Origin of the sequence: Bacillus sp. AF62, from assembly GCF_050312695.1 — a bacterium.
Taxonomy (GTDB): Bacteria; Bacillota; Bacilli; order Bacillales; family Bacillaceae_G; genus Bacillus_A; species Bacillus_A cereus.
Genome location: NZ_JBNPJZ010000084.1, coordinates 57,133 through 114,803, shown reverse-complemented (window position 1 = coordinate 114,803; position 57,671 = coordinate 57,133). Strand labels below are relative to the sequence as shown.

Below are 57,671 nucleotides of genomic sequence, written 5' to 3'. Positions count from 1 at the left end.
ACCAATGGAAGTGAAGTTACTTGTAAAGGGAAATACTCCTCCAGTCGCAATGAGTTTGTTTTCATGAATATAACCTACAAGTGTGCCGATAGAAAGATACATTTCGAATTGCTTTTTCATAAAAATTTCATCGTGTAACCATCCAACAGATTTGCAAAGATTAAGTAATTCAAAAATAAAAGACTCATTTAGCTTTACTATTTTCATAAAGGCTCACCGCATTTCTATTTAATTTCATAAAAATAGAGTCAAAATGTAAAAAAAAGAGATTTACGTTAAATGAAATCCAACCTGTTTATATTTAAATTGTAAAGGGCAGGATGGCTGATACGAAGAGACAAAGTTATACAAATTATAACTGATATTTACATAAGTTAACAAAAAATTTACATACAGCTAATTTTCTCTTAATAGTCTTCCATTAAATTTGATAGTGGGAAATGAATAACCTAATTAGGGGGACAAGACAGTGAAAAAGTTTGTGAAAAAAGCATGGCCATTTGCAGTTGTGGCATCATTAGCAGTTACTTCGGTAGCAACATGGAATTTTACTCGTTCTAGTGAGGTTAATGCAGATGAGAACGGAAGCAATGCAAAGATTAAAAATGTTATCGTATTAATTGGGGATGGTATGGGCCCTTCATATATGACGGCTCACCGTTATATGAAAGATAATCCAAAAACCTTTGAAATGGAATCTACAGAATTTGATAAGCATCTTGTAGGAACACAAAAAACATACCCAGAAGATGAGCATGAAAATATTACAGACTCTGCATCAGCAGCAACAGCTATGTCAGCAGGGATTAAAACATATAATGCTGCAATTGCAGTTGATAATGATAAAGCGGAAGTGAAAACGGTTCTTGAGCAAGCGAAAGAAAAAGGGAAATCAACGGGACTTGTTGCAACTTCTGAAATTACACATGCAACACCAGCTGCTTTCGGTGCGCATGACATTAGCCGTAAAAATATGGACGCAATTGCAAATGATTATTTTGATGAGAAAATTAAAGGGAAGCATAAAGTAGATGTTATGCTTGGCGGCGGTGTAAAGAACTTTGTTAGAAAAGATCGTAATCTTACAGAAGAGTTTAAGAAATCTGGTTATAGCTATGTAACGGATCGAGATCAATTGTTAAATGATAAAAATGATCAAATTCTTGGTTTATTTGCACCAGGTGGATTAGATAAAATGATTGATCGTAATGATAAAACACCTTCATTAGAAGAAATGACTAATGCAGCAATTGAGCGTTTGAACAAAAATAAAAATGGTTTCTCCTTAATGGTGGAAGGAAGTCAAATCGACTGGGCTGGACATGATAATGATATCGTTGGTGCAATGAGTGAAATGGAAGACTTCGAAAAAGCTTTCAAAGCAGCGATTGAGTTTGCGAAAAAAGATAAAAATACGTTAGTTGTTGCAACGGCAGACCACGCTACAGGTGGATTATCTTTAGGTGCCAATGGCGAGTATAACTTTAAAGTAGATCCAATTAAAGCTGCAAAACGCACACCAGACTTTATGGCAAATGAGATTGCAAAAGGTGCAAATGTAGAAGAAACATTGAAAAAGTATATTGATTTACAATTAACTCCAGAAGAAATTCAAGCTGTAAATGATATAGCTCCGTCAAAAGATGTAACAAAGATTGATAATGCAATTGAAGATATTTTCAATAAGCGCTCGGTTACAGGCTGGACAACTGGTGGACATACAGGGGAAGATGTGAACGTGTATGCATTTGGTCCAGGTAAATACTTATTCTCAGGCGTTCAAGAGAATACAAATATAGCGAAACGTGTCTTTGATATCGTTGGCGGTGGCGATCCGAATAAAGGAAGACGTTAATTAAGAGCGAAAGTGAGGCGAAATGCCTCACTTTTCTTTTTAGGAGTTGGGAATATGGAAAAAATATTTAGGAAATTAAGATTCCTTCTAGTATTTGTAGTATTACTAGTTGGATGTCAACAAGAAGAGAATAACGTAGAACAAAAATCTACTACTAAAAAAACTGAGGAAAAGGTACAAATAACAAAAGAAGAAGAGAAATCTATTCAAGATGTTATTACTACATTTGTGCGAACGACGAATGAAAAAAATTTTGCAGAACATATGGAGTTATTTTCAAAGAAGATGCCTAGTGCTGAAGACTTAAAAACACAAAAAGAAGCCGCATTTCAAAAGGGAAATAAGAAGATTGAATTGGAACATATAGATATGAAAGCTAGTAAAGTAGGGTATGTTATTGTTGAAACGAAAGAAAAGGAAGTAGACGATAGTGTCACTCTTCAAAAGAAAGTACAGTACGCTCTTGGAAAAGAAGATGAGAAATGGAAGATTGAAGAGGTTCGCACGATAGAGAAAAAATAACGTGAAACTTTAATAAGTGTGGGAGTCGCACTTCTAAAAAATGGTACAAAAAAGGTTCTCATTGGCGAGAACCTTTTTTTATAGTGGTAGCATAATTTGATTTGAGCATGCCTCAATATCATCAATATCTTGACGAATTGTGGCCATTTTATTATCAAGATCTTCAGCTTTCATTGCTGCATCATGTAGTTCATCTTTTAAATACTCCGGTATTTTCCCTTCATATTTATAATAAAGTTTGTGTTCTAAACTTGCCCAAAAGTCCATTGCCAGTGTACGTAACTGAATTTCTGCAAATACATCTTTTGTACCAGAATTCAGTGATAAAGGATATTTAATAATCATGTGTAAACTTTTATAACCGTTTCCCTTTGGATTAGCGATATAATCTTTTACCTCTATGATTTCCATATCTTCACGCTTTTGAATGACTTCTTTTAAATGATAAATATCTTCTACGAAGCAACATGTAATACGAATACCAATAATATCTTGTAAATGCCTTTGGGCATTTTCAACTGTCGGTAATAAATTTTTACGTTCAAGCTTTTTAATAATACTTTCAGGTTGTTTTAGTCTTGTTTTTATATGTTCAAACGGGTTGTAATCCTCTAAAAATTGAGCTTCCCGGTTCATAATTTCAAATTTAGTTTTTAACTCTTCTAAAGCAAATGTATATGGTAATACAAAAGCTTTCCAGTAGTTAACTGTTGATTGATTATATTCCATTTTATATACACACCTTTTCCTATTTACAAGTGAGGTTGTTATTATACTAAATACCAAATCATATAAGCACAAGCGGCAAATGATGAGATCATAAAGCGATATTTAGTTTTCATACTTTCAACTCCTTTCGAGTAAGATTCTATATAAATAAACGTGATTGTTAATAAGTTCACTATGTACAATTTCTATAGTAATAGATTCGTGTGAATTTCGTATGAACTAATTGTTTCAGCTTTTTGTCTTTTTTGCTGTTAATCATAATTATTATTCGGATTTAAAGTGTTTTTATTTGATTTATCCATTTGTATAAATTAATGTATATTTAAATTTATAGTTATTAAGGAGGATATACGGTGAACTTTGAAGAATTAGCAATTGCTAGACGTTCTGCAATGAAATTTATACAAGGTATAGAAATCCCTGATGAGGATTTTAAAAAAATATTTGAGTTAACTAAGCTTTCTCCATCTTGCTATAATTTGCAGCACACACATTATGTTGTAATTCGTGATCAAGAGCGAAAAGAAAGATTAAAAGAATTAGCGTTCGGTCAATATAAAGTATCGAGTGCATCAGCGGTAGTGCTCGTTTGTGGTGATAAAAGAGCATACCAAAATGTTGAAAATATTTACTTCGGTATGAAAGTTTTAAAAATGATTGATGAATGCGAATATGAAGATACCATTAGGCAAACGAAAGGTTTATATGAAGGAAAAGGAGAGCGTTTCATGGAGGATGAAGCGATTAGAAATGCTTCGTTAAGTGCGATGACTTTTATGTACGCAGCTAAATATTATGGCTATGATACATGTCCAATGATTGGTTTCGATGAAAAAGCAGTACAAAGTGAATTAAATATGCCAGAGCATGTAATACCTGTTTTAATGATTACGATAGGGAAAAGTGATACGACTAAAGTTCGTCCAAGAGGATATCGAAAGCCAATTAGTGAGTTTGTTACATACGAATCGTTTTAATAAAATTTATTTAACTATAAAAACAAGGGGATTCTAAATAGAATCTTCTTGTTTTTGCAATTGACAAATAGAATGAAGTTTTATAATATATAAATCGTAATCATTACGTTTTAGTTTGCGATCTTTGAAAGAAAGGAGAATTACCTATGCGTGTAAATATTACATTAGCTTGTACGGAGTGCGGTGATCGTAATTATATTTCTAAAAAAAATAAACGAAACAATCCAGAACGCATCGAACTAAAAAAATATTGTCCACGATTAAAGCGAGTAACGTTACATCGTGAGACGAAGTAGAAGACTAGAGATATCTCTAGTCTTTTTTTGTTAATAAGTTTTGGTTTTCTTTGTTATAATTACCTTAAATTGTAACGAAGGAGAGGGTATGGTGAATCAAAAAGATAAAGAAAGAAAAGAGCACGTAGCTCATATTATTGAAATTCCAGATGAATATAGGCTTGTTGTAGATGATCAAGAAGGGGTTGATGACCCGTATCATCTATTATGGTGGGGACATAAAGATGATGAGGAGAAACAGATACAAATTACATTAAATAGACATACTGGTAATTTAATTGAATTTAGGATAGATGATGGAAATTCTTTTTCGAGTGATAAGGGAGCGATAGAGGAGAATAAAGCAAGAGAGGTTGCAAATACATTCTTAAAAAAATATACAAAAGAAGGATATGAATTCTATACATATGTAACGGTTAAGGACGACAGGCGCGGTTGGAAAGAAGTAAATTATATGCAAGAAGTGAATAGCTATCCATTGCCGAATACTGGGTGTGTTGTGCAAGTGCACCCTTCAGGTAATGTTGTGCATTTTCATTACAATGGACAAAAAGCCATAGAGAAAAAACCGTTATGGCCAAGTGAAATTGTTGGGGAGAATATCGTTTTAGAAAATTTGAAAGCTAGACAAGATATGAGACTTGTATTTGTAGATTTAACATACTCTTCATGTGGGTATGAAAACGGGGAAGAAGTAAAAGGGTACCATCTTGTATATGAACCAGAGCCTAGTCATGCGTTTATTGATGCAAGTACAGGTAAAGATTTATATGGGCCAGAACACTATAAATTACCTTCTACAGTACTTGTTGATAAACCGCTAAAGAGTAGTCAAAAAAAAGATGTGTTTGATTTATTTGATTGGGACAAGGGGAAGTTTGTCAAAATAGATGAAAAAGTAGATGAGGATGAAGTCCGGATAAAATTTGTATTAAAAGAAGAATTACAAAAAGAAATAGAAGAGAAGGATTCATATTCAATGGATGAGTTTTATAAAAAACATTTTCCAATGTTGAAACATGATGAATTCGTTGTAATTACTCTAGATAAAGAAACAAATCAATTGCTTTCTTTTTTTATGTGGAAGGATGAGAAAAAAAGGAAAACAATCTTATCAAGAGAGCAATGTTTAAGCAAGGCACTTCAATTTTTAGAGCATATTATCCCAGATGCGACAAAGTATGTTCAACTTTGGGATAATTATGAGGAGGAAGAGGGGATAGAGAGGTTTTCCTTTTCAATCTATGTAAATGACATTCATGTAGAGCGGAAATATATTATGATCAACATCAATGCAGAAAATGGTGCTGTGATGCACTACTCTGGAGAGTCTGGCAACTTTATAAAAGAATTACTTACATATGAAACAACACCAAAAGTAACAAAAGAAAAAGCGTTAGAAATATACAGAGAGGCTATCCGAGTTAAATTAGAATGGTTTGTAGATCATGATGCAGAGGAAACGAAATACAAACTACTGTACAAACAAACGACAGATGAAAAACATAAAGAACCTTTTGATTGTAGTCGGGAAATTCGTTATATTGATGCCCAAACTGGGAGAAAGATTTGGAGTAAGTAAAGTAAAAAGAGTTATTTTTCAAAGAAAATAACTCTTTTTATTTTTATAATTTGTCTGTTCGTTTTTCAAAATTAAATGTGATAGGAAGATTGGAAGAAGAATTATCACTTTTAAATGTTACTTTCCATTCTTTAGTATGGGCTTTAATTTCAAAATTAAGAAGATTCATCGCTCTACGTTTATCTATTTCTAAAAACATATTATGAATTTCTGGTTCTTGCTGTAAATTAAGAGCCTTTAGTGTGACTGTTAATGTGAAAAAATTTTGCCCTTCATATACTATTTTTGATATTTTTGTTTTTTGTGTATTTAACAGTATATAAAAACGGTCTGATGGAGTTAATTGTACAGAGTCATCAGTAATTTCATTCTCGCTATTATAAAGTTCAACTAAGAAAGATGTACTATGGGAAGAATGTTTTTTGCTTGTAATCTGTAATTCAGTAGGAATCATCGGTATTTCATAAAAATCATTCCTTATTATGTTATTGTAATCCTCTGAAAATTTACGGACTTCTTTTGGAAAAGAGTCTTCTTGTGTACTTAAAAAAGTTTTATGTTGCTTTGGAGTTTTTTTACTAAAATTTAATGTTTCTTTAAAGTAATAATTGGATCCAGTTAAAAATAAAAAACTACAAATTAATAAAAAAATTCGATACGGATTTTGAAAGTTAAAGAACAGTAGTATACATGTAATAAATCCAATTACATAGAAAATAAAGATAAGTAGTTCTAGTTTTGAGTGAAAGGAGAAACCATAATTATGAAAAAATTTCATTCCAATTATAATTTGAGCTCCAAAAAACAAAGAAATTCCAAATTGAAAAAATAATAAATCAGGCCCTCTCTTAATAACAAAAGTAATGAACGAAATGAAAAGTAAAAATACCCCTAAATAAATTGTTACATTTAATAATCGATCTAATGTAAGCATGAATAGTTTCCCCTTTAATAGCATATTCATATATAAATAACAATTTTATATAATTATAATATAACAATAAAATATTTTAAATGTTGGAAGTGTTGAGTTTTATAAATAAACTGTACAGACACAAACAACCTCAAGCCCACATACACATAATAAAGACCACTATTTTGGCGGAGGTGAAAGGTTTGAGTCTATTCGCCGCAATTGGATATATGGTTCGAGAAGTGTTTGTCTTTGTTTCTTATGTGAAAAATAATGCGTTTCCGCAGCCGTTATCATCAGATGATGAGAGAAAGTACTTAGAGTTAATGGAGCAAGGTGATGCTCAAGCGAGAAATCTTTTAATTGAACATAATTTACGGCTTGTAGCTCATATCGTTAAAAAATTTGAGAACACAGGAGAAGATGCAGAAGATTTAATTTCAATTGGTACGATCGGGCTCATTAAAGCGATCGAGAGCTATTCTGCAGGAAAGGGAACGAAGCTTGCGACGTATGCAGCACGCTGTATTGAAAATGAAATTTTGATGCATTTACGTGTACTAAAGAAAACGAAAAAAGATGTTTCACTTCATGATCCGATCGGGCAAGATAAAGAGGGCAATGAAATATCGCTTATTGATATATTAAAATCAGAGTCTGAAGATGTAATTGATATGATTCAGCTTAGTATGGAGTTAGAAAAAATTAAAGAGTATATCGATATTTTAGACGAAAGAGAAAAAGAAGTGATTGTGAAACGTTTTGGACTTGGGCTAGATAAGGAGAAAACACAGCGGGAAATCGCTAAGGCGCTTGGCATTTCTAGAAGTTACGTATCACGGATCGAAAAGCGTGCTTTAATGAAAATGTTCCACGAGTTTGTAAGGGCAGAGAAAGAGAAAAAAGCGAAAGAGTAAAGTGTATTAGAAGCAGCCATATTTTAAAATAGGCTGCTTTTCTTAGTGTAAATAAGAAAAGAAAACGCGTTATGCTAAGAAGAAATACATGTTCACTGTTGAAAATGACGGATTCTATCTGTAATATTAGAAGGTGCTAAATAATTTAAGAATAATACCATACTTAGTTTTCTGTATGTATAATAAGGCTGCTTTATATGATATGTGGGAATAAGAACCAATTTTACGTATGATATAGAAAGAAAATAAGGGAAAACTAAAGTTATAGACTGATTAGGGGGTTTCGCAATTTGCGACGTACATTATATCGACTTATGATAGAACTTACAAATGGTCGCTTTACTTCTTATATATTACGTAAATTTGCACAATCTCGTTTGAGCTCTATCATTATTCCATCGTATGCGAAAGTTTTTCAAATTAATCAAGATGAGATGGAAAAGGGTTTGAAGGAATATAGAACATTGCATGAATTATTTACGCGTAAGCTAAAAGAAGGAAAGCGTAGTATTGATACAGATGCATCGAGTATCGTTAGTCCTGTTGATGGTGTTTTTGCAGATCATGGTCCTATTGAGGATACAAAAACATTTGATATTAAAGGAAAGCGCTATTCAATTGTGGATATGCTAGGTAATGAAGAACGTGCAACGCGATATGCAGGCGGTACATATATGGTAATTTATTTGAGTCCAAGTCACTATCATCGCATTCATAGTCCGCTTTCTGGTTCTGTGACTGAAAGATTTGTACTCGGTAGAAAATCGTATCCGGTAAATGCAGCTGGTATGGAATACGGGAAAGAACCGCTGTCAAAAAATTATCGTTCTGTTACAGAAGTAAGCAGTGATGGCGAACATATGGCTCTTGTAAAAGTAGGGGCCATGTTTGTTAATAGTATTGAGCTTTTGCATGAGAGAGACACTGTTCAAAAAGGTGAAGAAATGGCATACTTTACATTTGGTTCAACAGTTGTGTTATTGTTTGAAAAAGATATGATAGAAGTAGTGCAGGAATTAAAGAGTGGACAAGAGCTGCGTCTTGGTGAAAAAATAGCTACTCGATTAGCTCATAAATAAAGAAAAGCTTTTATAACCGTAAGTAAGAGTTATGGGCAAAGATACTTAATGATGAAATCCCCTAGATGGGAGTACTTGTTTATTCGAGAGCCATCGTAGGATGGCTCTTTTTACAGGGCATTCAATAATGTATCCTGTAACTGTTTGATTGGTACGGGCTGATTAAACTTTCACTTTATATGTAATCAAGAAGATTTGACAAGCTTGTCCTCTAATGAGCGTCTAATGATTTCTTGTTTTATAAGTAAAATGAAGTCGGGATTTAATTTTAGTTCTTTTGCTTTATAATAAGACTCAGTGAGTAACTCAGTGGATAACTGTTCCATATGTTTTGTTTTCAAGGTGAGTCACCTCCTAATAATATAAGGATTGATTCGTTGATGCATTTAATGTACCAAAAAAGTATGACAGTCACAAACGAGTGGTTATCCACATACCTAGGTGGATAAAGTGTGTATAGTTTGTTAGTAAATTCCAAATTAACTGAAAGATTAATGTGGAAAATGTGTACAATTTTATCCACAGGTTATATATCGAAAAATGTTGTCGAAAAATTTTATGAAAAATCCTCAAAGAGGTGAAAGAAATTGAAGCTATTTTTACCAAATGAATACGTGAAAAATGTATATCATGTTCAACCAGAAGATTTAAAAAAACGTGGGATTAAAGGTGTTATTACTGATTTAGATAACACTTTAATTGAATGGGATCGTCCAAATGCAACCCCGCAACTTGAAGAATGGTTCTTAAAAATGAAAGAGCAAGGCATCCAAGTAACGGTTGTTTCAAATAATAATGAGCAACGTGTAAAAGATTTTGCTGACCCATTAGGTATTCCATTTATTCATAGTGCACGTAAACCATTTGTTCGAGCGTTTAAGCGTGCGATACAAGAGATGCATCTGCAGGCAGAGGAAGTTGTAGTAATTGGAGATCAGTTACTGACTGATGTGCTTGGTGGAAACCGAGTAGGGCTTCATACAATTTTAGTTGTACCGGTAGCACAAACGGACGGATTAGTGACGCGCTTTAATCGAAAAATTGAACGAAGAATCATGAAAAATATGAAGAAAAAAGGTTTAATTAACTGGGAGGAATAAAGTTTGACTGAAACAATTAAATGTATTGGTTGCGGTGTAGAAATTCAAACAGAAAATAAAAACGAAGTGGGGTATGCTCCTACCTCATCTTTAGAGAAAGAACAAGTCATTTGTCAACGTTGTTTTCGCTTGAAGCATTACAATGAAATTCAAGATGTATCGTTAACAGATGATGACTTCCTACGCATTTTAAATGGAATTGGAAAATCAGATGCATTAGTAGTCAAAATTGTAGATATTTTTGATTTTAATGGTAGCTGGTTACCTGGCTTACATCGTTTCGTAGGAAATAATAAAGTATTACTTGTTGGAAATAAAGCTGATTTAATTCCAAAGTCAGTAAAACATGATAAAGTAAAGCATTGGATGCGCTATAGTGCAAAGCAGCTAGGATTAAAACCAGAAGATGTCTTTTTAATTAGTGCAGCGAAGGGACAAGGAATTGCTGAACTAGCAGATGCTATTGAGTATTATCGCGGCGGCAAAGATGTTTATGTTGTTGGATGTACGAATGTAGGGAAATCGACATTTATTAATCGTATGATTAAAGAATTTAGTGATGAGACTGAAAATGTAATTACAACATCTCATTTCCCAGGAACAACACTGGATTTAATTGATATTCCATTAGACGAAGAATCTTCTTTATATGATACGCCAGGTATTATTAACCACCACCAAATGGCTCATTATGTTGGGAAGCAAAGCTTAAAGCTTATTACACCAACAAAAGAAATTAAGCCGATGGTATTCCAATTAAATGAAGAACAAACGTTATTCTTTAGTGGATTGGCACGTTTTGATTATGTAAGTGGTGGTCGTCGTGCGTTTACTTGTCACTTCTCGAATCGTTTAACAATCCATCGTACAAAGCTTGAGAAAGCAGCTGAATTATATAAAAATCATGCTGGAGATTTACTAAGCCCGCCAACACCAGAAGAATTAGCAAATATGCCTGAGTTAGTGAAATACGAATTTAATATTCGTGAACCAAAGACGGATGTTGTATTCTCTGGATTAGGATGGGTTACTGTGAACGAACCAGGCGCGAAAATTGTTGCACACGTACCAAAAGGAGTAAGTGTTTCACTACGTAAATCTTTAATTTAATATGGAGAGGGATTTATGAAACAATTATATGGTGTAATCGGAAATCCAATTGGACATTCATTATCACCCGTTATGCATAACGATGCATTTGAACACTTGAATATGGATGCCCATTATCATGCATTCCTTGTTGAAGAGGAAGCGCTAGGGGAAGCAGTAAGAGGTTTAAAAGCATTAGGTATTTCAGGATTTAATGTAACAACTCCGCACAAGGTTGCTATCATGGAGTATTTGGATGAGGTTGATCCATTGGCAAGGAAAATCGGTGCAGTAAATACAGTGGTTCATAAGAATGGAAGGTTAATTGGCTACAACACAGATGGAATTGGTTTTGTTCGAGCGCTGCAGTCAATTAGTAATGAACCACTTCAAGGGAAACGTATTTTGTTACTTGGTGCAGGTGGTGCTAGCCGAGCTATCTATTTTTCTCTTGCTGATGTAGGTGTAAAAGAGATTGATGTAGCCAATCGTACAGTAAATAAGGCGAAAGAACTTATTGCTGCACGTACGGCCGATGTTAATTCTGTTGCTTTGTCGTTAGAAAAAGCGACAGAAGAACAAGGAAATTATGATATTATCATTCAGACGACAACGATAGGTATGCATCCACACGTCGAACATACGCCATTACAAATGTGTTCGTTAAAAAAAGGAACGATTGTATCAGATATAATTTATAATCCATTTGAAACGAAAATTTTATGTGAGGCAAAAGAGCAAGGTGCAATCATTCAAAATGGTATTGATATGTTTGTTTATCAAGGAGCACTTGCATTTGAAATGTGGACAGGACGTGTACCAAATATTGATCGAATGAAACAATTAGTTATAGAAAAGCTTGGAGGCTAACATATATGTTAACAGGAAAACAAAAAAGATTTTTACGTGCGCAAGCACATCATTTAACACCAATTTTTCAAGTAGGAAAAGGCGGAGTAAATGAAAATATGGTAAAACAAATTGGAGAAGCGTTAGAAGTTCGTGAACTATTTAAAGTGAGTGTATTACAAAACTGTGAATTTGATCGCCGTGAGGTTGCGGAAGAACTTGCAAAAGGTGCACGTGCTGAAATCGTTCAAGTAATTGGAAGTACAATCGTTTTATACAAAGAATCAAGAGAAAATAAACAAATTAAGCTTCCTCGATAAAAAGATTAGCATGCGCTATTTTTTATCGCTGATGCGTAATGATGTAGAGAGCGAAACCAATTGAACTTTTATTAATAGCAACTCTCTTCGTTCCTAACCAAGGAGAGTTGCTGTATGTAAAAGGAAGGGGCGTTTCTTTTGAGGAAAATTGGCATCATTGGCGGTACATTTGATCCGCCTCACTATGGACATTTGCTAATTGCAAATGAAGTATATCACGCTTTGGAATTGGAAGAAGTATGGTTCTTGCCAAACCAGATTCCGCCACATAAACAAGGACGTAATATTACAAGTATAGAAAGTCGTTTACATATGTTAGAGCTTGCGACTGAGGCAGAAGAACACTTTTCTATTTGTTTAGAAGAGCTAAGCAGGAAGGGCCCATCTTATACGTATGACACTATGTTACAATTGACGAAGAAGTATCCGGATGTGCAGTTTCACTTTATTATCGGTGGGGATATGGTTGAGTATTTACCGAAGTGGTATAACATTGAAGCTTTACTTAATCTTGTAACATTTGTTGGAGTTGCAAGACCTGGGTATACATTGCATACACCATATAAGATTACTACAGTGGAAATTCCGGAATTTGCAGTTTCTTCATCCTTATTACGTGAGAGATATAAGGAGAAGAAAACGTGTAAATATTTACTTCCTGAAAAAGTACAGGTATATATCGAGAGGAATGGGTTGTATGAATCGTGAGAATGCACTTCATATTGTCAAACAACAAATGCATGAAAAACGTTATATACACACAATTGGTGTAATGGAGACAGCGATTGAGCTTGCTAAGTTATACGGTGTGGACGAGAAAAAAGCAGAGATGGCAGCTATATTCCATGATTATGCGAAATGTAGAGCAATTTCAGAGATGGAAGAGATTATTAAACGTGAAGATTTGCCGAAAGATTTACTTTGCTATAATAAAGAGTTGTGGCATGCGCCTGTTGGGGCATACTTAGTAGAAAAAGAGGTAGGCATTACGGATTCTGAAATATTGCAAGCTATTACATATCATACAAGTGGTCATGAGAACATGACGATGTTAGATAAAGTGATTTATGTAGCTGATTACATTGAGCCAGGGCGAAAGTTTCCAGGTGTGGAAGAGGCTCGTAAACTCGCATATACGGATATAAATCAAGCTTTATTATTTGCCTTAAAGAGAACAATTCAATTTTTAATGGAAAAAAATCAGACGATTTATCCATTAACATTCCAAACATACAATGCAGTTATCAAGGAGGAAATGAGTAAATGAACGATAAAGATTTATTAGTGTTAGCGGCAAAAGCAGCTGATGATAAAAGAGCAGAAGATATGGTTGTCCTAAATATGCAAGGTATTTCACCAATTGCAGATTATTTCATTATTTGTCACGGTAATTCAGATAAACAAGTGCAAGCAATTGCACGTGAAATTAAATCAAAAGCACATGAGTTCCAAATCGACGTACAACGTATGGAAGGTTTTGACGAAGCACGTTGGGTATTAGTTGATCTTGGAGATGTAGTTGCCCATGTATTCCATAAAGATGAGCGTAATCACTATAATTTAGAGCGTCTATGGGGCGATGTGCCACGTGAAGATATAACAGAAGAGCTAGGCCAATGAAATACGAACAATTTGCATTGTTGTACGACGAACTGATGAATGATGTCCCTTATGATAAATGGGTAGAATTCACAGAGGAAAGCCTGCAGCAGGCAGATATGAAAGAGGCAAAAATTCTTGATGTAGCATGCGGTACGGGTAATGTAACCCTTCCGCTTGTGCAAAAGGGTTACGATTTAATAGGTGTCGATCTTTCAGAAGAAATGTTAACAGTCGCTCAGCAAAAACTAGGAGGAGAGGGATACTTTATTCCTTTTTACCAACAAGACATGCGAGAGCTTGATGTTCCAGGTGAGTTTGACTGCGTCACTATCTTTTGTGATTCATTAAATTATGTATTGCAAGAAGATGGAGTACAAGAAACATTTAGAAGAGTGTTTCACCATTTGCGTCAAGATGGTTTGTTTTTATTTGATGTACATTCTTTATATAAAATACATCATGTATTTCAAAATGAAACGTATACAGTGAATGGAGAAGAAATATCTCTTATTTGGAATTGCTTCCCTGGTGAAGAATCAAATAGTGTAGAGCATGATTTGACATTCTTTGTTCAAGATCCGGAAGAAGATGTGTACCATCGGTTTGACGAATGTCACGTGCAACGTGCATATCAAGTGGAAGAGTTAACGAAATGGCTTGAAGAAGCAGGTTTTACAGTTCTTCGTGTAACAGGTGATTTTGAGCGACTTGAAGTTACAGAACAAACAGAGCGTATTTTCTTCATGGCGAAGAAAAACGGATAAAACAAATAAAACAAAAGCAACCGAGAAGGTTGCTTTTGTTTTATAAAGAAGATGTATTTTTAGTTCTAGCATAATCTGAAGATCGTATGCGTAAAGTGTGGGAATAGTAGTTGAAGTGAAAATGTATTGTAAAAAAGTAAGTATTTATAAAAAGGATTTGGAATGAAAATGACGTATTTATTATGTGTGTTTATTGAATTGCTGATCAACGCATTCTAAATCTTCATCAAATTTTTCATGTGTTCGCTCGATTAACTTATGGAACATATCTCCAACGTGTTCTTCTAAAACCCGAATGCCTTCCCCGGTAACGCCGCCTTTCACGCAAACCTTTTCTTGTAAGGTAGGTAATGTGAAGATTTCTTTTTCAAGTAATTTCCCCATCCCCACGACCATTTCACTTACTAAAGTAGTAGCCTCTTCGTGTGTAATATTTGTTTTATCTACAGCAGCGTTAATGAAGCATTGTAGTAAATAACTAAAGAAAGCAGGACCGCAACTTGCTATATCAGATGAAACACGTGTTATATCTTCTTCTATTACAAGAGGTGTAGAAATATTTTTGAATAGACGAAGTAGTTTTTGTTGCCATTCTTCAGAGCAATTATCTCCAAATGTAAATAGTGAGGCGCCAGAGAGGGCGCGATTTGTGATACTTGGAATGATACGTGCGACGTGGCACGGTACGAGAGTCTCTAATTGTGATGGAGATATTGGACTTGTAATAGAAACTAAGCACGTTTCATCAGAAAAATGTTCAGCGTATTTTTTTAGGATAGGGTATATATCTATCGGCTTAACGCAAATAAAAATAAGTTGTGATTGTTCGATTACTTCCGGGATTGTTTTTGCTATATGAACAGAAGGGTATTTTTCTTTTATATGATATGCTTTGGCAGGCGTCCGATTAATGATTGTAAGGCACGAAGGTTTGACAGCACGGGTTTCTAAAAATGCATCGATTAGTATATTCCCCATGTTTCCTGTCCCTATAATTCCTATGTTCAAAGTTTCATCCCTCCTTCGTAACAGCTTTCTCCTAAACAATATGAATGATGTTATAAATTTATGATTAGAGGTGTAAAATGATGTGGGATTTTCCGAAAAAGTGGTTAGGTTTAGTAGCTATTATTGGAACTTTACTTTTTCTTGTTTTTTGGAAAACGAATCAGAGTGTAGAACGAACGCCTATTACAATGAATGTGCAAGAGAAGGAGATAGAAAAAAAGGGTAAACCGAAAATATCGGATACAAAGGAACAGAAAAGAACAATTATAATTGATGTGAAAGGAGCGGTTAATAAAGAAGGGGTATATGAAATGAAGGAAGGAGATCGCGTAAAGGATGCGGTTCAAAAGGCTGGTGGTTTTTTATCAGAAGTAGATATGAAAAAAGTGAATTTAGCACAAATTGTACAAGATCAAATGCTTCTTTATATACCGAGTAAAAATGAGTCAGAACAAGGGATGTTTACTTCTTCTAAGGAAGATGGCAAGATTCGAATAAATACAGCAGCGAAAGAGCAATTGGAAAAAATTACAGGGATTGGCTCTCGAAAGGCAGAAAGTATTTTGAAATATCGAGAAGAGCATGGTCCGTTTCAGAAAATAGAAGATTTATTAGAGATTGATGGGATTGGTGCGAAGTCTCTTGAAAAGATAAAAGATCAAATTATTATTCCGTAAAAGATTGACGAAGTTTTTCTTCTTTCGCTACACTACAAGTAGACAAAAAAGTAGGTGAAAAATATGGAACGAATTTCATGGGATCAATATTTTATGACGCAAAGCCATCTACTATCGTTACGTAGTACATGTACAAGGCTTGCGGTAGGAGCGACAATCGTTCGCGATAAACGAATTATTGCTGGTGGATATAATGGTTCGATTAAAGGTGGCGTACATTGTATAGATGATGGTTGTTACGTAATCGATAATCATTGTGTTCGGACAATTCATGCCGAAATGAATGCTTTATTACAATGTGCCAAGTTTGGTGCGAAAACAGAGGAAGCAGAAATTTACGTTACGCATTTCCCTTGTTTACAATGTTGTAAGGCAATTATTCAAAGTGGTATTACAGCGGTTTATTATGCGCAGGATTATAAAAATCATCCATACGCCATAGAGTTATTTGAACAAGCGAATGTAACAGTGAAGCACGTTCCGCTAGAATATGATATCGCTGCATTAGAGGAGCAAAAACGTTATACGGAGTTAAAAGAATTATTTGCGTCTTTAGAAAAAGATAATTTATCAATGGAAGAATTACAGCATGTATTCACGAAAGCAAAAATGATGCTATAAGGAGTGAGTATAAGTTGCAGGAACAATGGGGGTATGTTGCAATCTCGTTTATAATAGGGATTGCAATTGCCTTTTCCTCGTCACTTTTATTGATAGTTTTTTGCCTCTTTTTAAATGTTTTCTTCTGTTTATATCGCACTTCGCGTAAAACCTTCTTTTTTTGCATTGTAGCGTGCTTTAGTGGCGCTATATACACTTCCTATGTTCAAGGGTGGAATAAGTCTCTAGGAGAGTCCTATGGAGTTACAAGAGGGGTTATACAAAATACACCGCTTGTTAATGGAGATCGCCTATCTTTTCAGTTTGAAGATCACAATAAAAATATAGTGCAGTTAAGTTATAGAATAAAATCAGCCTTGGAAAAGGAAAAAATGCAACAATTATACGCAGGGATATCATGTGTATTCGAGGGTGAGAGGAAAGAACCGCAAACAGCTCGGAATTTTCATGGTTTTAATTACCGTGATTATTTATACAAGCAACATATTCATTTCACATTTGAGGCTACATATATTTCTGAATGCTATAAAACATCACTGTCGCTCATACAACGGATTCTCCTTTTGAGGCAACAAGTAATCTCGAAAGTTACAGAGATGTTTCCAGAGCAATCAGGTGCTTTTATGAATGCGTTACTATTTGGTGATAGACAACAAATGACGTTTGAAGTGGAAGAGCAATATCAACAGTTTGGTCTTGTACATTTGTTAGCAATTTCAGGTTCGCACATTGTATTGTTAATGGTGATAGTATATTTTATTTTGCTAAGAAGTGGTGCGACGAGGGAGGTAGCAACAATTTGCCTTATCATTTGTATTCCTTTGTATATGGTTTTAGCAGGGGCGTCACCCTCTGTTATAAGGGCTTCTATAACAGGAGTTTTGACGTTGATTGCTTTTATGTGCTCGATTCGTTTATCTAGTTTAGATGCTTTAAGTGTAACAGCTATATGTATGCTTATATATGACCCTTATCTTGTTTTTAATATTGGATTTCAGTTTTCTTTTGTAGGTAGCTTCGCTTTACTTTTGTCTGCTCCGTTATTGTTAGTGAGTAGCAACGGAGTAATCCGAAATTCTATTTATATTTCTATCATTTCACAGCTCGTTAGTACTCCGATTTTGTTATATCACTTTGGTTATTTTTCTCCATATAGCATTTTCCTCAATCTTTTATACGTTCCGTTTTTATCTACCATTGTATTACCATGTAGCATTATTATTTTACTGTGTATGCCAATTGTCCCGTTTCTCGCAAAAGGATTTGCGGATGTGTTATCAATAGGCTTGAGTATGTCTAATGTTTTTCTAAGTTATTGTGAAAGTTTACCATTTAACCAGCTTATTTTCGGGAAAACGTCCTTCAATCTTGTAGCTGTATATTGCGCGAGTATTGTCAGTATATTGATGGTTTGGGAAAGGAGAGCGCCGAAAAAAATGGTTTGTATAGTTGTGAGTATATTTCTTTTTATTAGCACGTGTCATTATGTATATCCATATTTTAGAGGAAGTGGAAGTGTAACATTTATTGATGTTGGACAAGGTGATGCAATATTAATTCGCCTTCCGTATGATAAAGGGGTTTATCTTATTGATACAGGTGGAACGCTTCGTGTCAATAAGGAAGAGTGGCAACAAAAAAAGCATGAATTTTCTGTTGGAAATGATGTTTTAATACCCTATTTACAAAAAGAAGGTATTAAAACAATTGATAAATTAATCGTAACGCATGGAGATGCAGATCATATAGGTGCTGCGCAAGAATTATTATCATATATACCTGTAAAAGAAGTTGTGTTTGGCCGGAAGGGAAAAGATGCAGTATTAGAAAAAGTAGTAAAGAAACAGGCATTAGAAAAGGAAATGAAAATAACTGAAGTGGGGGAAGGGGAAAGTTGGAGTGTAAATGAAGCTGAATTTTTCGTTTTAGCTCCAAAAGGAAAAGAAAAAAGTGAAAATAATGCTTCAATTGTAATATGGGCAAAATTTGGAGGATTGACGTGGCTATTTACAGGCGATTTAGAAGAAGAAGGAGAGCAGTTTTTAGTATCTGCGTATCCAGATTTGCGAGTAGATGTTTTAAAAGTTGCTCATCATGGAAGTAACACGTCATCTATAGAGTCTTTTTTGAACGTTATACAGCCCCGTGTAGCGATTATATCTGTTGGTAAGCAGAATAGATATGGACACCCGCATAAAGAAGTGATAGAGCGTTTGGAGAAGATGGGGAGTGCGATATGGCGCACGGACAAGCAAGGTGCTATTTCCTATGTTTTTAAAGGGGAAAATGGAACCTTTCAAAGTAAAATCACATACGATAAGACATATAATAGGTGAAAAAGAGAAGACTGCCATGAAGTGGCAGCCTTTAAGAACCGATAAATTTAATAACAGTTGCAATGATGAAAAGTGTTGCGAAAAAACCAAATGAGACGATAAATCCTACCCCTGAATCAATAGCGTCATTGCGTTTACTTTGAACGTTTTGTTCAAAATCATTCATTTAGAATCCCTCCCCAACATTCCACTTTAGTATAGAATATTGTCAGAAAAAAATCTACAATTTCCATATGAAGAGAAAATGAGCTTTTTTGCTACTTTTAGATCATGAAGTAACGTGAGTTTTTTGTTTCCAAGCATGTTAACAGTTGGCACTTATACTCGAATTTTTATTGTGAATAATAAAGGGAAGGTGATTACCGCACACCAATAAGAAACCCGGGGCTTATTGCGTGGCGTTTAATATAAATAAAGGGACGGGTTATAAAGCCTGTTCCTTTGTACTTGTAAAACAAAAGCTAGGGCATTAGTATAAATATATATTGCCAAGTTAGGGAGTAGGAAAAAGTATGAGTGATATACATAAAAAAATTAAAAAGAAACAGTTTGCTTCGTTATATTTACTATATGGAACGGAAGCTTTTTTTATAAATGAAACGATAAAGCTTATTACGACAGAAGCACTTGAAGAAGAAGATCGAGAGTTTAATGTTGTGACATACGATTTGGAAGAAGCATATTTAGAAGATGTGGTTGAGGATGCGCGTACGCTTCCTTTCTTTGGAGAACGGAAAGTACTGGTAATAAAATCACCGCTATTTCTGACTTCGCAAAAAGAAAAGTTAGAGCAAAATATAAAAATTTTAGAAGAATACATTGGTGAACCTTCTCCATTTTCTATTCTTGTTTTTGTTGCGCCTTACGAAAAACTTGATGAGCGAAAAAAAATTACAAAACTATTAAAGAAAACAGCAGATGTAGTAGAAGCGAATGCGATGCAAGTGCAGGATGTTCAGAAGTGGATTATTGCTCGTGCAGATGAAGTGCATGTGCACATTGATAACGCGGCTGTTAGTTTATTGCTAGAGCTTGTGGGAAGTAATGTAACGATGTTGGCGAAGGAAATGGACAAGTTAACGTTATACGTTGGTATGGGCGGAGAGATTACGACGAAACTTGTTGCAGAGCTTGTGCCAAAATCAGTTGAGCAAAATGTATTTGCTTTGACAGAAAAAGTGGTGAAAAAAGATATTGCAGGTGCAATGCGAATTTTGGATGGATTATTTACGCAGCAGGAAGAGCCGATTAAATTGCTTGCGTTATTAGTGAGTCAATTCCGTTTGTTGTATCAAGTGAAAGAGTTACAGCAACGTGGTTATGGGCAAAATCAAATTGCATCTCATATTGGTGTACATCCGTATCGTGTAAAATTGGCGATGAATCAAACGAAATTTTTCTCTTTTGAAGAATTAAAAAAAGTGATTATAGAATTAGCAGAAGCTGATTATAGTATGAAGACGGGAAAGATGGATAAGAAACTTGTGCTCGAGTTTTTCTTAATGCGATTAAATCATATGTGATGACACAAAAAAGTTCATGTACCTAGTGCATGAACTTTTTTTGTATATAAAAAAACGATCCAAATGGATCGTTTTTTAAACGCCTTACGCGTTTACTTGTTTCGCTAAGCGAGATTTTTGACGAGATGCAGCGTTTTGGTGGATAAGACCTTTACGAGCTGCTTTGTCAAGTTTTTTAGAAGCAGTTTTGAAAGCTTCTTTAGCATTTTCAAGATCGTTATTAGTAACTAAAGCTTCTACAGTTTTAACAGCAGAACGCATGTCAGACTTGATAGAAGCGTTATGTGCACGACGCTCTTCGCTAAGTTTAGCGCGTTTGATAGCAGATTTGATGTTTGCCATACTTTTCACCTCCCTGGTGCAATCGAATGACTCGATTCTTACATAGAACAAGTGATATTCTATCAAACGGTGAAGAGAATTGCAATAGTATATCCATGAAATTTCACGTAAAGGAAAGAATGACCTTATATAACTTTGGGAAATCTAACGATATTTACTATGAATTACGGAGGAGATACGATGAAAGAACCATTGGATTTAAGTAAATATAGCGTTAGAACTGACCTTGCTGTAGAAGCTCATCAAATGTTGCAAGAAAGCCAAGAAGAACAAAAAGGGATACAGGGGGTAATTGTAAAAGAGAGGGAAGAAGAAGGTACTATAATTACAAAAGTAACAATTGATGAAGCTGCCTCTGAAGCGATGGGTAAAAAACCTGGAAATTATTTAACGCTTGAAGTACAAGGTATACGTCAGCAAGATACAGAACTTCAACAAAAAGTGGAGCGTATTTTTGCAAAAGAATTTTCTTATTTCTTAGAAGAGGTTGGTGTTACAAAAGAAGCGAGCTGTTTAATTGTAGGCCTTGGGAATTGGAATGTAACACCGGATGCTCTTGGGCCAATAGTTGTAGAAAATGTATTAGTAACGAGACATTTGTTTCAATTGCAGCCTGAAAGTGTAGAAGAAGGATTCAGGCCTGTTAGTGCAATTCGGCCGGGGGTAATGGGGATTACAGGCATCGAAACGAGCGATGTTATTTATGGGATTATTGAGAAGACAAATCCAGACTTTGTAATTGCGATTGACGCATTAGCTGCTCGTTCTATTGAACGAGTAAATAGCACGATACAAATTTCTGATACTGGAATCCATCCTGGATCAGGGGTTGGGAATAAACGTAAGGAACTAAGTAACGAGACATTAGGTATCCCTGTTATCGCAATTGGTGTTCCGACTGTGGTCGATGCCGTTTCGATTACAAGTGATACAATTGATTTTATTTTGAAACATTTTGGTCGAGAGATGAAAGAAGGAAACAAACCTTCAAGATCTTTGTTACCAGCGGGATTTTCATTTGGAGAAAAGAAAAAATTAACAGAAGAAGATATGCCAGATGAAAAGAGCCGAAATATGTTTTTAGGTGCTGTTGGTACGTTAGAAGAAGAAGAAAAAAGAAGGTTGATTTATGAAGTGCTATCGCCCCTTGGTCATAACTTAATGGTGACCCCAAAAGAAGTAGATACTTTTATTGAGGATATGGCGAATGTAATAGCGAGTGGTTTAAATGCAGCGCTGCATCATCAAATTGATCAAGATAATACGGGAGCGTATACACATTGAGGGAGAAAGATGATAATGGTTTGAGTCGTTTTGCGCTTTTGTGTATATGTAGTGTAGCTTTATGTTTACTTATGATGATAGCAGGAGTGTCACTTGCTAATCATGGTTTGAAAAGTATGAAAGGTTATCGGCAATTGTCGTATGAACAAATAGCTCATATGACAGGGACAGAGAGTACAGGTGTTGAATCAGAAATTTTGGGTAGTTCGTTTTCAGCTTCAGAAAAACAACAACAATTAGAACGTTTAAGAAGTTTTAATGTTGTAGAAGGAATTGGGATGGCGGTAGCAAGTGTAGCTTATGAAATGACGAAGTTCGGAACGGATATAGTTGTTGGGAAAATAAAGGGGATTTTTAGCTAAGAGTAGCATGGGAGATGGTTGTTTTACTGATTTGTAAGACAACCGTTTTAAAATTTGAAAAGGGTTTGTCTCTTATGGTTTATTCGCATAAGATATAGATAGAATGATTTGTATCGTAAGCAGCACGAGTTTTCATTGAATCTTTGTTGCTCTATTGATATAATCAGTGCTAGTGTATATTGGCGAGACTATTAGGAGTTGAGAACATAGATGAACAAAGAAGAAAGAGCAAAAAGACAGTCCAAAATTCGTAATTTCTCTATTATTGCTCATATTGACCACGGAAAATCAACGTTAGCAGACCGTATTTTAGAGAAAACAAATGCGTTAACACAACGCGAAATGAAAGCTCAGTTGCTTGACTCTATGGATTTAGAGCGTGAGCGTGGTATTACAATCAAATTAAACGCAGTTCAATTAAACTATAAAGCAAAAGATGGTGAAGAATATATTCTTCATTTAATTGATACACCAGGACACGTCGACTTTACGTACGAAGTATCTCGTAGTTTAGCGGCTTGTGAAGGCGCGATTCTTGTAGTAGATGCAGCGCAAGGTATTGAAGCTCAAACGTTAGCGAACGTATACTTAGCGCTCGATAACAACTTAGAAATTTTACCAGTTATCAATAAAATCGACTTACCAAGTGCGGATCCAGAACGTGTACGTCAAGAGGTAGAAGATGTAATTGGTTTAGATGCATCAGAAGCGGTACTTGCTTCTGCGAAAGCTGGAATTGGTATTGAAGAAATTTTAGAACAAATTGTTGAAAAAGTACCAGCTCCGGCAGGTGATTCAGAAGAGCCGTTACAATGTATGATTTTCGACTCTTTATATGATCCGTACCGTGGTGTAATTGCTTATATCCGTGTTGTAAATGGAACGGTAAAAGTTGGCGATAAAGTACGTATGATGGCAACGGGTAAAGAATTTGAAGTAACAGAAGTAGGTGTATTTACACCGAAAACTACGCAACGTGACGAGTTAACAGTAGGTGATGTAGGTTTCTTAGCAGCATCTATTAAAAACGTAGGTGATACACGTGTTGGTGATACGATTACACATGCGAAACGTCCAGCTGCAGAGGCGTTACCAGGTTACCGTAAATTAAACCCGATGGTATTCTGTGGGCTGTATCCAATTGATTCTGCTCGTTATAACGATTTACGTGATGCGTTAGAAAAATTAGAGTTAAACGATTCTGCTCTTGAGTTTGAACCAGAAACATCTCAAGCGTTAGGATTTGGTTTCCGTTGTGGATTCTTAGGACTTCTTCACATGGAAATCATTCAAGAACGTATTGAACGTGAATTTAAGATTGACTTAATTACAACAGCGCCAAGCGTTATTTATAAAGTTTATTTAACAAACGGTGAAGATGTTATTGTTGATAATCCATCTAATATGCCAGATCCACAGTCTATCGATCGTGTAGAAGAGCCGTTTGTGAAGGCTTCAATTATGGTTCCGAATGACTATGTTGGAGCTGTAATGGAAATTTGCCAAGGTAAACGTGGAACGTTTATTGATATGCAATATTTAGATGAAACGCGTGTTACATTAACATATGAAATCCCGTTATCAGAAATCGTATATGACTTCTTCGATCAATTGAAATCAAATACGAAAGGGTATGCATCATTTGACTACGAGTTAATTGGTTATAAACCATCTAAACTTGTGAAAATGGATATTCTTTTAAATAATGAACAAGTGGATGCTTTATCATTTATCGTACACCGTGATTCAGCGTATGACCGTGGTAAAGTAATTGTAGAGAAATTAAAAGAATTAATTCCGAGACAACAGTTCGAAGTACCAATTCAGGCGACTATCGGAAATAAAGTTGTAGCACGTTCTACAATTAAGGCGATGCGTAAAAACGTACTTGCAAAATGTTACGGCGGTGACATTTCTCGTAAGCGTAAACTTCTTGATAAGCAAAAAGAAGGTAAAAAACGTATGAAGTCTGTTGGTTCTGTAGAAGTGCCACAAGAGGCATTCATGGCTGTACTGAAAATGGATGACAACTAATATTTGAAATAAAAAAGAAGTCGTTTGTGCGGCTTCTTTTTTCTGTATAATTACTTTTTAGACATCTGAGCAGCTCTCATTTACAATAATGAGAGAGCTTTTTAGTTCATATAGAGTTAGGAGATTGTTAATGTCCGAAAATATTCGAAAAGATATTCAAGATAAAATACAAAATGGCAATTTTAATTGTGAAAAGGAATTGACGCTTTCTATTATTAGTGGAAAGTGGAAAGTTGTGATACTGTGGCATCTTGGTGTGGAAGGGCCTCATCGTTTTAGTGAATTACAACGGTTATTCCCAAGCATTTCTCATAAAGTTTTGTCGAACCAATTAAAAGAGTTAATGGAAGATGGGATTGTTGATCGAACAGTATATCCCGAAATTCCTCCTCGTGTTGAGTATTATATGACGGAACTAGGCATGTCACTTTTACCGATCGTTGAAATGATGTATGATTGGGGAAAAATGCGAATGGAACAAATTCGTAATACGTTAGAGAAGTAGAGAATCCTCCGGAGTGCGGAGGTTTTCTTTTTAGAAAGGTAGGAGTTATATTTGGTACAAGCTGCATATATTCATATTCCGTTTTGTCAGCACATTTGTCACTATTGTGATTTTAATAAAGTGTTTATTGAACGCCAACCGGTTGATCAATATTTAGATTATTTAGAGAAGGAAATAATAAATACGGTTCAAAAAGTGCCGTTTGATAGTATGAAAACGATTTTTGTGGGCGGTGGAACTCCGACAGCGTTAAATAAGGAACAGACAAAAAAATTACTCGAGATTATTAATCGTCATTTGCGTCCGTTTGCTCCGAATTGTGAATTGACATTTGAAGCGAATCCAGGAGATCTACCGAAAGAGAAGTTGAATGTACTACTAGAAGGTGGAGTGAATCGAATTAGTTTTGGTGTGCAAACATTCCGTGATGAACTGCTTGAGAAAATCGGGCGCAAGCATACGAGGGAAGATGCATTCCTAGCAATTCGAGAAGCTCAGGAAGTAGGCTTTAAAAATATTAATGTAGATATTATTTATGCTTTGCCAGGACAAGCGATAGAAGATGTGAAGGAAACATTAGACATTGCTTTTACGCTTGGTGTACAACATTTCTCGGCATATTCATTAATTGTGGAACCTAAAACAGTGTTTTATAACTTAATGAATAAAGGGAAATTGCGTCTTCCGGGTGAAGACCATGAAGCTAAAATGTATGAAATGGTAATGGATGAAATGGAGAAACACGGTTATAACCAGTATGAAATTAGTAATTTCTCAAAAGGTGACAATAAAAGTAGACATAATCTCACATACTGGAATAATGAAGAGTATTATGGCTTTGGAGCTGGAGCTCATAGTTATGTGAATGGGGAACGTATTCAAAATGTAGGTCCACTGAAGCAATATTTTAATAAAATTGATGAAACAGGATTTCCGTATTTAGATGTTCATAAGGTGACGGAGAAAGAAAGAATGGAAGAAGAACTGTTCTTAGGACTTCGAAAAACAAAAGGTGTTTCTAAAACGGCATTCCGCAATAAATTTAATGTGGAGATGGATCAAGTTTTCGCGAAGCAGTTACAAAGCAATCAAGAACAAGGATTACTTGAAGAGGAAAATGGACATGTGCGTTTAACGCGAAAAGGAAAATTATTAGGGAATGAAGTATTCCAATCATTTTTGATTGACTAATTAAATGTTCCATAGGCGTGAAAAAGTTTCATTATTTCGTGACGTTTCCGTTGACAATTGAATGTCAATTTTGGTAAGTTATTAATAGATTTAGCACTCAAAGACAAAGAGTGCTAACAGAGGTGATGATGAGATGCTTACGGAACGTCAGCTCTTAATTTTACAAACAATTATTGATGACTTTATTGGATCAGCGCAGCCTGTTGGGTCTAGAACGTTGGCTAAAAAAGATGAAATCACATTTAGTTCAGCTACTATTCGAAATGAAATGGCGGACTTAGAAGAATTAGGTTTTATTGAAAAAACGCACAGTTCTTCTGGACGTGTTCCTTCTGAGAAAGGCTACCGATTTTATGTAGACCATCTTTTAGCGCCGCAAAACTTACCGAACGCTGAAATTGTACAAATTAAAGATTTATTTGCTGAAAGAATTTTTGAAGCGGAAAAAATTGCACAGCAATCTGCTCAAATTTTATCAGAACTTACGAATTATACGGCCATTGTTCTTGGACCGAAGTTAAGTACAAATAAACTTAAAAATGTACAAATTGTGCCGCTTGATCGTCAAACTGCAGTCGCTATTATTGTAACTGATACAGGGCATGTACAAAGTAAAACGATTACCGTTCCGGAATCTGTTGATTTATCAGATTTAGAAAAAATGGTTAATGTTTTAAATGAAAAGCTATCTGGCGTACCGATGGAAGAACTTCATAATAAAATCTTTAAGGAAATTGTTACAGTTTTACGTGGGTATGTTCATAATTACGATAGTGCAATAAAAATGTTAGATGGTACATTTCAAGTTCCGTTATCGGAAAAGATATACTTTGGAGGAAAAGCAAATATGCTTTCGCAGCCAGAGTTCCATGACATTCAAAAGGTTAGATCTTTGCTTACCATGATTGATAATGAAGCCGAATTTTATGACATTTTGCGTCATAAACAAGTCGGGATTCAAGTGAAAATTGGTAGGGAAAACACTTCGACGGCTATGGAGGATTGCAGTTTAATTTCTGCAACATATTCGATCGGCGAAGAGCAACTTGGAACAATTGCTATTTTAGGTCCTACGAGAATGCAATATTCTCGTGTAATTAGTTTGTTACAGTTATTTACGAGACAATTTACTGATGGACTTAAAAAGTAAATGAGAGTAATACATTCGCTCAAGTGATGAAATTTTCATTGCTGTGTGTAATATATAATGCTTAGGTAATCATGCTATGCATGATACCTAATACCTTTTAAGGAGGTGAATATTGTGGAAGAGCGTAACGAACAAGTGGTAGAAGAAGTAAAAGAAGCGCAAGTTGAAGAAGCTGTCACGCCAGAAAACAGTGAAGAAACTGTAGAAGAAAAAAGTGAGGCTGCTCTTTTACAAGAAAAAGTAGATGAGTTACAAGCGAAACTAACGGAAACGGAAGGTCGCACATTACGTCTACAAGCTGATTTTGAAAATTATAAGCGCCGTGTCCAAATGGATAAACAGGCTGCTGAAAAATATAGAGCACAAAGTCTAGTTTCAGACATCTTGCCAGCTCTTGATAATTTTGAAAGAGCAATGCAAGTGGAAGCGACTGATGAGCAAACGAAATCCTTGTTACAAGGTATGGAAATGGTGCATCGTCAATTGTTAGAAGCGCTGACTAAAGAAGGTGTGGAAGTGATTGAAGCTGTTGGTAAACAGTTTGATCCTAATGAACACCAAGCTATTATGCAAGTGGAAGATAGTGAATTTGAATCAAACGCGGTTGTGGAAGAATTCCAAAAAGGTTATAAATTAAAAGACCGTGTGATTCGCCCATCAATGGTAAAAGTAAATCAATAATTTACATAAAACTAGGAGGATTCGCCATGAGTAAAATTATCGGTATTGACTTAGGTACAACAAACTCTTGTGTAGCTGTTATGGAAGGTGGAGAACCAAAGGTTATCCCAAATCCAGAAGGAAACCGTACAACACCTTCTGTTGTAGCTTTCAAAAATGAAGAACGTCAAGTTGGGGAAGTTGCAAAGCGCCAAGCAATTACAAACCCAAATACAATCATGTCTGTTAAACGTCATATGGGTACAGACTACAAAGTAGAAGTTGAAGGTAAAGATTATACACCTCAAGAAATTTCTGCAATCATTTTACAAAACTTAAAAGCTTCTGCTGAAGCATACTTAGGTGAAACAGTAACGAAAGCTGTTATTACAGTACCTGCATACTTCAACGATGCAGAGCGTCAAGCAACGAAAGATGCTGGTCGTATCGCTGGTTTAGAAGTTGAGCGTATCATTAACGAGCCAACAGCAGCAGCACTTGCTTACGGTTTAGAAAAACAAGACGAAGAACAAAAAATCTTAGTATATGACTTAGGTGGCGGTACATTTGACGTATCTATCCTTGAGTTAGCAGACGGCACATTCGAAGTTATTTCAACTGCTGGTGACAACCGTCTTGGTGGCGATGACTTTGACCAAGTTATCATCGATCACTTAGTAGCTGAGTTCAAAAAAGAAAATAACATTGATTTAAGCCAAGATAAAATGGCGCTTCAACGCTTGAAAGATGCAGCTGAAAAAGCGAAAAAAGATCTTTCTGGTGTAACACAAACTCAAATTTCATTACCATTCATTAGTGCTGGAGCTGCTGGTCCATTACACTTAGAATTAACGTTAACAAGAGCGAAATTCGAAGAGCTTTCAGCAGGTCTTGTTGAAAGAACATTAGAGCCAACTCGTCGTGCATTAAAAGACGCTGGTTTTGCTCCAAGCGAATTAGATAAAGTTATTCTTGTTGGTGGATCTACTCGTATCCCAGCTGTACAAGAAGCTATTAAACGTGAAACTGGTAAAGAGCCATATAAAGGTGTAAACCCTGATGAAGTTGTAGCATTAGGTGCTGCAGTTCAAGGTGGCGTACTTACTGGTGATGTAGAAGGCGTTCTATTATTAGACGTAACTCCACTTTCTTTAGGTATTGAAACTATGGGTGGCGTGTTCACGAAATTAATCGAGCGTAACACTACAATTCCAACAAGTAAGTCACAAGTATTCTCGACAGCTGCTGATAATCAACCAGCAGTAGACATTCACGTATTACAAGGTGAGCGTCCAATGTCAGCTGACAACAAAACGTTAGGTCGTTTCCAATTAACTGACCTTCCACCAGCACCACGTGGTATTCCACAAATCGAAGTAACATTCGATATTGATGCGAACGGTATCGTTAACGTACGTGCGAAAGACTTAGGAACAAGCAAAGAGCAAGCTATTACAATCCAATCTTCTTCAGGTCTTTCTGATGAAGAAGTAGAACGTATGGTACAAGAAGCGGAAGCAAATGCTGACGCTGATCAAAAACGTAAGGAAGAAGTTGAACTTCGTAACGAAGCTGACCAACTTGTATTCCAAACAGACAAAGTTGTAAAAGATTTAGAAGGTAAAGTAGATGCAGCTGAAGTTGCAAAAGCAACAGAAGCGAAAGAAGCATTACAAGCTGCAATTGAGAAAAACGAGCTTGAAGAAATTCGTGCGAAAAAAGATGCTTTACAAGAAATCGTACAACAATTAACTGTTAAATTATACGAGCAAGCTCAAGCAGCTGCTGGTCAAGCAGAAGGTGCGCAAGGTGCACAAGACGCTGGCACGAAGAAAGACAATGTAGTTGACGCTGAGTTTGAAGAAGTAAAAGAAGACAAGTAATTCAACTGTAAACATAATAAGTAAGATGACAAAAAGTCAAAGTCAAGCGTGCCTTGACTTTGGCTTTTTTCACGAATGAGAAGCGATGTGTGAGGATCTTAAGTTTTTCGCTTTGCATACTGTAAGTGAGGAAACTTTGTTGCAAAGCACTTTCTTTCGGTGTTAAAATTACGTTTATGTGAAAGATTCGGGGGTTGTAAATTTATGAGTAAACGAGACTATTATGAGGTCCTTGGACTTAGCAAGGGCGCTTCAACAGATGAAATAAAAAAAGCGTATCGTCGTTTGGCTAAAAAATACCATCCAGACGTAAGCAAAGAAGAAAATGCAATTGAAAAGTTTAAAGAAGTACAAGAAGCATACGAAGTGTTAAGTGATGATCAAAAGCGTGCGCAGTACGATCAATTTGGTCATGCTGGTGCAAATCAAGGATTCGGTGGATTTGGCGGCGGAGGAGACTTCGGCGGTGGCTTCGGTTTTGAAGATATATTTAGTTCTTTCTTTGGCGGTGGCGGCGGCAGACGTCGTGATCCAAATGCTCCGCGCCAAGGTGCTGACTTACAATATCAAGTCACTTTAGATTTTGAAGAAGCTATTTTTGGTAAGGAATTAAATGTGGAAATTCCAGTAGAAGATCCATGTGATACTTGTAAAGGTAGTGGAGCAAAACCAGGAACTTCAAAAGAAACATGTAAACATTGTTCAGGCTCTGGTCAAGTGAGTGTAGAACAAAACACACCGTTTGGTCGTATCGTAAACCGTCAAGCTTGTGGTCATTGTTCAGGAACTGGACAAATTATTAAAGAAAAATGTACGACATGTCACGGTTCAGGTAAAGTTCGTAAGCGTAAAAAAATCAATGTTAAAATTCCAGCGGGTATCGATAATGGTCAACAAATTCGTGTGTCTGGAAAAGGTGAAGCCGGCGTAAATGGCGGACCAGCAGGAGACTTATATGTTGTCGTTCATGTAAGAAATCATGAATTCTTCGAGCGTGAAGGAGATCACATTATTTGCGAAATGCCATTAACATTTGCGCAAATGGCGCTTGGTGATGAAGTGGAAGTTCCTACTGTTCATGGTAAAGTGAAGCTGAAAATTCCAGCAGGAACACAAACTGGAACAGAATTCCGCTTAAAAGGAAAAGGTGCTCCGAACGTACGTGGATACGGCCAAGGAGATCAATATGTAGTCGTTCGTGTTGTTGTACCGACGAAATTGACTTCACAGCAAAAAGATTTATTACGTGAATTTGCAGGACAAGAAGAGCAGGATGATAGTTTATTCGGAAAGCTTAAACGTGCTTTCAAAGGGGAATAATGGAAATAAAAAATGGAGTTGGTAAATTGTGAAATGGTCAGAAATTAGTATTCATACAACAGAAGAAGCAGTAGAAGCTGTCTCTCATATTTTACATGAAGCTGGTGCTAGCGGAGTTGCGATTGAGGATCCAGCGGAGTTAACGAAAGAGCGCGAGCAACAATATGGTGAAATTTATGCATTGAATCCAGATGAATATCCGGCGGAAGGTGTATTAATAAAAGCATATTTCCCGCAAACGGATTCTTTACATGAAACGATTGCAGGTGTAAAATCATCTATTGATGTGCTTCCATCTTACGACATTGAAATTGGTACTGGAAATATTACCGTTAACGAAGTCAATGAAGAAGATTGGGCTACTGCTTGGAAAAAATATTACCATCCAGTACAAATTTCTGATACATTCACAATCGTACCGACGTGGGAAGAATATACACCATCTTCTCCTGATGAAAAAATCATTGAATTAGACCCAGGTATGGCGTTTGGTACAGGAACTCATCCAACAACAACGATGTGTATTCGTGCTTTAGAAAAAACAGTACAGCCAGGTGACACTATCATTGATGTAGGAACAGGTTCTGGTGTGCTTAGTATTGCAGCGGCAAAATTAGGTGCGTCTTCTGTTCAAGCATATGATTTAGATCCGGTTGCAGTTGAAAGTGCAGAAATGAATGTGTGTTTAAATAAAACAGATGATATCGTGTCTGTTGGGCAAAATAGTCTTTTAGAAGGTATTGAAGGTCCTGTTGATTTAATCGTAGCTAACTTATTAGCAGAAATTATTCTTTTATTCCCTGAAGATGCAGCGAGAGTTGTGAAGTCAGGTGGATTATTTATTACATCGGGCATTATTGCTGCGAAGGAAAAAGTAATTTCTGAGGCGTTAGAACAAGCTGGATTTACAATTGAAGAAGTGTTACGAATGGAAGATTGGGTAGCAATTATTGCACGAAATGCGTAATATAGATTTTAGTCTATAATGAAAAGGGGAGTCTCTCACTATAAGGTGAGGGACTTGCCGTTTGTTATATGAAAAATGATAATGTTTCGTTCTTTTCGTAAGTGTTGACTTACGAAAGGAACGAAACTCTACTAAGGTGATTATATGCAACGTTATTTTGTAGAAGAAAAACATGTAAGTGAAGCAAAAATTCGCATTGTAGGTGATGATGTACATCACATTGCGAGAGTAATGCGTATGACAGCTGGCGATCAAATTTATTGCTGTGTAAACGGAAAAACAGCAGTATGTTCAATTGATGAAATTACCAGTGAATTTATTAATACGGCTATTGTAGAATGGGTAGAGGCGTCAAGTGAACTTCCTGTTTTCGTGACGATTGCAAGTGGACTGCCAAAAGGAGACAAGCTAGAGTTGATTTTTCAAAAAGGAACTGAGCTTGGGGCAGCTGCATTCTTACCATTTCAAGCATCTCGCTCTATCGTAAAATGGGATGCGAAAAAAGCTGATAAAAAGGTTGAGCGTTTAAGAAAAATTGTGAAAGAAGCTGCGGAACAATCACATAGAAGTGAAATTCCGGAAGTACATGCTCCGGCATCATTTAAGCAACTGCTTACAATGAGTGGTGAGTATGATGTTTGTCTTGTTGCTTACGAAGAGGAAGCGAAACAAGGCGAGAAATCTAATTTTGCGAAAGCTTTAACGACAATGAAACCAGGTCAAAAGCTATTGATTGTATTTGGCCCAGAAGGCGGTTTAGCTGAGGAAGAGATTACAGCGCTTCGTGAACATAAATTTGTACCATGTAGTTTAGGACCAAGAATTTTAAGAACAGAAACGGCGCCGTTATACGCGTTAAGTGCTGCTTCGTATCATTTTGAATTGATGGGGTGATGATCAATGTCAACTGTTGCGTTCCATACGTTAGGTTGTAAAGTAAACCACTATGAAACAGAAGCCATTTGGCAATTGTTTAAACAAGGTGGTTATGAAAGAACAGAATATGAAAAGAAAGCTGATGTATATGTTATTAACACATGTACAGTAACGAATACTGGGGACAAAAAAAGCCGTCAAGTAATCAGACGTGCTGTGCGTCAAAATCCAGATGCAGTTATTTGCGTAACGGGATGTTATGCACAAACATCTCCAGCTGAAATTATGGCGATTCCAGGTGTAGATATTGTAGTTGGTACACAGGATCGTGAAAAGATGTTAGGTTACATCGAAGAATTCCGTAAAGAGCGTCAACCAATTAATGCTGTCCGCAATATTATGAAAACACGTGTGTACGAAGAACTTGATGTACCTTATTTCACGGATCGTACACGTGCGTCTTTAAAAATACAAGAGGGTTGCAATAACTTCTGTACATTCTGTATCATTCCTTGGGCGCGTGGTTTAATGCGTTCTCGTGATGGAAAAGAGGTTATTAAACAAGCACAACAATTAGTGGATGCAGGCTATAAAGAAATCGTATTAACGGGTATTCATACAGGTGGATACGGCGAAGATATAAAAGATTATAACTTAGCTGGATTACTTCGTGATATGGAAGCGGAAGTAGGCGGATTAAAACGTCTTCGTATTTCTTCTATTGAAGCGAGTCAAATTTCAGATGAAGTAATTGAAGTGTTAGATAAATCTGAAGTAGTTGTACGTCACTTGCATATTCCGTTGCAATCTGGTTCTAATACTGTATTAAAACGTATGCGTCGTAAATATACGATGGAATTCTTCCAAGAGCGTTTAGATCGTTTGAAAGAAGCGTTACCAGGCCTTGCGATTACATCTGACGTAATCGTTGGTTTCCCAGGTGAAACAGAAGAAGAATTCATGGAAACATACAATTTCATTAAAGAGAACCGCTTCTCTGAGTTACACGTGTTCCCTTATTCAAAACGTACAGGAACACCTGCAGCACGCATGGAAGATCAAGTTCCTGAAGATGTGAAGAACGATCGTGTTCATCGTTTAATTGAGCTATCTAATCAATTAGCGAAAGAATATGCATCAGCGTTTGAAGGTGAAGTGCTTGAAATCATTCCAGAAGAGCAATTTAAAGACGGCGACCGTGAAGGGTTATATGTAGGGTATACAGATAACTACTTGAAAATTGTATTTGAAGGATCAGAAGAATTAATTGGTAAGCTAGTGAAAGTGAAAATTACGAAAGCTGGCTATCCATATAACGAAGCGCAATTTGTTCGTGTTATTGAAGATGATGTGAAAAAAGAATCAGCAAGCGCATAAAAAAGAGCGTGCAACCGGAAACGGTTTGCATGCTTTCTTTATTTGAAGCGGTTAAGTACTAGAAGGTGGAGAGGCGTTTCGTGCATCCCTGTATGAAAAAAGTTGAAATGATAAAAATATAGTTGTCTTCATGAAAGAAGGATACTAGCTATTTGTATAACTTTTGAAAAGGAAATGCTTCTATTCTTCTTTTATTCTGCCAAATAGTTGACCTGAAGTGATAAAATGTATTATAATCGTAAAAGACATGCTGAAGAAGTGTTTCTTTTTGCATGCTGAAGTTAGTATGTAAGTGTGATGTTTCGGAGGGAGGGAAAGAGAATGTCAAAAACAGTCGTTCGTAAAAACGAGTCTTTGGAGGATGCACTTCGCCGTTTTAAAAGATCGGTTTCTAAAACTGGTACACTTGCTGAAGCAAGAAAGCGCGAGTTTTATGAAAAACCAAGTGTAAAACGTAAGAAGAAATCTGAAGCGGCAAGAAAGCGTAAATTCTAAGAGAGGGTGTAAGTTATGAGTCTTCTCGGTCGTTTAAACGATGATATGAAACAAGCGATGAAGAATAAACAAAAAGAAAAATTAACCGTTATTCGTATGGTTAAGGCTGCTTTACAAAATGAAGGTATTAAACTGCAACATACTCTTACTGAAGAAGAGGAAGTAACAGTTTTAGCTCGTGAAGTAAAACAGTATAAGGACTCCCTCCTTGAATTTAAAAAAGCTGGTCGTGAAGACCTTGTTAATAAACTGCAAAGTGAAATTCAGATTTTAAGCGCATATTTGCCAGAGCAATTAACTGAAGAAGAACTAGTTGATGTAATCAAGCAAGTTATTTCTGAAGTTGGTGCGACTTCTAAAGCAGATATGGGTAAGGTGATGACTGCTGTTATGCCGAAAGTAAAAGGTAAAACAGACGGATCACTTGTGAATAAGTTGGTTATCCAGCTATTAGCATAAAAAAACGTCTCATTTCGTATGAGACGTTTTTTTATTGTTCTTATTAAGGAAAAACGCTATATTGCTTAAAAAGCGTTTCTGTAAGTGATAGAAACGCCTCTGGTATGTAAAAAAAGTAACGGCCTTAGTTATGATTAATCCCACCATAAAAAAAGCTTTTTCGTTTTCTTAATTTCTTCGACTAACTCCTCAATGCTTTCTGTTCCTTGTTCCACTATATCTGGACAAAATTCATACATTTCTTGCGCGAAAGATTGCATTTCTTCGTCTGTAGGTAACGCGCTAAAAATGGCATCAACCCAGTCATGATCTGCACCGATTATGATAAAAGGATAGCGATCATTCCATTTTCTTAGTTTAAAAATAACATCTATATTGCTAACTTCGTAATTAACGCCATTTGTTTGTTGGATTGTAAGGATATCAAATTGGCCATTTCCTTGTGTAATTGCAATTCTACACTCACTCTTACTTCCTTGACTAAAACTTCTTTCGCAAATAAAAGCTAAGTATCCAAGTTTCTGAACCTCAGATTGAAGTTTTATAACTTGCTGTTCAGCAGAATCCTCAAAGGTAACGAAAGAGACTCCGGCTATTTTAGATTTTGAATCAGTTGCATAAAAGGGCTGGATGCTGCTGTTAGTAACTTGTTTTATAACATTCAAAATTTCTTGACTAAATCCAATTTCCTTTCGTATTTCCTCGCTTATTAATTCATTTTTTTGTTTTTTAATGAATCCTAATATTTTTTTGAAATTCATATAACAACCACCTATAAAATATTCTTACTTACACCGCAAAATTCAGAGTGGAGCAATTTCCTTTTTCGGATTTTATCTCATTTGTCTAATGAATGACAACTACTTATTCTATGGTCAGTATGTCACGTCCAGAACGAATTGTAACAGGTTTTTTCAAGTTTCCAACTTCTTGCTAGGCTCAATTTCTTAATTTAACTTGTACTGATATCCCCTGAGGGCGCATATTCTTGTATTAATACTTCTATTATTATGGGTAACATTCCCTGATCCATCATTGTCCTGATAAATATGATTTCATATAGCGACTGTTTTAATTAACATGAGATGAACTCTTACAGAATATAGTTATGTTAGTGAAGTCGTTATAACACGATAGGCACTTGTGAAGAAATGCATATATATGGGATGAGGAGGGGGTCTTTCGAGATGAAGAAATTAGAACAAATGAAAAATTGGTTAACAAAACAAGTAGACCTACCAGTGGATGTATTAATGGATCTGCCTCGGATTACTCTTGTTGGGCAAATACATATTTATATAGAAAATCATCGGGGGCTATTAGTGTTTTCAGATAAAGAAGTGCGATTGCTGTTAAAACATGGTCAATTACTAATTAAAGGACAATCCTTTGTTATTAAAACGATTCTTCCAGAAGAGCTTTTGCTCGAAGGGATAATTGAGCAAGTAACATTTTTAGAAAATGAAAAAAAAGGTGATTGAAGTGAAACTTCCATTTGTGAAGTTTTTCTTCTTTATCCTGTAAAAGTTTCGTTGATAGAGACCGATTACAGTTTTAATTTGTTTCATTTTAGTACGAGCTATTTTAATGCTTCAAATAAAAAGTAGTATATCTACTTTTAGAAAGGCAGTGAAGGTGGTAAATGAAAAATAAATGGTTTATAAAGTGGCTTGGATATGTAAAAGTGCGGATTGAAGGTAGAGGAGCGGAACGGTTTGTTAATGAATGTGTACGGAGGAATTTGTTAGTTTGGGATGTTAAGAAAATAGCTGATGAAACGTTAGTTTTTTGTATGTTGTTACGTGATGTGAAAAAAATAAAACCAATTTATAGAAAAAATGAATGTAAATTATATTTTATTGGACGTTATGGTTTTCCTTTTTGGAATAAGCGTTTAATTAAAAATAGTGGATTTTTAATTGGGTTTTTAATTTTCTTTTTTGGCGTGATTGCAATGTCAAATATGGTTTGGAAAATTGAAATTACAGGAGCAAAACCCGAAACAGAATATATATTGATGAAAGAATTGGATAAAATGGGTATTAAAAAAGGGAAACTACAATTTCAAATGCCGAATGTAGAAGATGTACAACGCCATTTGACAGATAATATTAATGCCATTACTTGGGCGGGACTAGAAGTAAGAGGAACGACGTATCATTTTAAAATTGTTGAAAAAAACGAACCAAAAAAAGAAAAGGAACAAAGGCCGCAAAATTTAGTAGCAAAAAAAGAAGCGATTATTACAAAAACGTTTGTAGAAGTTGGAAAGCCGCTTGTACTGAAGAATGATCATGTAGAAAAAGGGCAGATTCTCGTATCCGGAATATATGGTAATGAGGAAAGTCCGACGATTGTTTCAGCGAAAGGTATTGTGTATGGCGAAACGTGGTATACATCTAAGGTAGATGTTCCGCTAAAGACGCAATTCCAAGTGTATACTGGTAATGTATACAATGAACATTTTCTTAAATTCGGGGATACGAAAATAAAAATATGGGGATTTCAGCATGATAAGTATAAACGCTCTCGTACTGAAAGTGTAAAGCATGATGTGAAATTATTTGGTTTTACACTGCCGATTGCATATGAAAAAGATGTTGTGAGAGAAGAGGAAGAAGCGAATCGAGAATATACAGAAAAGCAAGCGCTGAAAGTAGCGAAGGAGATGGCCGAAAAAGAACTAAAGAAAAAATTGGATGAACATGCTATGATTGTAAGTGATAAGATTTTGAGTAAAGAGGTTGAGGCGGATCAACTAAAAGTCACATTGCATTATACTGTGGTTGAAAATATTGCAGAGCCACAACCAATATCCGAATCCGATATTCAAGGAGACTGAGTAATGGCAGAACAATTAGTAGAAATGAACCAACAATTGGAAAATACTAACGAAGCAATCGCTCTTTTTGGAGTCAATGATGCACATTTAAAAGTAATTGAACGAGAACTGAATGTATCGATCGTAACTAGAGGAGAAACTGTTCATGTATCTGGAGCAGTTGAAACGGTGACACTCGTAGAAAAAATCTTACAGCAATTACTTGTTGTAATTCGTAAAAGTATATCAATTTCAGAGAGAGATGTTGCGTATGCAATTCAGCTCGCGCAACAAGGGAAAATTGCTCAATTTGAAGAGTTATATGAAGAAGAAATTTTCAAGACTGCAAAAGGTAAATCCATTCGTGTAAAAACAATGGGGCAAAGAAGATATATTCATGCGATGAAGAAGAATGATATTGTCTTTGGGATAGGGCCTGCAGGAACTGGAAAAACATATTTAGCTGTAGTAATGGCTGTGAGAGCTTTAAAACAAGGATATGTAAAGAAAATTATTTTAACAAGACCTGCTGTAGAAGCTGGAGAAAATTTAGGTTTTTTACCAGGGGATTTGAAAGAGAAGGTAGATCCATACTTACGTCCATTATATGATGCCTTACATGATATTCTTGGACAAGAATATACGCAGCGTATGATGGAGCGAGGAGTAATTGAAATCGCGCCGCTTGCTTATATGAGGGGGCGTACGCTTGATGATTCATTTGTTATTTTAGATGAGGCTCAAAATACAACGGGTGCTCAAATAAAAATGTTTTTAACAAGATTAGGTTTTAGTTCTAAAATGGTTATTACAGGGGACCCTTCACAAGTAGACTTGCCAAAAGGGGTAAAATCAGGGCTATCTATAGCTGCTAATATTTTATCTGGTGTATCAGGTCTGTCATTTATTACATTAGAACAAACGGACGTTGTGAGACATCCATTGGTGCAACGTATTATTGAGGCATATGATAAAATGGAATGATCCTATTTGTCAGGATCATTTCTTTTTGTATGATAAGGTTGGCGAACGTCATATTTTTTACTATCATGAAAGATAAGGAAAATAAACTATAGGTACTGGTGTGTAAAATTTTGCCTCAAAGTATCGTTGGGTAGAAGAAATGAAAGCTATAAATAGTTTCACTTTATTTCTGGAGAGGAGAAGGTATTGAAATCATGTCAAGATCTCAAGAAATTTCTAAGTGGTTTCGTAATTTACAACATTCGAAAAAACTAAGTTGGATTTCTTACGTTGTGTTAGGAGCAGTGCTGTTTTTTGCGCTTATGAATAATGTAAAACCAGAACAATTAGATGTTAATATGTATTCTATTGCGAAAAAGACAATCCATTCTCCTATAAAAATTGAAGATAAAGTTACAACGGATAAAAAGAAAAAAGAAGCCGCTACAAAAGTTGAAGATCAATATACATATAAAAGTGAGTATAAACAAAACAAAGTTGATATTGTGAATGACGTCTTTGCTAAAGTGGATGAAGTGGTGCAAGAGATTAAAGCTGTTGGACCGGATGATCAAAAAAAGATGACTGATGCTGAGAAAGTGGATAAGTTAAAAAAGAAACTACCCGCTGACTTAACGAAAGAATTATCTGATTCAAACTTACTAAATTTGATTAATGCAGATTCGAGCCAATTAGTATTAGCGAAAGATGCTGCGGTCACAGCGATTAATAGTATCATGACTGAGCATATTAAAATGGACGAATTGAAAGATGCGAAAGAACGATATGTAAGTGAGATGAATAGTGTTAATGTTGATAATGGTTTAAAAGAGTCAATTAAGGCGCTAGGAAGATATGCAATTTCAGCGAACTATTTTTATGACCCGATCTTAACGAAAGAGAAGAGAAAAGCAGAGGAAGATTTAGTTCCACCTGTTTATATTCTTCAAGGACAAGTTCTTGTTAGAGAAGGTGAAACGATTTCAAGTGATGTGTATAATCAGTTGAAATTAGTTGGTTTGTTAGAAAAAGGGAACGGCTTTCAACCTTATGTTGGATTAGCGGTACTTATTGGTGTATTACTATACTTTATGCATAAACAATTTGAATTATTTTTAAAGAGAAAAAGAGAAGATAGACCGTATGTTTTAGCGTATATTACAATTTTGTCTATCACAATCGTCTTAATGAAAATCATTAGTTTGTTTCAAAAACTTGAATACGCAGGGATTGCATATGTTGTCCCAGTTGCGATGGGAACAATACTTGTAAAACTAATGATTGGTGATCGATTTGTCTTTTTAACGAGTATGATTTTTTCTGTATGCGGAAGTATTATGTTTAATGAAGGAGTAACGAGTACATTAAATTATAGTGTAGGGATTTACGTATTGTTAAGTTCATTATCGGTTAGTATTTTCTTGCGAGAAAAAAATCGTCGTACAATGATTTTACAAGCTGGTATACTCGTTTCTGTATTAAATGTAGTCGTATTAGCGGCGCTCTTATTATTACGTAATGGGAATTTTTCGCCTCTTGAAATTGGTACGCAATTATTAATGGCTTCACTTTCAGGGATTATATCATCCGTTTTGGCTATGGGGATTTTACCATATTTAGAAAGTGGACTTGGAATCGTATCAAGTATGAAGCTTATGGAACTATCAAGTCCAAATCATCCGCTTTTACGTAGAATTTTGTTAGAAGCGCCAGGGACATATCATCATAGTGTAATGGTAGCGAATCTTTCTGAGGCTGCTTGTGAAGCAGTTGGGGCAAATGGTGTATTAGCGCGTGTAGGGGCATATTATCATGATGTAGGAAAAACAGTACAACCGCAATTCTTTATTGAAAACCAAATGGGAATTAAAAACCCGCATGATAAATTAGATCCTGTAACGAGTAAAGATATTATAATTGCTCACGTAACGGATGGAGTAAGAATGCTCGAAGAATATCATATTCCACAAGAAATTATTGATATCGCTGGGCAACATCACGGTACAACGTTACTGAAATATTTTTATTATAAAGCTATTAAAGAAGATAAAGAAAAATATACAGAAGAGATGTTCCGTTATCCAGGTTCAAAAGCAACTTCGAAAGAATCGGCAATTGTTGGTATTGCTGATAGTGTAGAAGCTGCGGTACGTTCTATGAATCACCCAACGCCAGAACAAATTAATAATTTGGTGCAAAGTATTATTAAAGATCGACTGCAAGACGGTCAATTTAGTGAATGTGATTTGACGTTTAAGGAACTACAAATCGTTGGAAAAACGTTGTGTGAAACGTTAAATGGTATTTTCCATTCGCGTATTACATATCCGGAACCTCCGGAAGAAAAGGAGAAAGAATGAGTTTGTTAATTGATTTTATTGATGAAACAGAAGAAGTAAAAGAAGAGTATATGAGTTTAATTCGTGAAGTGTTAGAAAAAGCAGCTCAAATGGAAAATATCGAGGATGGTGCGGAGGTATCGGTGACATTTGTAGATAATGAGCGCATTAGAGAAATTAATCGTGATTACCGAGATAAAGATCAACCTACAGATGTAATATCCTTTGCCATGGAAGAGATGGGAGAAGGAGAAATGGAGATTGTTGGTGCAGAGATGCCGCGCATGTTAGGGGATCTTATTATCTCTATTCCAAGGGCGAAAGAGCAAGCTGAAGAGTACGGACATTCTTTCGATCGTGAACTTGGATTTTTGGCGTTACATGGCTTTTTACATTTACTTGGTTATGATCACATGACAGAAGAAGATGAAAAAGAAATGTTCGGAAGACAAAAAGAAATTTTAGAAGCTTTTGGATTAGGACGATGAAAAAAGGAAAACTTATAGATAGTTTTGGATATGCTATAGCTGGTATATTCTTTTGTTTTCGTCATGAACGAAATATGAAAATCCATTATTTAGCCGCAGTCATTGTTATATGCTGCGGCTTTTATTTCCATATTACGAAAATAGAGTGGATGATATTACTTATTGTAATAGGGAGTGTAATGAGTTTAGAGATGGTAAATACGGCTGTGGAAAAAACGGTAGATTTAGCGACTGCCGATATTCATCCGTTTGCAAAAATTGCAAAGGATGTTGCGGCAGGAGCGGTTTTATTGTTTGCAATTATAGCTGTTATAATTGGTGCTATTATCTTTTTACCGTATATGGTATAGTTGCATTCCGAAGCTTTTATTAAGCTTTGGAAGTGCTGTAAGGGCCTTTAATGAGAGAGTGTATCTCTTCATAGCTGTGAACAGGAAGGATGCGGGAATATGAATAGTAAACAATTAATTCTAGAAGCAATCGAAGCGCGTAAACAAGCGTACGTACCATATTCTAAATTTCAAGTAGGTGCAGCATTATTAACGCGCGGTGGAAAAGTATATCGTGGATGTAATGTTGAGAATGCATCATATGGCTTATGTAATTGTGCTGAAAGAACAGCTTTATTTAAGGCGGTTTCTGAAGGAGATAAAGAATTTGTAGCCATTGCGGTTGTAGCAGATACAAAGCGCCCAGTACCTCCTTGTGGAGCATGTCGACAAGTTATGGTAGAATTATGTAAACAGGATACGAAAGTATACTTATCAAACTTACATGGTGACGTTCAAGAGACGACAGTCGGAGAATTGTTACCAGGAGCATTTTTAGCGGAGGATTTACATGAATAGAAAAGGTTATAAATCAGGTTTTGTCTCTATTATTGGCAGACCGAATGTTGGAAAATCTACATTTTTAAACCGTATTATCGGCCAGAAAATTGCTATTATGAGTGATAAGCCACAAACGACTCGTAATAAAATTCAAGGTGTATATACAGAAAATGATGCACAAGTTATTTTCATTGATACACCAGGAATACATAAACCTAAACATAAATTAGGCGACTTCATGGTAAAGATGGCGCAAACGACATTAAAAGAAGTTGATATTGTTCTGTTTATGGTTAATGCAGTTGAAGGATTTGGTCGTGGTGAGGAATTCATCATTGAGAAATTAAAAGAAACGAAACAACCAGTATTTTTAGTCATTAATAAAATTGACCAACTTCATCCAGAGCAATTACTAGAGTTAATTGATCAATATCGTAAACTACATGAATTTGCAGAGATTGTACCAATTTCTGCGTTAGACGGTAATAATGTGGACGCTTTAATTGGAACAATTAAAAAGTATTTACCAGAAGGACCACAATACTATCCAGAGAATCAAGTAACGGATCATCCGGAGAGATTTATTATTGCAGAGCTTATTCGTGAGAAAGTACTACATTTAACACGTGAAGAAGTGCCGCATTCTGTGGCTGTTGTTATCGATGCGATTCAAAAGCGTGAGGGCGGGGCAGTTTATATAAATGCAACGATTGTTGTTGAACGTGCATCACAAAAAGGAATCATCATCGGAAAACAAGGGAAAATGTTAAAAGAAGTTGGTAAGCGAGCTCGTTTTGATATTGAAGCGCTACTTGGTTCTAAAGTATTTTTAGAAGTATGGGTAAAAGTGCAAAAAGATTGGCGTAATAAAATGTCTCAGCTTCGTGACCTAGGTTTCCGCGAGGATGAGTACTAAAATAGAGTAAAGTTGTAATCAGTGGATGGTTGGTTCATCCACTGATTATTGGTTTTTATGAACTTTGATAAATTAGGAAAAATTTTTCTCACATGAAAATGGACAAAATGGGTCAATTTAATAACAACAAAGGAAATTGGTTTATAGGCTACGCTTATTGAGAAAGGTGGATTCTTATGCTAGATTTTACCTGGAAGTTTTTCTCTAAAACAGGAAGCATTGAAACGTACTTGCTTTTGAAAGAAATGGAAAAAGACGTAAACGATGAGATGGATCAACATGAAGAGGAGCTAGCGCATCTAGACTCTCCAATTTCTTGACCCGTTTTGTTCAAACCTTGGATGGTGACGAACATGTTTCAAAAAGTTGAGGGCATCGTTATCCGTACGACAGATTACGGAGAAACGAACAAGATTGTTACAATATTCTCAAGAGAACTTGGTAAGGTAAGTGCAATGGCAAGAGGGGCAAAAAAACCGAAAAGCCGATTAGCATCTGTGTCGCAATTAATGACGCATGGCCATTTTCTTATTCAAATGGGATCTGGGCTTGGAACATTGCAACAAGGCGAGATTATTTCAACTATGAAAGAAATTCGCGAGGATATATTTTTAACTGCTTATGCATCATTTATTGTTGAGTTAACTGATAAAGCAACAGAAGATAAAAAACATAATCCGTATTTATTTGAAATGTTATATCAAACGTTGCATTATATGTGTGAGGGTGTTGATCCAGAAGTATTATCATTAATTTATCAAACGAAAATGCTTCCGGTATTAGGGATGCGCCCGTACTTTGATATATGTGCGATTTGTCATCAAGAAACAGACTTTGTCGCCTTCTCCGTAAGGGAAGGCGGTTTTCTGTGCTCACGTCATGCAGAGCAAGACCCATATCGTATACCGGTAGGAGAAGCTGTTCATAAATTATTACGTCTTTTCTTCCATTTCGATTTACATAGGCTCGGAAATGTATCGGTAAAGGATAGCACAAAAAAACAAATGCGTTTAGTATTGAATACATATTATGATGAATATTGCGGAATTTATTTGAAATCAAGACGTTTTTTAGAACAACTTGATAAGTTTCAAATATAATTTTGGGCCGTATACGGTCCTTTTTACATACTTTCTTTTTCGAATAGCATATTTAGTATATAATATTTAAGAGATAGTATAACTTTTTTCGTTGTGCATTAAAGGTGGTGATTATCATAGAGCTGAATAAACGGCAAGAACATATCATTCAGATTGTAAAAGATCACGGTCCTATTACAGGGGAATCAATTGCAGCGCAATTGGGTCTAACACGTGCGACGCTAAGACCAGACTTAGCAATTTTAACGATGGCTGGTTATTTAGAAGCACGTCCACGCGTAGGTTATTTTTATACGGGTAAAACTGGGGGGCAGCTATTATCTGAAGCTGTTAAGAAAATTAAAGTACAAGATTATCAATCTAGACCGGTTGTAATTGATAAAAATGTTTCCGTATACGATGCAATTTGTACGATGTTTTTAGAGGATGTTGGTACATTGTTCGTTGTAGATCAGATGACTCTATTAGTTGGTGTTGTGTCTCGTAAAGATTTATTAAGAGCGAGCTTAGGAAAGCAGGATTTAACCTCTCTTCCGGTTAATATTATCATGACAAGGATGCCAAACATTGCGATGTGTCGTAGAGAGGATTCTTTATATGATATTGCGATGGAATTAATAGAAAGACAGATTGATGCAATGCCAGTTGTAAAAGATACGAAACAAGGTTTAGAAGTGATTGGGCGAATTACAAAGACAAATATTACACGTGCGTTTGTAAATTTAGTAAATAACGAATAAGTGTAATTTGTTTAAAGTGAGGTAATGTAATGGATAATAAAATCGTATATGTCGTATCTGACTCTGTAGGGGAAACGGCTGATTTGGTTGTTCGAGCAGCAATGGGGCAATTCCCGTTTGCTCCTGATATTAGACGTGTACCGTATGTAGAAGATACAGGGACATTAAAAGAAGTGATTTCGATTGCTAAGAGTAATCAAGCACTTATATGTTTTACGTTAGTTAAGCCTGATATGCGCCGGTATTTAGTAACAGAGGCTGCAAAAGAAGGGGTAGAGGCATACGATATTATCGGCCCTCTTATTGATCAAATTGAAGAAATTACGGGGCAAGTGCCGAGATATGAGCCAGGTGTTGTCCGTAGGTTAGATGAAGAATACTTTAAAAAGATTGAAGCGATTGAGTTTGCTGTGAAGTATGATGACGGCAGAGATGCACGAGGTATTTTAAAAGCAGATATCGTGTTGATTGGTGTTTCGCGTACATCAAAAACACCACTTTCCCAATATTTAGCTCATAACAAACGCTTGAAAGTTGCGAATGTACCACTCGTGCCAGAAGTTGACCCACCTGAAGAACTATATCAAGTGGCAAAAGAAAAATGTTTCGGTTTGAAAATTACGCCAGATAAGTTAAATCATATTCGAAAAGAACGATTAAAATCACTTGGATTAAGTGATGGAGCAACATATGCAAATATTAATCGTATTCAAGAAGAAATTGATCACTTTGAGGAAGTAATTAGTAAAATAAATTGCCAAGTAATCGATGTATCGAATAAAGCGATTGAAGAAACAGCAAATATTATTGTGAATGCAGTGCAAAACCAAAAAATGTTTTAGCACATTTACCAAAGGTGAATGTGCTTTTTTCGCTCGTGTGAAATATGATACCTATGGATTTTGTAATAGATTGTAGTGTAATGGTTATACTTATACTCCTTTGTCTTTTAGTATATTCAAGGTGTGAGTTTGTCATCCTGAAATGTAAGCTGAAAAAATAAAGGGATATGTAGCGTAGTTGAAGAAAATATATTATAATAAAAAATTGTGATAAAAACCTATATTTTACGTTTAGACTTTAATTTTTCAGAATAAACTAGGGATAGGATTTACGAAAAAGACATGTAATTACGTTAAATCGACAAAATCTATACAAGAAAACGCACATTATGGAAGGATTCACAGAAGGGATGTAGAATACAGAAATATGCAAAACATCAACAACATATTAGTTGGTGTAGATGTATATCCCGTGAAGGCTGAAATTGTGCAAGTTGGAGCGGAATTTCATGTCGGAATTTTGTTTGTCGCATCATATGCTCATCCTTTAAGGAAATAGCAAGGCAATTGGATCATTGTAGATACTGAACAAAATGGAGTTGATTGTTATATGGATCAACATGAAAAAGTTACAGATCTCAAGATCAAACAGTATATGTGGCTTGCTACTCTTCTTGTAAAAAGGTGTATATGTATTGTTTCTAAGAGATACATTTGTAACAGATGAGCAAATGTATACAATTTTATATAGCAAGTATGTATATGCGATTTATGCAGATAAAGGACCTATAGGAAAGGTTCAAAATCGTTTATACAATGTAATCGGCAACACTTTCTAACAAGTTTAGAAAAATATTGTCGAATTATAAAGGAATTTTTTAATTTATATCGAATACAAAATACGACACGGAGATGGAGTTATGGGGAACAGAATTCCCGAAGAAGTTGTTGAACAGATTCGGACATCATCCGATATTGTAGAAGTCATTGGTGAATACGTTCAACTTAGAAAACAGGGGCGTAACTATTTCGGCCTTTGTCCATTTCATGGTGAGAATTCTCCTTCATTCTCTGTTTCATCTGATAAGCAAATTTTTCATTGCTTCGGATGTGGAGAAGGTGGAAATGTATTTTCCTTTCTAATGAAAATGGAAGGACTGGCTTTTACCGAGGCTGTTCAAAAGCTAGGCGAAAGAAATGGAATTGCGGTTGCAGAGTACACATCAGGACAAGGACAACAAGAAGACATATCTGATGACACTGTCATCATGCAACAAGCTCATGAATTATTGAAAAAGTATTATCATCATTTATTAGTAAATACGGAAGAGGGAAATGAAGCACTTTCATATTTATTAAACCGTGGTATTACGAAAGAGATGATTGAGAAGTTTGAAATTGGTTATGCATCACCTGCTTGGGATGCAGCGACGAAAATTTTACAAAAAAGAGGTTTATCGCTGTCTAGTATGGAACAAGCTGGCCTTCTAATAAGAAGTGAGAAGGATGGTAGTCATTACGATCGCTTCCGTGGAAGAGTTATGTTCCCGATCTATACGTTACAAGGTAAGGTGATAGCGTTTAGTGGAAGGGCGTTAGGGGATGACACTCCGAAATATTTAAATAGCCCTGAAACACCGATTTTTCACAAAAGTAAATTGTTGTATAACTTCCACCAAGCAAGACCGTTTATTAGAAAGCGTGGGCAAGTGGTTCTTTTTGAAGGATATGCCGATGTACTAGCTGCGGTAAAAAGTGGTGTGGAAGAAGCTGTTGCGACAATGGGAACAGCTTTAACTGAAGAACAAGCAAAACTTCTGCGACGTAACGTTGAAACTGTTGTTCTTTGCTATGATGGTGATAAAGCAGGGCGAGAAGCGACGATGAAAGCAGGGCAATTATTGCTAAAAGTTGGTTGCCAAGTGAAAGTCACATCCTTGCCAGATAAGCTTGATCCTGATGAATATGTGCAACAATATGGGACTACCGCTTTTGAAAATCTTGTGAAATCAAGTGTGAGTTTTGTTGGTTTTAAAATAAATTATTTGCGTTTAGGGAAAAATTTGCAAGATGAGTCTGGCAAAGAAGAATATGTGAAAAGTGTTTTAAAAGAGTTATCGTTGTTACAAGATGCGATGCGGGCAGAGTCATATTTGAAGTCATTATCGCAAGAATTTTCGTATTCAATGGAAACACTTTTGAATCAATTGCACCAATATCGCAAAGAACAAAAGGTACAGCAAAAACAAATAAAGCAGGTTGCTAAACCGTCTCAAGTCGTTCAAACAAAACCGAAGTTAACAGGTTTTGAAAGAGCGGAAAGAGAAATTATTTACCATATGTTGCAAAGTGCAGAAGTAGCTGTTCGTATGGAATCCCATATAGAAGATTTTCATACAGAAGAACATAAAGGGATTTTATATGAACTATACGCATATTATGAAAAGGGAAATGAACCTTCAGTCGGAACATTTTTAAGTTGGCTCTCTGATGAAAAGTTGAAAAATATTATCACTGATATTTCGACGGATGAATTTATTAATCCAGAATACACAGAAGAAGTGTTGCAAGGCCATTTGGAGACGCTTAGACGGCATCAGGAAAAACTTGAAAAGATGGAGATCATCTTTAAAGTGAAACAAATGGAAAAAACAGATCCTGTAGAGGCTGCTAAATATTATGTAGCATATTTACAAAATCAAAAAGCGAGAAAATAGCTTTTTTGATAAAGTTTTAGTATAATGAATGTTTGTATCTCGCGTAAGGAGGGGAACAGATGGCTGACAAACCAGCTCGTTCTAAACAAATTGAAACTGAAATGACCCTTGAGCAAGTGAAAGAACAACTCACTGAGCTCGGAAAAAAACGTGGCGTTCTTACATATGAAGAGATTGCAGAACGCATGAATGGATTTGAAATTGAATCCGATCAAATGGATGAATACTATGAATATTTAGGTGAACAAGGCATTGACTTAGTTGGTGATAATGACAACGAAGAAGGCCCTAATAATCGCCAAATTACAAAAACAGAAGAAGAGTTTGACCTCAATGATTTAAGTGTACCACCTGGGGTTAAAATCAACGATCCTGTTCGTATGTATTTAAAAGAAATTGGTCGTGTAGACTTACTATCTGCAGAAGAAGAAATTCGACTTGCAACGCGTATTGAAGAAGGCGATGAAGAAGCGAAACGTCGTCTTGCAGAAGCAAACTTACGTCTTGTAGTAAGTATTGCAAAGCGCTACGTAGGCCGTGGTATGCTTTTCTTAGACTTAATTCAAGAAGGTAATATGGGTCTAATTAAAGCTGTTGAAAAGTTCGATTATCGTAAAGGTTTCAAATTTAGTACGTATGCAACTTGGTGGATTCGCCAAGCTATTACACGTGCGATTGCGGACCAAGCGAGAACAATTCGTATTCCAGTTCATATGGTTGAAACGATTAATAAGTTAATTCGTGTACAACGTCAATTATTACAAGATTTAGGTCGCGAACCGTCTCCTGAAGAGATTGGTGAAGAAATGGATCTTGCTCCAGAAAAAGTACGTGAAATCTTAAAAATTGCACAGGAGCCAGTTTCTCTTGAAACACCAATTGGTGAAGAAGATGACTCCCATTTAGGTGACTTTATTGAAGACCAAGAAGCAACATCGCCTGCGGACCATGCAGCCTATGAATTGCTAAAAGAACAATTAGAAGATGTGTTAGATACACTAACAGATCGTGAAGAAAATGTTCTGCGTCTTCGTTTCGGTTTAGATGATGGACGAACTCGTACGCTTGAAGAAGTTGGGAAAGTATTCGGCGTAACGAGAGAGCGTATCCGTCAAATTGAAGCAAAAGCACTTCGCAAATTAAGACATCCAAGTCGTAGTAAGCGTCTTAAGGATTTCTTAGAATAGGTTATTTTTTAAGTTTACTTCACCTTTGTGAAGTAAACTTTTTTATTTTGTTAATTTTTGTTAAAATTTAGCTATCGGCAACGATTACAATTTCTTGTAATTTATTTTACAGAATTGTCTTTTGATTTGCAAATGCTCATTTTTAGATTTTTCGATTAATTTTGTTTATTCCATACAAAAATATATGTAGAAAAGCGAAAAATATGATGAGAAACGTTAATAATTATCGAAATAATAAGCTATATGACAATAAAAAACAATAAACTGAATTTATGGAATATTTTTAACAAGTAGTAGTTTTCTCTTTTCTGATAGAGCGTTTTCAAGTACAATGGAAATGACTGAATCATCTAACTATTTAGGGGTATAGAGGGGGGAGAAGAGATATGAAACGTAATCCGCTGATTCCGTTCGCTCTTATTGCAGCATTGGGTATTATCGTTATGTTTGTATTTTCATTTCAGGGGCTAAATAAATCTAAAGAGTTAGCTGATGCAAAAAATGGCGGGAAGCCAGCACAAACAGCATCAAAACCAGAGGATATTGTGAAGCAAAGCTGTACGAGCTGCCACGGTGATCAGTTACAAGGGGCAGTAGGACCTAACTTACAAAAAATTGGTGGGAAACTTTCAAAGGATGAAATTAAAGAAATTCTTTCGAAAGGAAAGGGCAATATGCCTGCTAATATAGTTCCAGCTGATCAAGCCACTAAAGTAGCTGATTGGTTATCGAAGAAAAAATAAAGTTCCGTATGACAAGTCTTTTGCTTATGCAAAGGGCTTGTTTTTCTATATTTTCTAAAATACGATGAATGATAGAGAAGTGAATTGTTGTTATAGGCTTGCAACAACTACTATAAATTCATTATCATGGAGACAGACTGACAAGAGAAGGAGTAATGGAAATACATGAATGAAGTAAAGCTTTCAAAACGATTAGAAGAAGTTGTGCGTGAAATACCGGTAGGATCTACAGTTGCTGATATTGGATCGGATCATGCGTATTTACCGTGTTATACAATTATAAATAATATTGCTACAAAAGCAGTTGCTGGAGAGGTTGTAGATGGACCGTTTCGCTCTGCACAAGCAACTGTAGCTGAAAGTGGCTTGCAAGATAAAGTAGATGTGCGTAAAGGGAATGGATTAGCTGTTATAGCGCCAGGAGAAGTAGATGTAATTACGGTTGCTGGAATGGGCGGAGCGTTAATTCGTGACATTTTAGAAAGTGGTAAAGAAAAATTAGAAGGTGTAACACGTTTAATTTTACAGCCGAATATTGCAGCACATCATATTCGTGAATGGTTTGTTGAAAATGGTTGGGAGCTTATCCATGAAAAAATCGTAAAAGAAGATGGGAAAATTTATGAGATTTTAGTAGGAGAGCGAGGAAATGTCGAAGCACCTTACTCGGAAAATAAACAAGCGGGATTGTTTATGGGGCCATTTTTAATAAAAGAAAAAAGTGAAGCTTTCGTTGAAAAATGGGAAGGGGAATTGAAAAACTTCCAAAATATTTTAAAACAGTTAGAACGTGCGGCTAATTCTGAAGAAACAAAAGCGAAACGTGCAGAAGTAGAAGCGAAAATGAAAATGATAGGGGAGATTTTATCATGAGTAAAATTCCAAACGGCCATGAAATTATTTCTTTATTTGAAAGTATGTATCCGAAGCATCTGGCGATGGAAGGAGATAAAATTGGTCTGCAGATTGGAGCGCTTAATAAATCTGTACAACACGTATTAATTGCATTAGATGTAACGGAGGAAGTTGTGGAGGAAGCGATTCAATTAGGGACGAATGTCATTATCGCGCATCATCCTTTAATTTTTAATCCGTTAAAAGCGATTCATACAGATAAAGCGTACGGAAGAATTATTGAAACGTGTATTAAAAATGATATTGCCATTTATGCAGCGCATACAAATGTGGATGTTGCCAAGGGCGGGGTAAATGATTTACTTGCTGAGGCGTTAGGGTTGCAAAATACAGAAGTTTTGGCACCGACATATGCAGAAGAAATGAAAAAAGTTGTTGTGTTTGTGCCAGTAACTCATGCAGAGGAAGTACGAAAAGCATTAGGAGACGCAGGTGCTGGTCATATCGGCAATTATAGCCACTGTACGTTTAGTAGCGAGGGTACAGGTACATTTGTACCTCAAGAGGGGACAAATCCTTATGTAGGGGAAACTGGACAGTTAGAGCGCGTAGAAGAAGTGCGGATCGAAACGATTATTCCAGTTTCACTACAACGAAAAGTGATTAAAGCAATGGTAACGGCACATCCATATGAAGAAGTAGCGTATGATGTGTATCCACTTGATAACAAAGGCGAAACATTAGGGCTTGGGAAAATAGGATACTTAAAAGAAGAAATGACACTTGGACAGTTTGCAGAACATGTAAAGCAATCATTAGATGTAAAGGGTGCACGAGTTGTTGGGAAATTAGATGATAAAGTGCGCAAAGTAGCTGTACTTGGTGGTGATGGTAACAAATACATCAATCAAGCTAAATTTAAAGGAGCAGATGTATATGTAACAGGTGACATGTATTATCATGTTGCTCATGATGCGATGATGCTCGGTTTAAATATAGTTGACCCAGGACATAACGTTGAAAAAGTAATGAAGCAAGGTGTGCAAAAGCAATTACAAGAAAAAGTGGATGCAAAGAAACTCAATGTACACATTCATGCTTCGCAATTACATACAGATCCATTTACATTTGTATAAGAAAAATAAAAACCGTTGCTCATATAGGCAACGGTTTTTATTATTGTTCTTTTTTCACTTTTACACGAGGTAATATTTTTTGTAACGGTACTTTTCGAACTCTCTCCCATGTAGCGGGATTCATTGGGTCATATTGATCTAAGAAAGCGATAACTTCTTTTGTAATTGGAGTTGGAGTAGAAGCACCTGCTGTAACAGCTACGTTTTCTACACCTTGTAGCCACTCTAATTTAATCTCACTTACGTCTGCAACGCGGTATGCTTTCGTACCAGCAATTTCTTGTGACACTTGTGCTAAACGGTTTGAGTTGTTACTTTTCGGATCACCGACAACAATTGTTAAGTCTGCAACATCAGCTTGTTTAGCGACAGCTTCTTGGCGAACTTGAGTTGCTAAACAAATTTCTTTATGGAATTCTGCTGTTGGGAATTTTTTTTGAATGTCCTCCATTAAATGTTGAACATCCCATTGACTCATCGTTGTTTGATTCGTTACTAAAATTTTATCTGTTGGGATTTCTAATGTTTTTAAATCATCGGCTTTTTCGATAAGGTGAACGATGTCAGGTGCAATACCAACTGCGCCTTCTGGCTCTGGATGATTTTTTTTACCGATATAAATGACATGATACCCTTCCGCTTTCTTAGCTTCGATAAGGTCATGTGTCTTGGTAACATCTGGACAAGTGGCATCGATTGTTGTTAAACCTTTTTCTTTTGCGCGTTGTTTAACTTCTGGAGAAACACCGTGTGCAGTGAAAATAACAGTACCAGAATCAATTTTATCTAAAATTTCTAAGCGACTTGGACCGTCTAATGTGATGATTCCATCTTCTTCAAAAGCGTCTGTAACATGTTTATTGTGAACAATCATACCTAAAATATAAATGGGTCTCGGCAATGATTTATCTAATGCGGCGTTACGTGCAATTACCATTGCATCGACAACACCGTAGCAATAACCACGAGGGGAAATTTTAACAATTTTCATATGAGTAATCCTCTCCTTCTAAACAAGGGATACTTTTGTGCATAGTCTTTTACATTATAAAGGAGGAGTGGATAGAAAACAAAGGATTGTTACACATATAGTTTTGGTTTTGTTGCTGTTTTTTGAACAGGCTCCTCTCGTAATTCTTTTTCTATGACTGGCTCAATCACTATTTTTTTTCTTTTTCTTTTTTTTTGTGGAGGAGGCGGAGTTGCTACCTCAACCTTTTCTGTTATGTCTTCAGCCTGATTTTTAGTTGAATCTTCTTCCGTACTTTTTCCAGAGGTGAGGATTTTAACAACGCTTGGTAGGTTACGCATAATAGGGCCGTACTGTTCGACGACAGGGCTTACAGATTGAACGACTTGGGATACTTTTTCTATATTGTTTATCATATTAGTTGGATTCGAAATTAAATTCGCAAAAAAACTGCCGATGCCGCTACTGGATGCTACTGTAGTTGTTGCACCGCCGCGCGTTTCGTTTGATTCGTACATTTGAGGGGGAATCATTTGCTCTGGATGCTGCTGCATGTATGGTTGATATTGCTGTGAGTACTGCTGCGGGTATTGCTGTTGATATTGGGGTTGATATTGTTGCCGATATTGAGGTGGCGGTTGCTGGTGCTGGTGCTGGTGCATCATTGGTGGCGGTCCTTCCATTTGTCGATAAGGCGGAACCATTTGCATGTAAGGTTCGGTTGGATCGTGTTTTTTAAAGAGTTTAGCAAGGAACCCTTTCTTTTTTTGTGCCATCGGTGGTAGTTGTGGAATTGGATATGGTGTATAAGGTTGCTGCCCTTGATTTGGATACATTTGTCTTGTGGGGGATTTTGGAAACATGTGAGAAATCCTCCTTTCTTCAGTTAGGTATATACACATACAATATGCAATAAGGGGGAAGAAGGTTAGTTTTTGAAGGGAAAACCTAAACTAAAGATGGATTTTACTTGTAGATTTCGATATAATGTAGACTTGACTGATTTGTGCGCGCAGTAGAAATTTAGAAAGAAGGTGTAACTTATGACACAACAAACTTTTACACAGTATGATTTTAAACCATTTTTAATAGATGCAGTTCGTGAACTACGCTTTACAGAGCCGACAGGAATTCAGCAGAAAATTTTCCCGGTCGTGAAAAAAGGTGTAAGTGTAATTGGACAATCCCAAACAGGTTCTGGGAAAACACATGCATACTTACTTCCTACATTGAACAGAATTAATGCAAGCCGTGAAGAAGTACAACTTGTTATTACAGCACCTACTCGTGAGTTAGCACAACAAATTTACGAAGAGATTGTGAAATTAACAAAATTCTGTGCGGAAGATCAAATGATTACAGCGCGTTGTTTAATTGGTGGAACTGATAAACAACGTTCAATTGAAAAGTTGAAAAAACAACCTCATATCGTAGTCGGGACACCAGGACGTATTAAAGACTTAGTAGAAGAACAAGCATTATTTGTTCATAAAGCAAATACGATTATTGTCGATGAAGCTGACTTAATGCTTGATATGGGATTCATTCACGATGTAGATAAAATTGCAGCACGCATGCCTAAAAACTTGCAAATGCTAGTTTTCTCTGCAACAATTCCTCAAAAACTAAAACCGTTTCTGAAGAAATATATGGAGAATCCAGAGCATATTCATATCAATCCAAAACAAGTTGCAGCTGGAAACATTGAACACTATTTAGTGCCTTCTAAACATCGTAATAAAATTGATTTAGTGAATAAAATGCTACTTCAATTTAAACCGTATTTAGCAGTTGTTTTCACGAATACGAAAAAAATGGCAGATCAAGTTGCTGATGGATTAATGGAACGCGGCTTAAAAGTTGGACGAATTCACGGGGATTTATCACCACGTGATCGTAAAAAAATGATGAAACAAATTCGTGACCTTAAATTCCAATATATTGTTGCGACTGATTTAGCAGCACGTGGTATTGATATTGAAGGAATTAGCCATGTTATTAACTATGAACTACCATCAGATTTAGATTTCTTCGTTCACCGCGTTGGAAGAACAGCACGTGCGGGGCATTCTGGTATTGCAGTGACGATTTATGATCCAGCAAACGAAGAAGCATTAGATAGCTTAGAAAAACAACGTCATATCGAGTTTAAACATGTAGATTTACGCGGAGATGAGTGGGCGGATTTAGGTGAGCGTCGTCGTCGTAAGAGCCGTAAAAAACCAAATGACGAACTTGATGTTATGGCAACGAAAGTTATTAAAAAACCGAAAAAAGTAAAACCAAACTATAAACGTAAACTTGCAACAGAACGTGACAAAGTGAAGAGAAAATATAGCAATAAAAAAAGATAAGGGGTTTCCCTTATCTTTTTTTAATCCCGCTAATTTAAATGAAGAGTATAGTCTGTTTAAATACTCATATAAATTTGTGTAGTGCGTCTTTTGTGAACAAACAATTCACTACATATTTCTACAAATTATGCTATCATTATATCTATTGTATATTGAAGAGGTGATTGTATGTTAAAGATTGGATCTCATGTTTCCATGAGTGGTAAGAACATGTTATTAGCAGCAAGTGAAGAGGCTGTTTCATACGGTGCAACAACGTTTATGATTTATACAGGTGCACCGCAAAATACACGAAGAAAACCAATTGAAGAATTGAACATAGAAGCAGGAAGAAAACATATGGAGCTGAATGGTATTGAGGAAATTATCGTCCATGCGCCGTATATTATTAATGTTGGGAATACGACGAAGCCAGAAACATTCCAATTAGGTGTAGACTTCCTTCGTATGGAAATTGAAAGAACATCGGCATTAGGTGTAGCGAAACAAATTGTTCTTCACCCAGGAGCGCACGTTGGTGCTGGAGCAGATGCTGGTATTCAACAAATTATTAAAGGGCTTAATGAAGTACTAACGCCAGAACAGACGGTTAACATTGCGTTAGAGACGATGGCAGGAAAAGGAACAGAATGTGGTCGTAGCTTTGAAGAAATTGCAAAGATCATTGATGGCGTAAAATATAATGAAAAGCTATCTGTATGCTTTGATACGTGTCATACGCACGATGCAGGATATGATATTGTAAATGACTTTGACGGTGTATTAAACGAATTTGATAAGATCGTTGGTATAGATCGTTTACAAGTACTTCATATTAATGATAGTAAAAATGTACGCGGAGCAGGAAAAGACCGTCATGAAAACATCGGATTTGGTCACATTGGGTATAAAGCGTTGCATCACATTGTACATCATCCACAGTTAATGCATGTACCAAAAATTCTTGAAACACCGTATGTAGGGGAAGATAAAAAAGATAAGAAGCCACCATACAAATTGGAAATCGAAATGCTGAAAAACGGTACTTTTGATGAAGGGCTTCTTGAAAAAATTAAAGCGCAATAAG

General features: G+C 35.9%; 63 protein-coding genes (1 of these 63 running past the window's edge). 53 read left to right on the top strand and 10 right to left on the bottom strand.

All coding sequences use genetic code 11. From position 1 onward, the window contains the following. Positions 1–207: the 5' portion of a GNAT family N-acetyltransferase gene (locus ACQRBL_RS21660; protein ID WP_411995642.1), read on the bottom strand. Its footprint begins 627 nt before the window's first position; the window shows 207 of its 834 coding nt (coding positions 1–207); it begins with the start codon at positions 205–207; its stop codon lies off the left edge, out of view. Positions 208–469: 262 nt separating this feature from the next. Here ACQRBL_RS21660 and ACQRBL_RS21655 point away from each other — a divergent pair, with 262 nt between their 5' ends. Continuing rightward, the gene (locus ACQRBL_RS21655; protein ID WP_411995641.1) at positions 470–1,855 is read left to right on the top strand and encodes an alkaline phosphatase; all 1,386 of its coding nucleotides are present in this window, start codon (positions 470–472) and stop codon (positions 1,853–1,855) included. 54 nt (positions 1,856–1,909) lie between these two features. Further along, positions 1,910–2,377, top strand: a complete 468-nt coding sequence (locus ACQRBL_RS21650) for a hypothetical protein (protein ID WP_000411095.1) — start codon at positions 1,910–1,912, stop codon at positions 2,375–2,377. Positions 2,378–2,455: 78 nt separating this feature from the next. On the opposite strand, the gene ACQRBL_RS21645 is transcribed toward ACQRBL_RS21650, so the two are convergent. Next, positions 2,456–3,106, bottom strand: coding sequence for a GTP pyrophosphokinase (locus ACQRBL_RS21645; RefSeq protein WP_000456210.1), 651 nt, complete (start codon positions 3,104–3,106; stop codon positions 2,456–2,458). A gap of 353 nt (positions 3,107–3,459) precedes the next feature. Between ACQRBL_RS21645 and ACQRBL_RS21640 the strand changes: the two genes are divergently transcribed. From ACQRBL_RS21640 to ACQRBL_RS21630, 3 genes are all read left to right on the top strand, one after another. Next, positions 3,460–4,083 carry a nitroreductase family protein gene (locus tag ACQRBL_RS21640; protein ID WP_001008498.1) on the top strand — a complete coding sequence of 208 codons (624 nt, stop codon included), beginning with the start codon at positions 3,460–3,462 and terminating at the stop codon, positions 4,081–4,083. A 146-nt stretch (positions 4,084–4,229) separates the two neighbouring features. Further along, positions 4,230–4,379: a 50S ribosomal protein L33 gene (gene rpmG, locus ACQRBL_RS21635; protein WP_001265617.1), complete on the top strand. Its 150-nt coding sequence runs from the start codon at positions 4,230–4,232 to the stop codon at positions 4,377–4,379. Positions 4,380–4,467: 88 nt separating this feature from the next. Continuing rightward, on the top strand, positions 4,468–5,961 hold the full coding sequence (locus tag ACQRBL_RS21630) for a YcdB/YcdC domain-containing protein (RefSeq protein ID WP_043924709.1): 1,494 nt from the start codon (positions 4,468–4,470) through the stop codon (positions 5,959–5,961). 43 nt (positions 5,962–6,004) lie between these two features. Here ACQRBL_RS21630 and ACQRBL_RS21625 read toward each other — a convergent pair whose 3' ends face one another. Next, complete coding sequence (locus tag ACQRBL_RS21625) at positions 6,005–6,925, bottom strand: hypothetical protein (protein WP_003271732.1); 921 nt, start codon at positions 6,923–6,925, stop codon at positions 6,005–6,007. Positions 6,926–7,077: 152 nt separating this feature from the next. Here ACQRBL_RS21625 and sigK point away from each other — a divergent pair, with 152 nt between their 5' ends. Beyond that, positions 7,078–7,791: an RNA polymerase sporulation sigma factor SigK gene (gene sigK / locus ACQRBL_RS21620; RefSeq protein WP_000051382.1), complete on the top strand. Its 714-nt coding sequence runs from the start codon at positions 7,078–7,080 to the stop codon at positions 7,789–7,791. A gap of 290 nt (positions 7,792–8,081) precedes the next feature. Next, positions 8,082–8,870: a phosphatidylserine decarboxylase gene (locus ACQRBL_RS21615; protein ID WP_001255000.1), complete on the top strand. Its 789-nt coding sequence runs from the start codon at positions 8,082–8,084 to the stop codon at positions 8,868–8,870. Positions 8,871–9,055: 185 nt separating this feature from the next. Here ACQRBL_RS21615 and ACQRBL_RS21610 read toward each other — a convergent pair whose 3' ends face one another. Further along, entirely contained in the window at positions 9,056–9,211 is a 156-nt protein-coding gene (locus tag ACQRBL_RS21610) for a sporulation histidine kinase inhibitor Sda (RefSeq protein ID WP_000850094.1), read from the bottom strand. A 246-nt stretch (positions 9,212–9,457) separates the two neighbouring features. Here ACQRBL_RS21610 and ACQRBL_RS21605 point away from each other — a divergent pair, with 246 nt between their 5' ends. The 8 genes from ACQRBL_RS21605 (at position 9,458) to ACQRBL_RS21570 (ending at position 14,594) form a co-directional block, all read left to right on the top strand. Then, entirely contained in the window at positions 9,458–9,970 is a 513-nt protein-coding gene (locus tag ACQRBL_RS21605) for a YqeG family HAD IIIA-type phosphatase (RefSeq protein WP_000765307.1), read from the top strand. Positions 9,971–9,973: 3 nt separating this feature from the next. Then, entirely contained in the window at positions 9,974–11,080 is a 1,107-nt protein-coding gene (yqeH, locus tag ACQRBL_RS21600; protein ID WP_097961867.1) for a ribosome biogenesis GTPase YqeH, read from the top strand. Between the two features lie 15 nt (positions 11,081–11,095). Further along, the gene (aroE, locus tag ACQRBL_RS21595; protein WP_411995640.1) at positions 11,096–11,929 is read left to right on the top strand and encodes a shikimate dehydrogenase; all 834 of its coding nucleotides are present in this window, start codon (positions 11,096–11,098) and stop codon (positions 11,927–11,929) included. A gap of 5 nt (positions 11,930–11,934) precedes the next feature. After that, the gene (gene yhbY, locus ACQRBL_RS21590) at positions 11,935–12,228 is read left to right on the top strand and encodes a ribosome assembly RNA-binding protein YhbY (protein WP_000955227.1); all 294 of its coding nucleotides are present in this window, start codon (positions 11,935–11,937) and stop codon (positions 12,226–12,228) included. Between the two features lie 138 nt (positions 12,229–12,366). After that, positions 12,367–12,936 (top strand): nicotinate-nucleotide adenylyltransferase, encoded by a 570-nt coding sequence (gene nadD / locus ACQRBL_RS21585; protein ID WP_001226037.1) that lies wholly within the window; start codon positions 12,367–12,369, stop codon positions 12,934–12,936. Beyond that, positions 12,926–13,495 carry a bis(5'-nucleosyl)-tetraphosphatase (symmetrical) YqeK gene (gene yqeK, locus ACQRBL_RS21580; protein ID WP_001078478.1) on the top strand — a complete coding sequence of 190 codons (570 nt, stop codon included), beginning with the start codon at positions 12,926–12,928 and terminating at the stop codon, positions 13,493–13,495. The genes nadD and yqeK overlap by 11 nt, the downstream gene beginning before the upstream one ends. Then, complete coding sequence (gene rsfS / locus ACQRBL_RS21575; RefSeq protein WP_000998173.1) at positions 13,492–13,848, top strand: ribosome silencing factor; 357 nt, start codon at positions 13,492–13,494, stop codon at positions 13,846–13,848. The genes yqeK and rsfS overlap by 4 nt, the downstream gene beginning before the upstream one ends. Next, the gene (locus ACQRBL_RS21570) at positions 13,845–14,594 is read left to right on the top strand and encodes a class I SAM-dependent methyltransferase (protein ID WP_000873069.1); all 750 of its coding nucleotides are present in this window, start codon (positions 13,845–13,847) and stop codon (positions 14,592–14,594) included. The genes rsfS and ACQRBL_RS21570 overlap by 4 nt, the downstream gene beginning before the upstream one ends. Before the next feature lie 180 nt (positions 14,595–14,774). Here the strand turns inward: ACQRBL_RS21570 and comER are convergent, their stop codons facing one another. Then, the gene (comER, locus tag ACQRBL_RS21565) at positions 14,775–15,602 is read right to left on the bottom strand and encodes a late competence protein ComER (RefSeq protein ID WP_001020554.1); all 828 of its coding nucleotides are present in this window, start codon (positions 15,600–15,602) and stop codon (positions 14,775–14,777) included. Between the two features lie 77 nt (positions 15,603–15,679). Here comER and ACQRBL_RS21560 point away from each other — a divergent pair, with 77 nt between their 5' ends. The 3 genes from ACQRBL_RS21560 (at position 15,680) to ACQRBL_RS21550 (ending at position 19,236) form a co-directional block, all read left to right on the top strand. Continuing rightward, positions 15,680–16,279, top strand: coding sequence for a helix-hairpin-helix domain-containing protein (locus ACQRBL_RS21560; protein ID WP_000989936.1), 600 nt, complete (start codon positions 15,680–15,682; stop codon positions 16,277–16,279). Positions 16,280–16,342: 63 nt separating this feature from the next. Beyond that, positions 16,343–16,900, top strand: a complete 558-nt coding sequence (locus ACQRBL_RS21555) for a ComE operon protein 2 (RefSeq protein WP_000439773.1) — start codon at positions 16,343–16,345, stop codon at positions 16,898–16,900. A 14-nt stretch (positions 16,901–16,914) separates the two neighbouring features. After that, positions 16,915–19,236: a DNA internalization-related competence protein ComEC/Rec2 gene (locus ACQRBL_RS21550; protein WP_097961869.1), complete on the top strand. Its 2,322-nt coding sequence runs from the start codon at positions 16,915–16,917 to the stop codon at positions 19,234–19,236. 31 nt (positions 19,237–19,267) lie between these two features. On the opposite strand, the gene ACQRBL_RS21545 is transcribed toward ACQRBL_RS21550, so the two are convergent. Next, on the bottom strand, positions 19,268–19,402 hold the full coding sequence (locus ACQRBL_RS21545) for a YqzM family protein (protein WP_000997609.1): 135 nt from the start codon (positions 19,400–19,402) through the stop codon (positions 19,268–19,270). A 346-nt stretch (positions 19,403–19,748) separates the two neighbouring features. Here ACQRBL_RS21545 and holA point away from each other — a divergent pair, with 346 nt between their 5' ends. Next, on the top strand, positions 19,749–20,759 hold the full coding sequence (holA, locus tag ACQRBL_RS21540; protein WP_097919788.1) for a DNA polymerase III subunit delta: 1,011 nt from the start codon (positions 19,749–19,751) through the stop codon (positions 20,757–20,759). 84 nt (positions 20,760–20,843) lie between these two features. On the opposite strand, the gene rpsT is transcribed toward holA, so the two are convergent. Next, a complete protein-coding gene (gene rpsT, locus ACQRBL_RS21535; RefSeq protein WP_001274012.1) occupies positions 20,844–21,101 on the bottom strand; it encodes a 30S ribosomal protein S20 in 258 nt (85 codons plus the stop codon). A gap of 180 nt (positions 21,102–21,281) precedes the next feature. On the opposite strand from rpsT, the gene gpr reads away from it, so the two are divergent. The 14 genes from gpr (at position 21,282) to ACQRBL_RS21465 (ending at position 35,664) form a co-directional block, all read left to right on the top strand. Further along, positions 21,282–22,385 carry a GPR endopeptidase gene (gene gpr / locus ACQRBL_RS21530; RefSeq protein WP_000662646.1) on the top strand — a complete coding sequence of 368 codons (1,104 nt, stop codon included), beginning with the start codon at positions 21,282–21,284 and terminating at the stop codon, positions 22,383–22,385. Continuing rightward, positions 22,382–22,747, top strand: a complete 366-nt coding sequence (locus tag ACQRBL_RS21525) for a YqxA family protein (RefSeq protein ID WP_097987088.1) — start codon at positions 22,382–22,384, stop codon at positions 22,745–22,747. Before gpr ends, ACQRBL_RS21525 begins: the two co-directional genes overlap by 4 nt. A 210-nt stretch (positions 22,748–22,957) precedes the next feature. Continuing rightward, positions 22,958–24,781, top strand: a complete 1,824-nt coding sequence (lepA, locus tag ACQRBL_RS21520; RefSeq protein WP_001030948.1) for an elongation factor 4 — start codon at positions 22,958–22,960, stop codon at positions 24,779–24,781. Positions 24,782–24,911: 130 nt separating this feature from the next. Beyond that, positions 24,912–25,286 (top strand): winged helix-turn-helix transcriptional regulator, encoded by a 375-nt coding sequence (locus ACQRBL_RS21515; protein ID WP_001293539.1) that lies wholly within the window; start codon positions 24,912–24,914, stop codon positions 25,284–25,286. Between the two features lie 51 nt (positions 25,287–25,337). Continuing rightward, positions 25,338–26,477 (top strand): radical SAM family heme chaperone HemW, encoded by a 1,140-nt coding sequence (hemW, locus tag ACQRBL_RS21510; protein ID WP_411995639.1) that lies wholly within the window; start codon positions 25,338–25,340, stop codon positions 26,475–26,477. 133 nt (positions 26,478–26,610) lie between these two features. Further along, positions 26,611–27,627 (top strand): heat-inducible transcriptional repressor HrcA, encoded by a 1,017-nt coding sequence (gene hrcA, locus ACQRBL_RS21505; RefSeq protein WP_000954942.1) that lies wholly within the window; start codon positions 26,611–26,613, stop codon positions 27,625–27,627. A gap of 114 nt (positions 27,628–27,741) precedes the next feature. Next, positions 27,742–28,308, top strand: a complete 567-nt coding sequence (gene grpE, locus ACQRBL_RS21500) for a nucleotide exchange factor GrpE (protein ID WP_000392711.1) — start codon at positions 27,742–27,744, stop codon at positions 28,306–28,308. Positions 28,309–28,334: 26 nt separating this feature from the next. Then, positions 28,335–30,170: a chaperone protein DnaK gene (dnaK, locus tag ACQRBL_RS21495; protein ID WP_000034701.1), complete on the top strand. Its 1,836-nt coding sequence runs from the start codon at positions 28,335–28,337 to the stop codon at positions 30,168–30,170. A gap of 204 nt (positions 30,171–30,374) precedes the next feature. Beyond that, positions 30,375–31,490 (top strand): chaperone protein DnaJ, encoded by a 1,116-nt coding sequence (gene dnaJ / locus ACQRBL_RS21490; RefSeq protein ID WP_000043947.1) that lies wholly within the window; start codon positions 30,375–30,377, stop codon positions 31,488–31,490. Positions 31,491–31,518: 28 nt separating this feature from the next. Continuing rightward, positions 31,519–32,457: a 50S ribosomal protein L11 methyltransferase gene (gene prmA / locus ACQRBL_RS21485; RefSeq protein WP_411995638.1), complete on the top strand. Its 939-nt coding sequence runs from the start codon at positions 31,519–31,521 to the stop codon at positions 32,455–32,457. A gap of 144 nt (positions 32,458–32,601) precedes the next feature. After that, entirely contained in the window at positions 32,602–33,351 is a 750-nt protein-coding gene (locus ACQRBL_RS21480) for a 16S rRNA (uracil(1498)-N(3))-methyltransferase (protein WP_001190142.1), read from the top strand. A 6-nt stretch (positions 33,352–33,357) separates the two neighbouring features. Next, positions 33,358–34,710: a tRNA (N(6)-L-threonylcarbamoyladenosine(37)-C(2))-methylthiotransferase MtaB gene (gene mtaB / locus ACQRBL_RS21475; protein WP_000108678.1), complete on the top strand. Its 1,353-nt coding sequence runs from the start codon at positions 33,358–33,360 to the stop codon at positions 34,708–34,710. Positions 34,711–35,031: 321 nt separating this feature from the next. Then, complete coding sequence (gene rpsU / locus ACQRBL_RS21470) at positions 35,032–35,205, top strand: 30S ribosomal protein S21 (RefSeq protein ID WP_000048061.1); 174 nt, start codon at positions 35,032–35,034, stop codon at positions 35,203–35,205. A 15-nt stretch (positions 35,206–35,220) separates the two neighbouring features. Continuing rightward, the gene (locus ACQRBL_RS21465) at positions 35,221–35,664 is read left to right on the top strand and encodes a GatB/YqeY domain-containing protein (RefSeq protein WP_000054582.1); all 444 of its coding nucleotides are present in this window, start codon (positions 35,221–35,223) and stop codon (positions 35,662–35,664) included. 134 nt (positions 35,665–35,798) lie between these two features. Here ACQRBL_RS21465 and ACQRBL_RS21460 read toward each other — a convergent pair whose 3' ends face one another. Beyond that, the gene (locus ACQRBL_RS21460; protein WP_023523068.1) at positions 35,799–36,425 is read right to left on the bottom strand and encodes a DUF4253 domain-containing protein; all 627 of its coding nucleotides are present in this window, start codon (positions 36,423–36,425) and stop codon (positions 35,799–35,801) included. A 426-nt stretch (positions 36,426–36,851) separates the two neighbouring features. Between ACQRBL_RS21460 and yqfC the strand changes: the two genes are divergently transcribed. From yqfC to ACQRBL_RS21370, 18 genes are all read left to right on the top strand, one after another. After that, positions 36,852–37,145 carry a sporulation protein YqfC gene (yqfC, locus tag ACQRBL_RS21455; RefSeq protein ID WP_000732269.1) on the top strand — a complete coding sequence of 98 codons (294 nt, stop codon included), beginning with the start codon at positions 36,852–36,854 and terminating at the stop codon, positions 37,143–37,145. Between the two features lie 161 nt (positions 37,146–37,306). After that, positions 37,307–38,506 carry a sporulation protein YqfD gene (gene yqfD / locus ACQRBL_RS21450; RefSeq protein ID WP_065485289.1) on the top strand — a complete coding sequence of 400 codons (1,200 nt, stop codon included), beginning with the start codon at positions 37,307–37,309 and terminating at the stop codon, positions 38,504–38,506. Between the two features lie 3 nt (positions 38,507–38,509). Then, a complete protein-coding gene (locus ACQRBL_RS21445) occupies positions 38,510–39,469 on the top strand; it encodes a PhoH family protein (RefSeq protein WP_000840520.1) in 960 nt (319 codons plus the stop codon). A gap of 194 nt (positions 39,470–39,663) precedes the next feature. Continuing rightward, the gene (locus ACQRBL_RS21440; protein WP_000091513.1) at positions 39,664–41,808 is read left to right on the top strand and encodes an HD family phosphohydrolase; all 2,145 of its coding nucleotides are present in this window, start codon (positions 39,664–39,666) and stop codon (positions 41,806–41,808) included. Continuing rightward, a complete protein-coding gene (gene ybeY, locus ACQRBL_RS21435) occupies positions 41,805–42,275 on the top strand; it encodes an rRNA maturation RNase YbeY (RefSeq protein WP_000054684.1) in 471 nt (156 codons plus the stop codon). Before ACQRBL_RS21440 ends, ybeY begins: the two co-directional genes overlap by 4 nt. Further along, entirely contained in the window at positions 42,272–42,625 is a 354-nt protein-coding gene (locus ACQRBL_RS21430) for a diacylglycerol kinase family protein (RefSeq protein WP_000715464.1), read from the top strand. Before ybeY ends, ACQRBL_RS21430 begins: the two co-directional genes overlap by 4 nt. 99 nt (positions 42,626–42,724) lie before the next feature. Then, on the top strand, positions 42,725–43,123 hold the full coding sequence (locus ACQRBL_RS21425; protein ID WP_001086285.1) for a cytidine deaminase: 399 nt from the start codon (positions 42,725–42,727) through the stop codon (positions 43,121–43,123). Then, on the top strand, positions 43,116–44,021 hold the full coding sequence (gene era / locus ACQRBL_RS21420; protein WP_001080230.1) for a GTPase Era: 906 nt from the start codon (positions 43,116–43,118) through the stop codon (positions 44,019–44,021). Before ACQRBL_RS21425 ends, era begins: the two co-directional genes overlap by 8 nt. A 176-nt stretch (positions 44,022–44,197) precedes the next feature. Next, a complete protein-coding gene (locus ACQRBL_RS21415) occupies positions 44,198–44,341 on the top strand; it encodes a YqzL family protein (RefSeq protein WP_000883924.1) in 144 nt (47 codons plus the stop codon). A gap of 33 nt (positions 44,342–44,374) precedes the next feature. Beyond that, on the top strand, positions 44,375–45,121 hold the full coding sequence (gene recO, locus ACQRBL_RS21410) for a DNA repair protein RecO (RefSeq protein ID WP_411995637.1): 747 nt from the start codon (positions 44,375–44,377) through the stop codon (positions 45,119–45,121). A gap of 107 nt (positions 45,122–45,228) precedes the next feature. Next, a complete protein-coding gene (locus tag ACQRBL_RS21405) occupies positions 45,229–45,861 on the top strand; it encodes a helix-turn-helix transcriptional regulator (RefSeq protein WP_000583756.1) in 633 nt (210 codons plus the stop codon). 29 nt (positions 45,862–45,890) lie between these two features. Further along, complete coding sequence (locus ACQRBL_RS21400; protein WP_242263878.1) at positions 45,891–46,703, top strand: pyruvate, water dikinase regulatory protein; 813 nt, start codon at positions 45,891–45,893, stop codon at positions 46,701–46,703. Positions 46,704–47,338: 635 nt separating this feature from the next. Beyond that, the gene (locus tag ACQRBL_RS21395) at positions 47,339–47,482 is read left to right on the top strand and encodes a hypothetical protein (protein ID WP_000479733.1); all 144 of its coding nucleotides are present in this window, start codon (positions 47,339–47,341) and stop codon (positions 47,480–47,482) included. An 81-nt stretch (positions 47,483–47,563) separates the two neighbouring features. Next, positions 47,564–49,360, top strand: a complete 1,797-nt coding sequence (gene dnaG / locus ACQRBL_RS21390) for a DNA primase (RefSeq protein WP_023523066.1) — start codon at positions 47,564–47,566, stop codon at positions 49,358–49,360. A gap of 59 nt (positions 49,361–49,419) precedes the next feature. After that, complete coding sequence (gene rpoD, locus ACQRBL_RS21385) at positions 49,420–50,547, top strand: RNA polymerase sigma factor RpoD (protein WP_000764066.1); 1,128 nt, start codon at positions 49,420–49,422, stop codon at positions 50,545–50,547. 386 nt (positions 50,548–50,933) lie between these two features. Continuing rightward, positions 50,934–51,290 carry a cytochrome c550 gene (gene cccA, locus ACQRBL_RS21380; protein WP_000828142.1) on the top strand — a complete coding sequence of 119 codons (357 nt, stop codon included), beginning with the start codon at positions 50,934–50,936 and terminating at the stop codon, positions 51,288–51,290. Between the two features lie 165 nt (positions 51,291–51,455). Continuing rightward, positions 51,456–52,163 (top strand): tRNA (adenine(22)-N(1))-methyltransferase, encoded by a 708-nt coding sequence (locus tag ACQRBL_RS21375; protein ID WP_001006547.1) that lies wholly within the window; start codon positions 51,456–51,458, stop codon positions 52,161–52,163. Beyond that, positions 52,160–53,281, top strand: coding sequence for a Nif3-like dinuclear metal center hexameric protein (locus ACQRBL_RS21370; protein WP_411995636.1), 1,122 nt, complete (start codon positions 52,160–52,162; stop codon positions 53,279–53,281). Before ACQRBL_RS21375 ends, ACQRBL_RS21370 begins: the two co-directional genes overlap by 4 nt. 40 nt (positions 53,282–53,321) lie before the next feature. Here the strand turns inward: ACQRBL_RS21370 and ACQRBL_RS21365 are convergent, their stop codons facing one another. Both ACQRBL_RS21365 and vrrA read right to left on the bottom strand, forming a co-directional pair. Beyond that, positions 53,322–54,272, bottom strand: a complete 951-nt coding sequence (locus ACQRBL_RS21365; protein ID WP_000706657.1) for a 4-hydroxy-3-methylbut-2-enyl diphosphate reductase — start codon at positions 54,270–54,272, stop codon at positions 53,322–53,324. A gap of 89 nt (positions 54,273–54,361) precedes the next feature. Further along, positions 54,362–55,114 (bottom strand): VrrA/YqfQ family protein, encoded by a 753-nt coding sequence (gene vrrA / locus ACQRBL_RS21360; RefSeq protein ID WP_411995635.1) that lies wholly within the window; start codon positions 55,112–55,114, stop codon positions 54,362–54,364. Positions 55,115–55,294: 180 nt separating this feature from the next. On the opposite strand from vrrA, the gene ACQRBL_RS21355 reads away from it, so the two are divergent. Further along, positions 55,295–56,605 (top strand): DEAD/DEAH box helicase, encoded by a 1,311-nt coding sequence (locus ACQRBL_RS21355; protein ID WP_411995634.1) that lies wholly within the window; start codon positions 55,295–55,297, stop codon positions 56,603–56,605. A gap of 168 nt (positions 56,606–56,773) precedes the next feature. Further along, positions 56,774–57,670 (top strand): deoxyribonuclease IV, encoded by an 897-nt coding sequence (locus tag ACQRBL_RS21350; protein WP_000912471.1) that lies wholly within the window; start codon positions 56,774–56,776, stop codon positions 57,668–57,670. The last annotated feature ends 1 nt before the right edge of the window (position 57,671 follow it).

Excerpts from the sequence above, each read along its gene's own strand:
- ACQRBL_RS21650 (WP_000411095.1), top strand. The coding sequence starts at position 1,910 with ATGGAAAAAATATTTAGGAAATTAAGATTCCTTCTAGTATTTGTAGTA.
- ACQRBL_RS21645 (WP_000456210.1), bottom strand. The coding sequence starts at position 3,106 with ATGGAATATAATCAATCAACAGTTAACTACTGGAAAGCTTTTGTATTA.
- rpmG (WP_001265617.1), top strand. The coding sequence starts at position 4,230 with ATGCGTGTAAATATTACATTAGCTTGTACGGAGTGCGGTGATCGTAAT.
- ACQRBL_RS21630 (WP_043924709.1), top strand. The coding sequence starts at position 4,468 with ATGGTGAATCAAAAAGATAAAGAAAGAAAAGAGCACGTAGCTCATATT.
- ACQRBL_RS21625 (WP_003271732.1), bottom strand. The coding sequence starts at position 6,925 with ATGAATATGCTATTAAAGGGGAAACTATTCATGCTTACATTAGATCGA.
- aroE (WP_411995640.1), top strand. The coding sequence starts at position 11,096 with ATGAAACAATTATATGGTGTAATCGGAAATCCAATTGGACATTCATTA.
- yhbY (WP_000955227.1), top strand. The coding sequence starts at position 11,935 with ATGTTAACAGGAAAACAAAAAAGATTTTTACGTGCGCAAGCACATCAT.
- yqeK (WP_001078478.1), top strand. The coding sequence starts at position 12,926 with ATGAATCGTGAGAATGCACTTCATATTGTCAAACAACAAATGCATGAA.
- rsfS (WP_000998173.1), top strand. The coding sequence starts at position 13,492 with ATGAACGATAAAGATTTATTAGTGTTAGCGGCAAAAGCAGCTGATGAT.
- ACQRBL_RS21570 (WP_000873069.1), top strand. The coding sequence starts at position 13,845 with ATGAAATACGAACAATTTGCATTGTTGTACGACGAACTGATGAATGAT.
- ACQRBL_RS21560 (WP_000989936.1), top strand. The coding sequence starts at position 15,680 with ATGATGTGGGATTTTCCGAAAAAGTGGTTAGGTTTAGTAGCTATTATT.
- ACQRBL_RS21555 (WP_000439773.1), top strand. The coding sequence starts at position 16,343 with ATGGAACGAATTTCATGGGATCAATATTTTATGACGCAAAGCCATCTA.
- ACQRBL_RS21545 (WP_000997609.1), bottom strand. The coding sequence starts at position 19,402 with ATGAATGATTTTGAACAAAACGTTCAAAGTAAACGCAATGACGCTATT.
- holA (WP_097919788.1), top strand. The coding sequence starts at position 19,749 with ATGAGTGATATACATAAAAAAATTAAAAAGAAACAGTTTGCTTCGTTA.
- rpsT (WP_001274012.1), bottom strand. The coding sequence starts at position 21,101 with ATGGCAAACATCAAATCTGCTATCAAACGCGCTAAACTTAGCGAAGAG.
- gpr (WP_000662646.1), top strand. The coding sequence starts at position 21,282 with ATGAAAGAACCATTGGATTTAAGTAAATATAGCGTTAGAACTGACCTT.
- lepA (WP_001030948.1), top strand. The coding sequence starts at position 22,958 with ATGAACAAAGAAGAAAGAGCAAAAAGACAGTCCAAAATTCGTAATTTC.
- ACQRBL_RS21515 (WP_001293539.1), top strand. The coding sequence starts at position 24,912 with ATGTCCGAAAATATTCGAAAAGATATTCAAGATAAAATACAAAATGGC.
- hrcA (WP_000954942.1), top strand. The coding sequence starts at position 26,611 with ATGCTTACGGAACGTCAGCTCTTAATTTTACAAACAATTATTGATGAC.
- dnaK (WP_000034701.1), top strand. The coding sequence starts at position 28,335 with ATGAGTAAAATTATCGGTATTGACTTAGGTACAACAAACTCTTGTGTA.
- dnaJ (WP_000043947.1), top strand. The coding sequence starts at position 30,375 with ATGAGTAAACGAGACTATTATGAGGTCCTTGGACTTAGCAAGGGCGCT.
- ACQRBL_RS21480 (WP_001190142.1), top strand. The coding sequence starts at position 32,602 with ATGCAACGTTATTTTGTAGAAGAAAAACATGTAAGTGAAGCAAAAATT.
- mtaB (WP_000108678.1), top strand. The coding sequence starts at position 33,358 with ATGTCAACTGTTGCGTTCCATACGTTAGGTTGTAAAGTAAACCACTAT.
- rpsU (WP_000048061.1), top strand. The coding sequence starts at position 35,032 with ATGTCAAAAACAGTCGTTCGTAAAAACGAGTCTTTGGAGGATGCACTT.
- ACQRBL_RS21465 (WP_000054582.1), top strand. The coding sequence starts at position 35,221 with ATGAGTCTTCTCGGTCGTTTAAACGATGATATGAAACAAGCGATGAAG.
- ACQRBL_RS21460 (WP_023523068.1), bottom strand. The coding sequence starts at position 36,425 with ATGAATTTCAAAAAAATATTAGGATTCATTAAAAAACAAAAAAATGAA.
- yqfC (WP_000732269.1), top strand. The coding sequence starts at position 36,852 with ATGAAGAAATTAGAACAAATGAAAAATTGGTTAACAAAACAAGTAGAC.
- yqfD (WP_065485289.1), top strand. The coding sequence starts at position 37,307 with ATGAAAAATAAATGGTTTATAAAGTGGCTTGGATATGTAAAAGTGCGG.
- ACQRBL_RS21445 (WP_000840520.1), top strand. The coding sequence starts at position 38,510 with ATGGCAGAACAATTAGTAGAAATGAACCAACAATTGGAAAATACTAAC.
- ACQRBL_RS21440 (WP_000091513.1), top strand. The coding sequence starts at position 39,664 with ATGTCAAGATCTCAAGAAATTTCTAAGTGGTTTCGTAATTTACAACAT.
- ybeY (WP_000054684.1), top strand. The coding sequence starts at position 41,805 with ATGAGTTTGTTAATTGATTTTATTGATGAAACAGAAGAAGTAAAAGAA.
- ACQRBL_RS21430 (WP_000715464.1), top strand. The coding sequence starts at position 42,272 with ATGAAAAAAGGAAAACTTATAGATAGTTTTGGATATGCTATAGCTGGT.
- ACQRBL_RS21425 (WP_001086285.1), top strand. The coding sequence starts at position 42,725 with ATGAATAGTAAACAATTAATTCTAGAAGCAATCGAAGCGCGTAAACAA.
- era (WP_001080230.1), top strand. The coding sequence starts at position 43,116 with ATGAATAGAAAAGGTTATAAATCAGGTTTTGTCTCTATTATTGGCAGA.
- ACQRBL_RS21415 (WP_000883924.1), top strand. The coding sequence starts at position 44,198 with ATGCTAGATTTTACCTGGAAGTTTTTCTCTAAAACAGGAAGCATTGAA.
- recO (WP_411995637.1), top strand. The coding sequence starts at position 44,375 with ATGTTTCAAAAAGTTGAGGGCATCGTTATCCGTACGACAGATTACGGA.
- ACQRBL_RS21400 (WP_242263878.1), top strand. The coding sequence starts at position 45,891 with ATGGATAATAAAATCGTATATGTCGTATCTGACTCTGTAGGGGAAACG.
- dnaG (WP_023523066.1), top strand. The coding sequence starts at position 47,564 with ATGGGGAACAGAATTCCCGAAGAAGTTGTTGAACAGATTCGGACATCA.
- rpoD (WP_000764066.1), top strand. The coding sequence starts at position 49,420 with ATGGCTGACAAACCAGCTCGTTCTAAACAAATTGAAACTGAAATGACC.
- cccA (WP_000828142.1), top strand. The coding sequence starts at position 50,934 with ATGAAACGTAATCCGCTGATTCCGTTCGCTCTTATTGCAGCATTGGGT.
- ACQRBL_RS21375 (WP_001006547.1), top strand. The coding sequence starts at position 51,456 with ATGAATGAAGTAAAGCTTTCAAAACGATTAGAAGAAGTTGTGCGTGAA.
- ACQRBL_RS21370 (WP_411995636.1), top strand. The coding sequence starts at position 52,160 with ATGAGTAAAATTCCAAACGGCCATGAAATTATTTCTTTATTTGAAAGT.
- ACQRBL_RS21365 (WP_000706657.1), bottom strand. The coding sequence starts at position 54,272 with ATGAAAATTGTTAAAATTTCCCCTCGTGGTTATTGCTACGGTGTTGTC.
- vrrA (WP_411995635.1), bottom strand. The coding sequence starts at position 55,114 with ATGTTTCCAAAATCCCCCACAAGACAAATGTATCCAAATCAAGGGCAG.
- ACQRBL_RS21355 (WP_411995634.1), top strand. The coding sequence starts at position 55,295 with ATGACACAACAAACTTTTACACAGTATGATTTTAAACCATTTTTAATA.
- ACQRBL_RS21350 (WP_000912471.1), top strand. The coding sequence starts at position 56,774 with ATGTTAAAGATTGGATCTCATGTTTCCATGAGTGGTAAGAACATGTTA.